General features: G+C 65.8%; 61 protein-coding genes and 1 tRNA gene (2 of these 62 cut by a window edge). 30 read left to right on the forward strand and 32 right to left on the reverse strand.

Annotated features, from left to right (window positions below):
- Positions 1–559, reverse strand: partial view of an outer membrane beta-barrel protein gene (locus H3H37_RS06215; protein WP_182160786.1) — the 5' portion only. Its footprint begins 29 nt before the window's first position; the window shows 559 of its 588 coding nt (coding positions 1–559); it begins with the start codon at positions 557–559; its stop codon lies beyond the left edge, outside the window.
- Between the two features lie 213 nt (positions 560–772).
- Positions 773–1,369: an alpha-ketoglutarate-dependent dioxygenase AlkB family protein gene (locus H3H37_RS06220; protein WP_182160787.1), complete on the reverse strand. Its 597-nt coding sequence runs from the start codon at positions 1,367–1,369 to the stop codon at positions 773–775.
- Between the two features lie 43 nt (positions 1,370–1,412).
- Between H3H37_RS06220 and H3H37_RS06225 the strand changes: the two genes are divergently transcribed.
- Positions 1,413–2,015 carry a putative pterin-binding protein gene (locus H3H37_RS06225; RefSeq protein ID WP_182160788.1) on the forward strand — a complete coding sequence of 201 codons (603 nt, stop codon included), beginning with the start codon at positions 1,413–1,415 and terminating at the stop codon, positions 2,013–2,015.
- 18 nt (positions 2,016–2,033) lie between these two features.
- Here the strand turns inward: H3H37_RS06225 and H3H37_RS06230 are convergent, their stop codons facing one another.
- The 7 genes from H3H37_RS06230 to H3H37_RS06260 all read right to left on the reverse strand — a co-directional run bounded on the left by H3H37_RS06230 (position 2,034) and on the right by H3H37_RS06260 (position 7,806).
- Positions 2,034–2,396: a hypothetical protein gene (locus tag H3H37_RS06230; RefSeq protein ID WP_182160789.1), complete on the reverse strand. Its 363-nt coding sequence runs from the start codon at positions 2,394–2,396 to the stop codon at positions 2,034–2,036.
- 255 nt (positions 2,397–2,651) lie between these two features.
- Complete coding sequence (locus H3H37_RS06235) at positions 2,652–3,479, reverse strand: Rossmann-like and DUF2520 domain-containing protein (RefSeq protein WP_182160790.1); 828 nt, start codon at positions 3,477–3,479, stop codon at positions 2,652–2,654.
- A complete protein-coding gene (locus H3H37_RS06240) occupies positions 3,479–4,063 on the reverse strand; it encodes a DUF924 family protein (RefSeq protein WP_182160998.1) in 585 nt (194 codons plus the stop codon). Before H3H37_RS06240 ends, H3H37_RS06235 begins: the two co-directional genes overlap by 1 nt.
- 59 nt (positions 4,064–4,122) lie before the next feature.
- Positions 4,123–4,869 (reverse strand): MgtC/SapB family protein, encoded by a 747-nt coding sequence (locus H3H37_RS06245; protein ID WP_182160791.1) that lies wholly within the window; start codon positions 4,867–4,869, stop codon positions 4,123–4,125.
- A gap of 58 nt (positions 4,870–4,927) precedes the next feature.
- A complete protein-coding gene (locus H3H37_RS06250) occupies positions 4,928–5,185 on the reverse strand; it encodes a hypothetical protein (RefSeq protein ID WP_182160792.1) in 258 nt (85 codons plus the stop codon).
- On the reverse strand, positions 5,182–6,996 hold the full coding sequence (locus H3H37_RS06255) for an aminopeptidase P family protein (protein WP_182160793.1): 1,815 nt from the start codon (positions 6,994–6,996) through the stop codon (positions 5,182–5,184). Before H3H37_RS06255 ends, H3H37_RS06250 begins: the two co-directional genes overlap by 4 nt.
- A 123-nt stretch (positions 6,997–7,119) precedes the next feature.
- Entirely contained in the window at positions 7,120–7,806 is a 687-nt protein-coding gene (locus H3H37_RS06260; protein ID WP_182160794.1) for a Crp/Fnr family transcriptional regulator, read from the reverse strand.
- A gap of 163 nt (positions 7,807–7,969) precedes the next feature.
- Between H3H37_RS06260 and H3H37_RS06265 the strand changes: the two genes are divergently transcribed.
- The 8 genes from H3H37_RS06265 to H3H37_RS06300 all read left to right on the forward strand — a co-directional run bounded on the left by H3H37_RS06265 (position 7,970) and on the right by H3H37_RS06300 (position 16,992).
- Positions 7,970–9,916, forward strand: coding sequence for an AMP-binding protein (locus H3H37_RS06265; RefSeq protein WP_375539989.1), 1,947 nt, complete (start codon positions 7,970–7,972; stop codon positions 9,914–9,916).
- Positions 9,917–9,930: 14 nt separating this feature from the next.
- Positions 9,931–10,752 carry an ABC transporter ATP-binding protein gene (locus H3H37_RS06270; RefSeq protein ID WP_182160796.1) on the forward strand — a complete coding sequence of 274 codons (822 nt, stop codon included), beginning with the start codon at positions 9,931–9,933 and terminating at the stop codon, positions 10,750–10,752.
- Positions 10,753–10,758: 6 nt separating this feature from the next.
- Positions 10,759–11,655, forward strand: coding sequence for a branched-chain amino acid ABC transporter permease (locus H3H37_RS06275; RefSeq protein ID WP_182160999.1), 897 nt, complete (start codon positions 10,759–10,761; stop codon positions 11,653–11,655).
- An 11-nt stretch (positions 11,656–11,666) separates the two neighbouring features.
- Entirely contained in the window at positions 11,667–12,725 is a 1,059-nt protein-coding gene (locus H3H37_RS06280; RefSeq protein ID WP_182160797.1) for a branched-chain amino acid ABC transporter permease, read from the forward strand.
- A gap of 63 nt (positions 12,726–12,788) precedes the next feature.
- Positions 12,789–14,090, forward strand: coding sequence for an ABC transporter substrate-binding protein (locus tag H3H37_RS06285; RefSeq protein WP_182160798.1), 1,302 nt, complete (start codon positions 12,789–12,791; stop codon positions 14,088–14,090).
- Positions 14,091–14,171: 81 nt separating this feature from the next.
- The gene (locus H3H37_RS06290; protein WP_182160799.1) at positions 14,172–15,008 is read left to right on the forward strand and encodes an ABC transporter ATP-binding protein; all 837 of its coding nucleotides are present in this window, start codon (positions 14,172–14,174) and stop codon (positions 15,006–15,008) included.
- Between the two features lie 40 nt (positions 15,009–15,048).
- On the forward strand, positions 15,049–16,308 hold the full coding sequence (locus H3H37_RS06295) for a phenylacetate--CoA ligase family protein (RefSeq protein ID WP_182160800.1): 1,260 nt from the start codon (positions 15,049–15,051) through the stop codon (positions 16,306–16,308).
- A gap of 108 nt (positions 16,309–16,416) precedes the next feature.
- Positions 16,417–16,992: a hypoxanthine-guanine phosphoribosyltransferase gene (locus tag H3H37_RS06300; RefSeq protein ID WP_182160801.1), complete on the forward strand. Its 576-nt coding sequence runs from the start codon at positions 16,417–16,419 to the stop codon at positions 16,990–16,992.
- A 104-nt stretch (positions 16,993–17,096) separates the two neighbouring features.
- On the opposite strand, the gene H3H37_RS06305 is transcribed toward H3H37_RS06300, so the two are convergent.
- Positions 17,097–17,699 (reverse strand): LysE/ArgO family amino acid transporter, encoded by a 603-nt coding sequence (locus H3H37_RS06305; RefSeq protein ID WP_182160802.1) that lies wholly within the window; start codon positions 17,697–17,699, stop codon positions 17,097–17,099.
- Between the two features lie 85 nt (positions 17,700–17,784).
- On the opposite strand from H3H37_RS06305, the gene H3H37_RS06310 reads away from it, so the two are divergent.
- The 3 genes from H3H37_RS06310 to H3H37_RS06320 all read left to right on the forward strand — a co-directional run bounded on the left by H3H37_RS06310 (position 17,785) and on the right by H3H37_RS06320 (position 19,682).
- The gene (locus H3H37_RS06310; RefSeq protein ID WP_182160803.1) at positions 17,785–18,675 is read left to right on the forward strand and encodes a LysR family transcriptional regulator ArgP; all 891 of its coding nucleotides are present in this window, start codon (positions 17,785–17,787) and stop codon (positions 18,673–18,675) included.
- 68 nt (positions 18,676–18,743) lie between these two features.
- On the forward strand, positions 18,744–19,256 hold the full coding sequence (locus H3H37_RS06315) for a DUF1579 family protein (RefSeq protein ID WP_182160804.1): 513 nt from the start codon (positions 18,744–18,746) through the stop codon (positions 19,254–19,256).
- A gap of 18 nt (positions 19,257–19,274) precedes the next feature.
- Positions 19,275–19,682: a TfoX/Sxy family protein gene (locus tag H3H37_RS06320; protein WP_182160805.1), complete on the forward strand. Its 408-nt coding sequence runs from the start codon at positions 19,275–19,277 to the stop codon at positions 19,680–19,682.
- 51 nt (positions 19,683–19,733) lie between these two features.
- Here H3H37_RS06320 and H3H37_RS06325 read toward each other — a convergent pair whose 3' ends face one another.
- The 3 genes from H3H37_RS06325 to H3H37_RS06335 are packed head-to-tail and all read right to left on the reverse strand — an operon-like array spanning position 19,734 to position 21,881.
- Entirely contained in the window at positions 19,734–20,687 is a 954-nt protein-coding gene (locus tag H3H37_RS06325) for an NAD(P)H-dependent flavin oxidoreductase (protein ID WP_182160806.1), read from the reverse strand.
- A gap of 48 nt (positions 20,688–20,735) precedes the next feature.
- Positions 20,736–21,644 (reverse strand): MBL fold metallo-hydrolase, encoded by a 909-nt coding sequence (locus H3H37_RS06330; RefSeq protein ID WP_182160807.1) that lies wholly within the window; start codon positions 21,642–21,644, stop codon positions 20,736–20,738.
- A gap of 15 nt (positions 21,645–21,659) precedes the next feature.
- On the reverse strand, positions 21,660–21,881 hold the full coding sequence (locus H3H37_RS06335) for a DUF1289 domain-containing protein (protein WP_182160808.1): 222 nt from the start codon (positions 21,879–21,881) through the stop codon (positions 21,660–21,662).
- A 201-nt stretch (positions 21,882–22,082) separates the two neighbouring features.
- Here H3H37_RS06335 and H3H37_RS06340 point away from each other — a divergent pair, with 201 nt between their 5' ends.
- The 5 genes from H3H37_RS06340 (at position 22,083) to H3H37_RS06360 (ending at position 26,017) form a co-directional block, all read left to right on the forward strand.
- On the forward strand, positions 22,083–22,496 hold the full coding sequence (locus H3H37_RS06340; RefSeq protein ID WP_182151605.1) for a ribbon-helix-helix domain-containing protein: 414 nt from the start codon (positions 22,083–22,085) through the stop codon (positions 22,494–22,496).
- A 54-nt stretch (positions 22,497–22,550) separates the two neighbouring features.
- Positions 22,551–24,005, forward strand: coding sequence for an extracellular catalytic domain type 1 short-chain-length polyhydroxyalkanoate depolymerase (locus tag H3H37_RS06345; protein ID WP_229218688.1), 1,455 nt, complete (start codon positions 22,551–22,553; stop codon positions 24,003–24,005).
- Between the two features lie 103 nt (positions 24,006–24,108).
- Positions 24,109–24,573, forward strand: coding sequence for a helix-turn-helix domain-containing protein (locus H3H37_RS06350; RefSeq protein ID WP_182160809.1), 465 nt, complete (start codon positions 24,109–24,111; stop codon positions 24,571–24,573).
- Positions 24,573–25,151, forward strand: coding sequence for a PIN domain-containing protein (locus H3H37_RS06355; protein WP_182160810.1), 579 nt, complete (start codon positions 24,573–24,575; stop codon positions 25,149–25,151). The genes H3H37_RS06350 and H3H37_RS06355 overlap by 1 nt, the downstream gene beginning before the upstream one ends.
- A 23-nt stretch (positions 25,152–25,174) precedes the next feature.
- On the forward strand, positions 25,175–26,017 hold the full coding sequence (locus tag H3H37_RS06360) for an alpha/beta fold hydrolase (protein ID WP_182160811.1): 843 nt from the start codon (positions 25,175–25,177) through the stop codon (positions 26,015–26,017).
- A gap of 7 nt (positions 26,018–26,024) precedes the next feature.
- Here the strand turns inward: H3H37_RS06360 and H3H37_RS06365 are convergent, their stop codons facing one another.
- Genes H3H37_RS06365 through H3H37_RS06390 form a run of 6 tightly spaced genes read right to left on the reverse strand, consistent with a single transcriptional unit; the run spans position 26,025 to position 31,677 of the window.
- On the reverse strand, positions 26,025–26,309 hold the full coding sequence (locus H3H37_RS06365) for an SWEET family sugar transporter (RefSeq protein WP_182160812.1): 285 nt from the start codon (positions 26,307–26,309) through the stop codon (positions 26,025–26,027).
- Entirely contained in the window at positions 26,299–27,459 is a 1,161-nt protein-coding gene (locus H3H37_RS06370; RefSeq protein WP_229218689.1) for a response regulator, read from the reverse strand. Before H3H37_RS06370 ends, H3H37_RS06365 begins: the two co-directional genes overlap by 11 nt.
- A gap of 22 nt (positions 27,460–27,481) precedes the next feature.
- Complete coding sequence (locus H3H37_RS06375; protein WP_182160813.1) at positions 27,482–30,541, reverse strand: hybrid sensor histidine kinase/response regulator; 3,060 nt, start codon at positions 30,539–30,541, stop codon at positions 27,482–27,484.
- 24 nt (positions 30,542–30,565) lie between these two features.
- Positions 30,566–30,814 carry a cysteine-rich CWC family protein gene (locus H3H37_RS06380; RefSeq protein WP_182160814.1) on the reverse strand — a complete coding sequence of 83 codons (249 nt, stop codon included), beginning with the start codon at positions 30,812–30,814 and terminating at the stop codon, positions 30,566–30,568.
- On the reverse strand, positions 30,811–31,080 hold the full coding sequence (locus H3H37_RS06385) for a zf-HC2 domain-containing protein (RefSeq protein WP_182160815.1): 270 nt from the start codon (positions 31,078–31,080) through the stop codon (positions 30,811–30,813). The genes H3H37_RS06380 and H3H37_RS06385 overlap by 4 nt, the downstream gene beginning before the upstream one ends.
- Positions 31,081–31,101: 21 nt before the next feature.
- Complete coding sequence (locus H3H37_RS06390; protein ID WP_182160816.1) at positions 31,102–31,677, reverse strand: sigma-70 family RNA polymerase sigma factor; 576 nt, start codon at positions 31,675–31,677, stop codon at positions 31,102–31,104.
- Between the two features lie 143 nt (positions 31,678–31,820).
- On the opposite strand from H3H37_RS06390, the gene argB reads away from it, so the two are divergent.
- Complete coding sequence (argB, locus tag H3H37_RS06395; protein ID WP_182151946.1) at positions 31,821–32,714, forward strand: acetylglutamate kinase; 894 nt, start codon at positions 31,821–31,823, stop codon at positions 32,712–32,714.
- A gap of 53 nt (positions 32,715–32,767) precedes the next feature.
- A tRNA-Thr gene (locus H3H37_RS06400) sits at positions 32,768–32,842 on the forward strand.
- A gap of 45 nt (positions 32,843–32,887) precedes the next feature.
- Here the strand turns inward: H3H37_RS06400 and H3H37_RS06405 are convergent.
- Positions 32,888–33,829, reverse strand: a complete 942-nt coding sequence (locus tag H3H37_RS06405) for a TraB/GumN family protein (protein ID WP_182160817.1) — start codon at positions 33,827–33,829, stop codon at positions 32,888–32,890.
- Between the two features lie 32 nt (positions 33,830–33,861).
- Between H3H37_RS06405 and H3H37_RS06410 the strand changes: the two genes are divergently transcribed.
- Genes H3H37_RS06410 through pabB form a run of 3 tightly spaced genes read left to right on the forward strand, consistent with a single transcriptional unit; the run spans position 33,862 to position 37,052 of the window.
- Positions 33,862–34,587, forward strand: coding sequence for a pyrimidine 5'-nucleotidase (locus H3H37_RS06410; protein WP_311197414.1), 726 nt, complete (start codon positions 33,862–33,864; stop codon positions 34,585–34,587).
- 51 nt (positions 34,588–34,638) lie between these two features.
- Positions 34,639–35,214, forward strand: a complete 576-nt coding sequence (gene slmA, locus H3H37_RS06415; protein ID WP_182160818.1) for a nucleoid occlusion factor SlmA — start codon at positions 34,639–34,641, stop codon at positions 35,212–35,214.
- A gap of 14 nt (positions 35,215–35,228) precedes the next feature.
- Positions 35,229–37,052: an aminodeoxychorismate synthase component I gene (gene pabB / locus H3H37_RS06420; RefSeq protein WP_182160819.1), complete on the forward strand. Its 1,824-nt coding sequence runs from the start codon at positions 35,229–35,231 to the stop codon at positions 37,050–37,052.
- Positions 37,053–37,131: 79 nt separating this feature from the next.
- Here the strand turns inward: pabB and H3H37_RS06425 are convergent, their stop codons facing one another.
- The 3 genes from H3H37_RS06425 to ftrA all read right to left on the reverse strand — a co-directional run bounded on the left by H3H37_RS06425 (position 37,132) and on the right by ftrA (position 39,368).
- The gene (locus H3H37_RS06425) at positions 37,132–37,899 is read right to left on the reverse strand and encodes a class II aldolase/adducin family protein (RefSeq protein WP_182160820.1); all 768 of its coding nucleotides are present in this window, start codon (positions 37,897–37,899) and stop codon (positions 37,132–37,134) included.
- Positions 37,900–37,968: 69 nt separating this feature from the next.
- Complete coding sequence (locus H3H37_RS06430) at positions 37,969–38,328, reverse strand: DUF1428 domain-containing protein (RefSeq protein ID WP_182160821.1); 360 nt, start codon at positions 38,326–38,328, stop codon at positions 37,969–37,971.
- An 83-nt stretch (positions 38,329–38,411) separates the two neighbouring features.
- Positions 38,412–39,368, reverse strand: a complete 957-nt coding sequence (gene ftrA, locus H3H37_RS06435; RefSeq protein WP_182160822.1) for a transcriptional regulator FtrA — start codon at positions 39,366–39,368, stop codon at positions 38,412–38,414.
- A gap of 96 nt (positions 39,369–39,464) precedes the next feature.
- Here ftrA and H3H37_RS06440 point away from each other — a divergent pair, with 96 nt between their 5' ends.
- Positions 39,465–39,872: a rhodanese-like domain-containing protein gene (locus tag H3H37_RS06440; RefSeq protein ID WP_182160823.1), complete on the forward strand. Its 408-nt coding sequence runs from the start codon at positions 39,465–39,467 to the stop codon at positions 39,870–39,872.
- A 15-nt stretch (positions 39,873–39,887) separates the two neighbouring features.
- Here H3H37_RS06440 and H3H37_RS06445 read toward each other — a convergent pair whose 3' ends face one another.
- The gene (locus tag H3H37_RS06445) at positions 39,888–41,063 is read right to left on the reverse strand and encodes an esterase/lipase family protein (RefSeq protein ID WP_229218690.1); all 1,176 of its coding nucleotides are present in this window, start codon (positions 41,061–41,063) and stop codon (positions 39,888–39,890) included.
- Between the two features lie 21 nt (positions 41,064–41,084).
- Positions 41,085–41,690, reverse strand: coding sequence for a glutathione peroxidase (locus H3H37_RS06450; protein WP_229218691.1), 606 nt, complete (start codon positions 41,688–41,690; stop codon positions 41,085–41,087).
- Between the two features lie 305 nt (positions 41,691–41,995).
- Between H3H37_RS06450 and H3H37_RS06455 the strand changes: the two genes are divergently transcribed.
- Together H3H37_RS06455 and H3H37_RS06460 are read left to right on the forward strand one after the other, a co-directional pair.
- The gene (locus H3H37_RS06455) at positions 41,996–43,138 is read left to right on the forward strand and encodes an extracellular catalytic domain type 2 short-chain-length polyhydroxyalkanoate depolymerase (protein WP_229218692.1); all 1,143 of its coding nucleotides are present in this window, start codon (positions 41,996–41,998) and stop codon (positions 43,136–43,138) included.
- Positions 43,139–43,171: 33 nt separating this feature from the next.
- Complete coding sequence (locus H3H37_RS06460) at positions 43,172–43,633, forward strand: hypothetical protein (protein WP_182160824.1); 462 nt, start codon at positions 43,172–43,174, stop codon at positions 43,631–43,633.
- Between the two features lie 4 nt (positions 43,634–43,637).
- On the opposite strand, the gene H3H37_RS06465 is transcribed toward H3H37_RS06460, so the two are convergent.
- The 3 genes from H3H37_RS06465 to H3H37_RS06475 all read right to left on the reverse strand — a co-directional run bounded on the left by H3H37_RS06465 (position 43,638) and on the right by H3H37_RS06475 (position 47,727).
- Positions 43,638–44,480 carry a PPK2 family polyphosphate kinase gene (locus tag H3H37_RS06465; protein ID WP_182160825.1) on the reverse strand — a complete coding sequence of 281 codons (843 nt, stop codon included), beginning with the start codon at positions 44,478–44,480 and terminating at the stop codon, positions 43,638–43,640.
- A gap of 119 nt (positions 44,481–44,599) precedes the next feature.
- Entirely contained in the window at positions 44,600–46,216 is a 1,617-nt protein-coding gene (locus H3H37_RS06470) for an NAD(P)-binding protein (RefSeq protein ID WP_182160826.1), read from the reverse strand.
- Positions 46,216–47,727 carry a polyamine aminopropyltransferase gene (locus tag H3H37_RS06475; RefSeq protein ID WP_182160827.1) on the reverse strand — a complete coding sequence of 504 codons (1,512 nt, stop codon included), beginning with the start codon at positions 47,725–47,727 and terminating at the stop codon, positions 46,216–46,218. The genes H3H37_RS06470 and H3H37_RS06475 overlap by 1 nt, the downstream gene beginning before the upstream one ends.
- A gap of 65 nt (positions 47,728–47,792) precedes the next feature.
- Between H3H37_RS06475 and H3H37_RS06480 the strand changes: the two genes are divergently transcribed.
- Genes H3H37_RS06480 through speD form a run of 5 tightly spaced genes read left to right on the forward strand, consistent with a single transcriptional unit; the run spans position 47,793 to position 51,314 of the window.
- Positions 47,793–48,179, forward strand: a complete 387-nt coding sequence (locus H3H37_RS06480) for a DUF350 domain-containing protein (protein WP_311197416.1) — start codon at positions 47,793–47,795, stop codon at positions 48,177–48,179.
- 20 nt (positions 48,180–48,199) lie between these two features.
- The gene (locus tag H3H37_RS06485; RefSeq protein WP_182160828.1) at positions 48,200–49,246 is read left to right on the forward strand and encodes an SPFH domain-containing protein; all 1,047 of its coding nucleotides are present in this window, start codon (positions 48,200–48,202) and stop codon (positions 49,244–49,246) included.
- A gap of 9 nt (positions 49,247–49,255) precedes the next feature.
- Positions 49,256–50,725 carry a DUF4178 domain-containing protein gene (locus H3H37_RS06490; protein ID WP_182160829.1) on the forward strand — a complete coding sequence of 490 codons (1,470 nt, stop codon included), beginning with the start codon at positions 49,256–49,258 and terminating at the stop codon, positions 50,723–50,725.
- 17 nt (positions 50,726–50,742) lie between these two features.
- On the forward strand, positions 50,743–50,916 hold the full coding sequence (locus H3H37_RS06495; RefSeq protein WP_182160830.1) for a hypothetical protein: 174 nt from the start codon (positions 50,743–50,745) through the stop codon (positions 50,914–50,916).
- Entirely contained in the window at positions 50,913–51,314 is a 402-nt protein-coding gene (gene speD, locus H3H37_RS06500; protein ID WP_182160831.1) for an adenosylmethionine decarboxylase, read from the forward strand. Before H3H37_RS06495 ends, speD begins: the two co-directional genes overlap by 4 nt.
- A 21-nt stretch (positions 51,315–51,335) precedes the next feature.
- On the opposite strand, the gene H3H37_RS06505 is transcribed toward speD, so the two are convergent.
- The 4 genes from H3H37_RS06505 to atpD all read right to left on the reverse strand — a co-directional run.
- Entirely contained in the window at positions 51,336–51,968 is a 633-nt protein-coding gene (locus tag H3H37_RS06505; protein WP_182160832.1) for a glutathione S-transferase family protein, read from the reverse strand.
- A gap of 155 nt (positions 51,969–52,123) precedes the next feature.
- Positions 52,124–52,579: a hypothetical protein gene (locus H3H37_RS06510; protein WP_182160833.1), complete on the reverse strand. Its 456-nt coding sequence runs from the start codon at positions 52,577–52,579 to the stop codon at positions 52,124–52,126.
- 210 nt (positions 52,580–52,789) lie between these two features.
- Positions 52,790–53,212, reverse strand: a complete 423-nt coding sequence (locus H3H37_RS06515; RefSeq protein ID WP_182160834.1) for a F0F1 ATP synthase subunit epsilon — start codon at positions 53,210–53,212, stop codon at positions 52,790–52,792.
- A 61-nt stretch (positions 53,213–53,273) separates the two neighbouring features.
- Positions 53,274–53,498: the 3' end of a F0F1 ATP synthase subunit beta gene (atpD, locus tag H3H37_RS06520; RefSeq protein ID WP_182160835.1), read on the reverse strand. It continues 1,176 nt past the right edge of the window; the window shows 225 of its 1,401 coding nt (coding positions 1,177–1,401); the start codon falls outside the window, past its right edge — the gene reads right to left on this strand; the stop codon is at positions 53,274–53,276.

Here is a 53,498-nt window from a genome sequence, read left to right on the forward strand (position 1 = left end):
TGGCGCCGGTCTTGCGGCCCTGGTCGATGTCGTTCTTGCCGTAGTGCTCATATTCGAGCGACAGCGACACGTTCTTATTGAGCGCGTATTCACCACCCACGGACGCATACAGCGCGTTCTTGTTGCCGCTGCCGCCGTAGCCTGCTGCCACGCCCGTCGCGTCCACGCTGTTGTGGTTGCGCGAGACGCCCAGCTTGCCGAACACGTTGAATTGCTCATTCACCGGCATGGTGGCCTTGCCAGCCACGTAGAACGAGTGCGCGTCGCTTTCCAGGCGGCCGTTGGCGCCGTTGAGCGTGTAGTTGTAGCTCTGGCTGCCGAAGTTGGTGTAGCCGCCTTCCACCGCGAAAGTCTTGTCGATGTTGTAGCCGGCGAAGATCTTGCCGCTGGCCTTGTTGCCACTGTGGTCATCGGTGGCGGACGTGACGGGCACGTCGAAGTTGTAGCGGCTGCCGACCAGGCCGGCGCCAACATAAGCCGTGCCGGCATCGGCGGCGTAGGCAGTCACACCGCTCAGGGCGGTAGCGGAGGCAATCAATGCGAACAGAATCTTTTTCATTTGTTGGATCTTTCAGCAAAAAGTTGAGGGACTTGCCTGGGATCGCAGTTCTCTGAATTGCGATGTGACCAAGATAGCAGTTAGGCCGGGCAACGTCCGTCCTGATTTCGTAATATTTGTGTCCAGTTGTAAGCCCTGCCGCGTGCGCGGCACAGGCCAGCCATGGTGGCAGATGCGCGCCGTAGCACGCAATTAGGTAGGGTTTGACGGAGATTAAAGAATGCAGCGGAAGGTCAGGTTGACCCGCGGCCCGCATGGCGTGCTTTGCTTGTTGATGCCGTGGCGCCAGTGGCGCTGCAGGGTGCCCGCCATCAACAGCAGGCTGCCGTCGCCCAGCGCCAGCTTGACCGTGCGCGGCAAACGCTTGTGCTTGAGGATGAAGGTGCGCGGTGCGCCGAAGCTGACGGAGGCGATGGCCGGTTCCGGCCCCAGTTCCGGCTCGTCGTCGCTGTGGAAACCCATGCTGTCGCGCTCGTCGCGGTAGTAGTTGAGCAGCACGCTGTTGTAGCGCCGCCCCGTGGCCAGCTCAACGGCGGCCTTGATGGCCAGTTGCAAGTCCGTGAACGGCTGCGGTTCCAATGTCATGCCCGAATAACGGTAGCGCGCTTCGCCATACCAGGCCGTCAGGCGCGGTTGCGGATGGGTCTTGCCCCACAAGGTGATCGCTTCCGCGCGCCAGTCCGTCTCCGCGATCAGGCGCGCCAGCACCTGCTCCGGTGGCCAGGGCAAGGCCAGCCGTTGCTGGAACGCCAGTTCGCCATCCTCGATCGGGATGGGCGTCAGGCCGGTGGTGACGTCAAACAAGTCCATGCACGCTATGATAGCGACATCCCACCAGCCGAGGACGCCAACGATGAAAAAACGCCAGTTCCTGACCGCCGCCGGCGCCGCCGCGCTGGCCTTGCCCGCCGTGCACACCCGCGCCGGCACGCCAGCCTCAGCCAACACACCCGCCTCGCGCGGCCCGGCCCTGCTGACAGTGACGGGCGCCATGGTCCAGCCCAACCGGGGCCCGTTCGACCCCGTGACGGACCAGATGATGCACAAGCAAAAACTGAGCTTCGAGAAAGCCCACGCGTTCGACTTCAACGCGCTGCTGGCCTTGCCTGCGTTCACCATCCGTCCCACGCTTGAATATGACGGCAAGCCGCACCTGCTGCGCGGTCCGGCACTGGTGGACGTGGTGAAGGCGGCCGGCGCCAGCCTGGCCGACAGCGGCAAGCTGGTGTTGCGGGCGGTGGATGGCTATGCGGCCGTGCTGAGCCTGGCGCAAGCGCGCGCGCAACGCTACATCGTGGCCACCCACCTGGATGGCGCACCGATGGCGTTGGGAGGATTGGGCCCGCTCTGGGCCATCTATGACGCAGACCAGGTGCCCGGGATGGCCGCCAAACCGCTGCCCGAGCGGTTCGGCGCCTGCCCGTGGGCCCTGTACCACATCGAAGTCCAGGCCTGAAGCCCGGGCCGGGCTAAATCAGGCGTAGGCTTCGGCCAGCGACATCACGCGCGGCGTGATCTGGATGCCGATGCCATTGAACAGGCTGGTGATGGCGGCCAGGTTGGCCTCGCATTCCTCGGCCTTCCAGCCCTTGAACAAGTCGGTGCCATCCTTCTGGAAATGCAAATCCAGCACCTTGCCGCGGTCCTTATGGGTGTAGCCGCCGCTGTAGGTGTTGTGGAAACCCATGGCGGCCAACGCCGCCAGCACTTCGGTTGGCTGGTTGTCGGGATCGGTGGCCAGGAAGACGCCGTAGGTCTTGCCGGGCGGCTTGGCGGCGATGTCCACTTCGTAGATGCCGGGCGCCTTGGTCACCGTCGTACTCTTCAGAAATAACATGTTCTTACCCCTATCCTAGTGGCGCAGGCCTGGGCCGCGCGCGTGCTGACTTGTTTTTCTGATTGCTTGATTCGTCAAGAAAAGATTCCAGAGAACAAGCTTATTGCTAATTCGGGGGTTTGTCGACACCTCCCGACATTAAATTGCAATTTCGTATCTCCGTGGCGGCACCGGCGCCCGGGAACGCGCCCGCCTCTTGTCTAAAATATAGTTGTGAACTAGTAATTTGCAAGGATGGCGCAGGCGGCACCAACGCTAGCGCGGCTTGCGACGCGCCACGTCAGTCGTGGGCGCCACCAGCGCCTCGTACAGCGCCCCCGTGGCCGCATCCCACGCCGTCACGGCCTGCTGCTGGCGCGCCACGGTCGCGTAGTCGCCGCGTGCCACCGGGCCGCTGAGCGCGGCCGGCGCGCCCAGCCGGAACACATTGGCCAGCGACTCGGTCGCCAGCGGCTTGGCCAGTTCGCGCGCCACCGCCTCCGGCACGCCGGCAGCCTGGTAGGCGCGCAGGGCCGCGTCCAGCACCGTCACCAGGTAATTGCTGGCGAACACGGCCGCCGCGTGGTACACGGTCTTGGCCGAGGCATCGATGGCCACCGGCCGCGCACCGATCGCTTCCAGCGCCGGATTGAGGATGGCCAGCGCGGCCGCGTCGCCCTCCACGCCGCAATACGTGCCGGCGAAACCGGACGCCACGGCCTGCGGGTCGGCGAAGCTGCGGATCGGGTGGACGCTGGCCACCAGCGCGCCGGCCGCGCGCGCGGCCTGCAACTGGTCCGACGCCAGCGCGCCGCTGCAATGGAACACGACGGCGCCCGCCAGCGGCACGGCTTGCGCCAGCGCGGCGCAGGCCGGCACGATCTGGTCGTCGCTGACGGCCAGCATATACACATTGGCCGGGCGCAACTGATCCCAGCCGCCGGGCGCGCGGCCGGCGCCGATGAAGTCCAGCGCCGCCTGGGCCGAAGCGGGCGAGCGGGTCAGCACGTCTTCGATGGTGAAGCAGCTGGCCCGGGCCAGCAGGCGGCCGAACACACGGCCCACGTGGCCGGCGCCGATCAGGGTCAGGGTCGGTACTGGCATCAGAAACCCGATCCCGGCTGCTGCAGGAATGCCAGCTCGTCCGGCGTGGAGGGACGGCCGAGGATGGCGTTACGGTGCGGGAAGCGGCCGAAGCGCTCGATCACGTCGCGGTGGCGGTGGGCGTAATCGAGCATGCTCTCGAAGCCCGTGCCGGCCGCCGCCAGCCGCGTGAACAGGGCCACCGACTGGCGCTGCATGTCGAGATCCTCGGCATGTTCGAACGGCAGGTAGACGAAGGCGCGCTGCAAAGGCGTCAACGCCAGGTCTTCATCGTCGTCCACCATGTCCTGCGCCGCCTGCAGCGCCAGCCGGTCGCCGGCGAACGCGCGCGGGGTGCCACGATAGACGTTGCGGGTGAACTGGTCCAGCAGCAGGATGCGGGCCAGCGCGGGCTGCGGGCCGCCCGCGTCCCAGTGATGCAGGCCGCCGGCCAGCGCCTGTTCGATCAAGGAGCCGAAGCGGCGCTCGATCTCGCGGTCAAATGCCTCGTCCTTGCGGAACCATTCGGCGCGCGCGGCCCCCGCGCCGGGCGTACCGGCCGGCAGGAACCAGAAATCGAAGATCGCCTTTGCTTGCTCGTTCATCATGTCGGCCTCCATCGGGGAACTGCCTCGGTTGCGGCTCACTGCGGATCAGTTTCGGCTCAATTGCGTGCGTGGGTCAGCTGGAAGCTGTCGATGCCGTCGAACACGGCCAGCTCGGCCGCCACCTGCGGCAGGGTCGAGCCGCTGCGTTTGCTCAGCGCGATGGCGACGAAACGCCACTCCTGGGCGCCGCCCTCGCTGCCTATCATCAGGGTGCCGCTGGCGATCTCGTACCCGCGCGCCAGCGCCATTTGGCGCAACGCCGGCTCCTGCGGCATGTAGCCGGGCCGGAAGCGCATGGTGATGGCGACTGCGTGACGCGACGGCAGCCACGCTTCGACCCGGGACAGGAAGATCATGGCCATCGCGCACAGGATGGCCAGCCCCATGGCCGACATGTAGAACCCGACACCGACCATGATGCCGATCACGGACGAGGCCCAGATCGAGGCCGCCGTGGTCAGGCCGCTGATGTTGAAGCCCTCGCGCATGATCACGCCCGCGCCCAGGAAGCCGATGCCCGTCACGATGCCCTGGATGATGCGGGTGGGGTCGGTGCCCATGGCCGACGGGATCACGTGGCCGCCGAACCAGAACTGGGGATAGCCCGTGACCACGGTCAGCGCGGCCGAGGCCATGCACACCAGGCCATAGGTGCGCATGCCGGCCGCGCGGCCATGGTAGGAACGCTCGTAGCCGACCAGCAGGCCAAGCAGCAGCGCGCCGATCATGTTGAGCAGGATAAGGCCGTTGGTGGCGAGTTCGCCGGAGGACCAATAGGCGATCAGGAAATCGATGGTGGGCATGACTGGCCTCTTGTCTGTGTTGGTGTCAAGGCGCGCTCCAGCGGGCGCGCCGCGGCGCTTAAGGCGCCTTCTTGTTCAATTGCTTTTCAAACGCCACATCGAGCTTGCTGACGCGCTTGGGCGTCTGCGGTCCGAGACCGTTGACGAAGGCGACGAAATCATCCAGCTCCAGCGGCGCGCACAATGGCGGCAGGCCCGGTCCCTCGGTCAGGAAGAACAGGCCGCTGCCGGTGCGCGACATCGTGTATTTGGCGTTGCCGCTGCGCTCCTTGAGGCGGGCGATGGCCGACGTGGCGCGGGTCGAGCGGGCGCTCATACGGCCTCCGTGCGGCGCTCCAGCCACGCCAGCGCGTCGCCGGCCAGATGCGGACGCAGGCGCGCGCGCACGGTGGCATGGTAGTCGTTGAGCCACTGGCGCTCATCGTCGCGCAGCAGCGCCAGATCCACGCAGCGCGTGTCGATCGGGCACAGCGTGAGTGTTTCGAAGCGCAGGAAGCTGCCGAATTCCGTGCTGCCCGCGTCCACGTTGAGCACCAGGTTCTCGATCCGTATGCCCCATTGGCCGGGGCGATACAGACCAGGTTCGACCGAGGTGATCATGCCCGGCTCCATGGCCGTATGCGGCTCCGGCATGGCGGTGGGCGAAATCGACTGCGGGCCTTCGTGCACATTGAGGAAGTAGCCCACGCCATGGCCGGTGCCGTGGCCGAAGTCCATGCCGGCCGCCCACAGGGGCGCGCGCGCCAGCGCGTCGAGCATGGGCGAGCGCGTGCCGCGCGGGAAGCTGGCCGACGACAGCGCGATCACGCCCTTCAGCACCAGCGTGAAGTCGCGCCGCTGCGCGGCCGTGGGCTCACCAACCGGCACCACGCGCGTGATGTCGGTGGTGCCGCCCAGGTACTGGCCGCCCGAGTCGATCAGCAGCAGGCCGTCGCCCGCGATGGTGGCGTGGGCCGCCTCGGTGGCGCGGTAATGCATGATGGCGCCGTTGGCGCGGAAGCCAGCGATGGTGCCGAAACTGGGGCTGACGAAGCCGGGCCGGCGGGCGCGGGCCGCCGTCAGTTCGCGGTCGATGTCCAGTTCCGTCAGCGGCGCGCGCTGCGGGTTGGCCAGCGTCTGCTCCAGCCAGGCGAAGAATTCGCACAGGGCCGCGCCGTCCTGCTCCATGGTCTGGCGCACGTGGGCCGCCTCGGCCGCCGTCTTTTTCGACTTGGCGAAGGTGGTAGGGTTGATCGCCTCCACCACCTTCACGCCGGCCGGCACGGCCTCGCGCGTGCCGTGGGTGACGCGGCGCGGGTCCAGCAGCAGCACGGCGCCGGCCGGCAGCGCGGCCAGTGCGGCGGCGGCATCGGCATAGGGCGCGAGCGTCACGCCATCTTGCGCCAGGGCCGCGCGCAACTGCGGCGCGACTTTGCCGTCGGCGACGAACAAGGTAGCGCCGGCTGCGTCGACCAGCGCATGTGACAGGAACACGGGGTTGAAGTTGACATCGGCCCCGCGCAGGTTGAACAGGTAGGCGATATCGTCCAGCGTGGAGAGCACGTGGTGGCTGGCGCCCTGCTCGCGCATGGCCAGTCGCAGCGCAGCCAGTTTGGCGGCGCGGCTCAGGTCCGCGTGCGGCGGCGTGTGCTCGAACACAGGCGCGGCTGGCAACGCGGGGCGGTCTTGCCACACTTCGTCCAGTACATCGCCGTCGGTGCGCAGCAGCGCACCTTTCGCTTGCAGCGCCTGGGCCAGCAGGCGGGCCGTGGCCAGGCCCAGCACGGCGCCATCGACAGCCAGCGTCTGGCCGGCCTGCAGATGGTCGGCCAGCCAGTCGATGTACAGCACACTGGCGCCAGACGGAATCTTCATCAGCTGCACGCCGGTGCCGGCCAGTTCCGTTTCGGCCTGGGTCCAGTAGCGCGCGTCGGTCCACACGCCGGCGAAATCGGCAGTGATGATGAAGGTGCCGACCGAGCCGGTGAAGCCGCTCAGCCACTGGCGGCCCTGCCAGCGGGCGGGCAGGTATTCGGACAAGTGCGGGTCGGAGGATGGCACCATCAATGCATCGATCTGCTGGCGGCGCATGGCCTGGCGCAGCTGCGCCAGGCGGGCTGCGATGTCGGGACGGTCAGTATGGGGCATAAGGGTAAGAGGGCGCGCCAAGCGGGGCGCATATCGTTTATACGGATCTGCCAGCGGCGACAGATGCTGGCCCTATGATACCGCGATTGGGGCCGTGGCAGAAGGCGGCGGGGACGCGAACTGTCACGCCTCGAACCGCCGCAAGCCCTCCAGATCCAGTATCCGTATGCCGCAGTAATCAATGCTGAGCAAACCCTGCTTCTCCAGCAGCTGCAAGGCCTGGTTGGCGCGCTGGCGCGAGGCGCCCGACAGGAAACCGAGCTCCTCCTGCGAAATCTGCACCAGCGGCTCCAGCCCCGGATACAGGTGGGAATTGAACATCGACGCCAGGCAGCGCGCCACCCGCGTATCGACGTTGAGCAGGCGGTCGTTCTCCACCATGCCGATGAACTGCCCCAGCCGTTCATTCAGCTGGATCAGCAAAAAGCGCGTGAACGGCAGGCTCGTTTCCAGCAGCCAGTGGAAGGTGGCGGCCGGCATGCGCGCGATGCGGCTGTCGCGCAGCGCCATCGCGTCGTACTTCAGGTGTTCGTTCTTGAGCAGCGAGCCTTCGCCGAACCAGCCGCCGGGCGGCACGCCGGTGAAGGTCACGCTCTTGCCCGAGGCCGAGAAGTTGTTCATCTTGACCATGCCGCCCACGATGCCCAGCCAGTTTTCCACCATGTCGCCTTTACGGCACACATAGCCCCCCTTGGGGACGAACGTCTCGAATGTATCTGCCTCCACCCGCGCCATCTGCTCGGGCGTCAGGCAGCTGGCCCAGTTGGCCGCGCGCAGCGCTTCCTTCAGGCTAGGTTGTTCTGTTTGCATTGTTGCATTGCACCATAAAAAAGTCGGGTGATTGTCATCGAAAAGACATCCTGGCCCCTTCCATCAGGCTACTATCATCACACAAAAAGGATGACGGGCCGCAATCTGGATGGCAATCCGCAAGCGAGCACGGCACCATAACAACAGACCGCAACAGGAGACACTGGTGCAAACTGAATTGGATACGTTCCCGCGCCGGCTATTGCAGCACGGCGTAGACCGGCCCCTGCGGCCCGCATTCCGCGAAAAATACCTGGGCATCTGGCAAAGCTGGGACTGGGCGCAAGTGAACGCGGAAGTGCGCGCACTGGCCTGCGGCCTGGCCGCGCTGGGCTTCGAGCGCGGCATGCACCTGGCCATCATCGGCGACAACCGCCCCCGCTTGTACTGGGCCATGCTGGCCGCGCAAGCGCTGGGCGGGGTGCCCGTGCCGCTGTACCAGGATGCGCCGGCCGCCGACATGGCCTACGTGCTGGACAACGCGGAAATCCACTACGCCGTGGTGGAAGACCAGGAGCAGGTCGACAAGCTGCTCGAACTGCGCGCCGACTACCCCGGCATCGCCCACATCATCTACGAGGATGAACGCGGCATGCGCCACTACCGCCAGCCCGAGCTGTCCTCGTTCGCCGCCGTGCAGGAACTGGGCCGCGCGTGGGACCGCGACCATCCGGGCGCCTACGAGGCCGCCATCGCGGCCGGCAAGGGCAGCGACCACGCCATCATGCTCTACACCTCCGGCACCACCGGCAAGCCGAAAGGCGTGTGCCAGAGCCACGCCGCGCTGCTCGCGGCCGGCACCGGCGGCGTCGGTTTCGACCGGCTCACGGAACGCGAAGACATCCTGTCCTACCTGCCCATGGCGTGGGTGGGCGACTGCCTGTTCTCGCTGGCCCAGGCGCTGGTGGCCGGCTTCACCGTCAACTGCCCCGAGTCCGGCGACACGGTGCTGACCGACATGCGCGAGATCGGCCCCACTTACTACTTCGCCCCGCCGCGCATCTTCGAGAACATGCTGACCACGGTGATGATACGGATGGAGGACGCGGGCGCCATCAAGCGCCGCCTGTTCCACCACTTCATGGAGGTGGCGCGCCGCTGCGGCGCCGATATCCTGGACGGCAAGCCGGTGCCGCTGGCCGACCGTGCCGCCTACGCGCTGGGCAATGTGCTGGTGTACGGCCCGCTGAAGAACGTGCTGGGCCTGTCGCGGGTGCGCGTGGCCTACACGGCCGGCGCGGCCATCGGCCCTGACCTGTTCCGCTTCTACCGTTCGATCGGCGTCAACCTCAAGCAGCTGTACGGTTCCACCGAGACCTGCGCCTACGTGTGCCTGCAACCGGACGGCCACATCAAGTTCGACAGCGTGGGCCTGCCCGCGCCGGGCGTGGAAGTACGGCTGGCCGACAACGGCGAAGTGCTGGTGCGCTCGCCCGCCACCATGGAGGGCTACTACAAGCGCCCCGACGCCACCGCCGAGGTGATCGACGCCGAGGGCTACTTCCACACCGGCGACGCCGGCATGTTCGATGCCGAAGGCCACCTGAAGATCATCGACCGCGCGGCCGACGTGGGCCGCATGAACGACGGCGCCATGTTCGCGCCCAACTACATCGAGAACAAGCTCAAGTTCTTCCCCTTCATCAAGGAGGCGGTGGCGTTCGGCCACGCGCGCGACCAGGTGTGCGCCTTCATCAACATCGACATGGAGGCCGTTGGCAACTGGGCCGAGCGGCGCGGCATCGCCTATTCCGGCTACACGGACCTGGCGGCCCACCCGCAAACCTATGAACTGGTGCGCGACTGCGTGGAGAAGGTCAACGCCGGCCTGGCCGCCGAGGCCATGATGGCGGGCACCCAGGTGCACCGCTTCCTGGTGCTGCACAAGGAGCTGGACCCGGACGACGATGAGCTGACCCGCACCCGCAAAGTGCGCCGCAAGTTCATCGCCGAAAAATACGCGGTGCTGATCGACGCCCTGTACAGCGGCAAGAGCACGCAGTTCATCACCACCCAGGTCAAGTTCGAGGATGGCCGCACCGGCGCCGTCTCGGCCGACCTGAAAATCCGGGACTGCAAGACTTATCCAGCGGTCCAGGCAGCGGCATGACGGAGGACGCCACCATGCAAATGAACGAAATCGAAGCGCATCTGGGCGCCCATGCCGGCCGTCGCACCGGCCCCGTGATCCTGGACCTGAAAAACATCTCCCTGTCGTTTGGCGGCGTGCGCGCGCTGACCGACATTTCCTTCAACGTGAAGGAGCACGAGATCCGCGCCATCATCGGCCCCAACGGCGCCGGCAAGAGCTCCATGCTCAACGTGATCAACGGCGTGTACCGCCCGCAGCAAGGCGAGATCATCTACCGCGGCGAGCACCGCCGCAACATGGATTGCTATGCGGCCGCCAAGTCCGGCATCGCGCGCACCTTCCAGAACATCGCCCTGTTCAAGGGCATGACGGTGCTCGACAACATCATGACGGGCCGGAACCTGAAGATGAAATCGAACTTCCTGATGCAGGCCCTGTACTGGGGCCCGGCGCGGCGCGAGGAGATCGAACACCGCATCAAGGCCGAGGAGATCATCGACTTCCTGGAGATCCAGGCGATCCGCAAGACGCCCGTGGGCCGCCTGCCCTACGGCCTGCAAAAGCGCGTGGAGCTGGGCCGGGCGCTGGCGGCCGAGCCGGAAATCCTGCTGCTGGACGAACCGATGGCCGGCATGAACGTGGAGGAGAAGCAGGACATGTGCCGCTTCATCCTGGACGTGAACGACCAGTTCGGCACCACCATCGTGCTGATCGAGCACGACATGGGCGTGGTGATGGACATCTCGGACCGCGTGGTGGTGCTCGACTACGGCAAGAAGATCGGCGACGGCACGCCCGACGAGGTGCGCACCAACCAGGACGTGATCAACGCTTATCTCGGGGTGGAGCACTAAATGAACGTGAACTTTTTCTTTGAAGTGCTGATCGGCGGCCTGCTGTCGGGCGTGATGTACGCGCTGGTGGCGATCGGCTTCGTGCTGATCTACAAGGCTTCCGGCGTGTTCAACTTCGCCCAGGGCGCGATGGTGTTCTTCGCCGCCCTCACCTGCGTGGGCATGGTCGACAAGTTCGGCCTGTCCGTGTGGCTGGCCATCCCGATCACCATCGTCGTGATGATCGCATTGGGCCTGGCGATCGAGCGCGTGGTGCTGCGCCCGCTCGTCAACCAGCCCGAGATCACGCTGTTCATGGCCACCATCGGCCTGGCCTTCTTCATCGAGGGCCTGGCGCAGCTGATCTGGGGCTCGCAGGTGCACAAGCTGGAACTGCCGATCGAGGACGTGCCGCTGCAATACCTGCTCGATAAATTCAACATCATCGTGTCCCAGTTCGACGTGGCGGCGGCCGGCGTATGCGCGCTGCTGGTGACGGCGCTGGCCCTGCTGTTCGCCCGCACCAAGGTGGGCCGCGCGCTGCGCGCCGTGGCCGACGACCACCAGGCCGCGCTGGCCGTGGGCATCCCGCTGCAGCGTATCTGGGCCGTGCTGTGGTCGGTGGCCGGCATGGTGGCACTGGTGGCGGGCCTGCTGTGGGGCGCCCGCAATGGCGTGCAGTTCGCGCTGACCTTCGTCGCGCTCAAGGCGCTGCCGGTGCTGATCCTGGGCGGCTTCACCTCCATGCCGGGCGCCATCGTCGGTGGCCTGATCATCGGCGCGTCGGAAAAGCTGGCCGAAGTCTACCTCGGCCCCATGGTCGGCGGCGGCATCGAGGGCTGGTTCCCTTACGTGCTGGCCCTGGCGTTCCTGCTGGTGCGGCCTGAAGGGCTGTTCGGCGAAAAAATCATCCGCAGAATCTGAGAGGAACGACCATGTTCTACCGCGAAGCCGGACAATTCAAGACCAGCTACCAGGCCGACAACCAGATCTTCCCGATCCGCCAGGACCGCATCGCCCTGACCGCGCTGCTGGTGGTGGCGCTGGCCGTGGCGCCGGTGCTGGCCTCCCCCTACACGCTGTCGGCCATCCTGATCCCGTTCCTGATCTTCTCCCTGGCCGCGCTGGGGCTCAACATCCTCACCGGTTACGCCGGCCAGCTGTCGCTGGGCACGGCCGCCTTCATGGCCGTGGGCGCGTTTGGCGCCTACAACTTCGTGCAGCGCATCCCCGGCATGCCCATCCTGCTGGCCTTCGTGCTGGGCGGGCTGTCGGCGGCGCTGGTGGGCGTCGCTTTCGGGCTGCCGTCGCTGCGCATCCGCGGTTTCTACCTGGCCGCCGCCACGCTGGCCACCCAGTTCTTCGTGCTGTGGTGCCTGACCAAGATCCCCTACCTGACCAACTACAGCAGCTCGGGCGTGATCACGGCGCAGAAGATCACCATCCTCGGCTACGAATTCGACAGCCCGGCCAGCAAATACCTGCTGGTGCTGGCCGTGGTGGCCGTGATGGCGCTGCTGGCCAAGAACATGATCCGTTCCAACGTGGGCCGCTCATGGATGGCCGTGCGCGACATGGACGTGGCGGCCGAGGTGATCGGTTTCCGCCTGATGCGCACCAAGCTGCTGGCGTTCGCCGTCAGCTCCTTCTACTGCGGCGTGGCCGGCGCGTTGTACGCGTTCGCCTACCTGGGCACGGTGGAGCCGGAAGCGTACAACCTGGACCTGTCGTTCCGCATCCTGTTCATGATCATCATCGGCGGCGTCGGTTCGGTGCTCGGCTCCTTCCTGGGCGCGGCCTTCATCGTGCTGCTGCCCGTGTGCCTGAACGTGCTGGCGCACGGGCTGGCCCTGCCCACCAGCGTGGCGTCCAACCTGGAGCTGATGGTGTTCGGCGCATTGATTGTGTTCTTCCTGATCGTCGAGCCGCATGGCCTGGCGCGTCTGTGGCAAATCGGTAAAGAGAAGCTGCGTCTGTGGCCGTTCCCGCACTGAACGCGGTCCCTGGCATCACCACTACCAGTATCACCTGAGGTCTGTAACTTCGAGGAGACGAGTATGAAATGCATCAAAAGCTTCGTGCTGGGCGCCGCACTGACGGCCAGCGCCATTGTTCCAGCATGGGCCGACCAGTTCATCGCCCTGCCGTCGTACCGCGTGGGGCCGTATGCGGCCGGCGGTTCCGGTTTCTACGGCGGCGTGATCGACTACTTCAACCTGGTCAACATGAACGGCGGCGTGAACGGCGTGAAGATCAGCTGGGAGGAATGCGAAACGGAATACAACCCGTCGCGCGGCGTGGAATGCTACGAGCGCCTGAAGACCAAGAACGGCGGCGCCACCATGGTCGAACCGCTGTCGACCGGCATCGCCTACGGCATCCTGGACCGTCTGCCGCAGGACAAGATCCCCATGACGATGCTGGGCTACGGCCGCTCGGACGCGGCCAACGGCAAAGTATTCCCCTATGTGTTCCCGCTCATCACCAGCTACTGGAACCAGGCCGCCGGCATGATCAAGTACCTGGGCGACAAGAGCGGCGGCATGGATAAGCTGAAGGGCAAGAAAATCGTGCACCTGTACCACGATTCGGCCTTCGGCAAGGAACCGCTGCCGGTGCTGGAGGCGCTGTCCAAGCAGTACGGCTTCGACCTGATCAAGATCGCCGTGCCGCCGCCGGGCAGCGAGCAGCAGTCGCAATGGCTGCAGATCCGCCAGGCCAATCCCGACTACGTGATCCTGTGGGGCTGGGGCGTGATGAACTCGGTGGCCATCAAGACGGCCCAGCGCAACGGCTTCCCGCGCGAGAAGATGCTGGGTGTGTGGTGGGCCGGCTCCGAGGAGGACACCGTGCCGGCCGGCGACGCCGCCAAGGGCTATAGCGCGATGACCTTCAACACCCCCGGCAACTACCCCGTGATGGACGAGATCCACAAGAAGCTGTACGACGCCGGCAAGGGCAACCTGGCCGACCGCAACCGCGTCGGTTCCGTCTACCACATGCGTGGCGTGACGGCCGCCATCCTGTGGGTGGAGGCGATGCGCACCGCGCAGGACAAGTTCGGCAAGGGTAAACCCGTCACCGGCGAACAACTGCGCTGGGGCCTGGAGCACCTGAACGTGGACGAGGCGCGCGAGAAGGCCATCGGCGCCTACGGCATGCTGCCGGTGGTGAAGACCAGCTGCGAGGACCATGAAGGCTCGGGCGCCGTCAAGGTCCAGCAATGGGACGGCAAGAAGTGGAACGCCATCACGCCGAACTGGGTGGTGGGCGACAAGGCGCTGACTCGCAAGCTGCTGGAGGAGTCCTCGAACGCCTACGCCGCCGAGAAAAAAATAACGCCAGCCTGCGCCAAGTAGCCACGCCATAGCTACGAGGTGAACTAGTGCGGGGAGTACCTCCTTCTCCCCGCACGTTTTTTCAACCAGCGAAGAACGACCATGAACACAGCCGCCGCAGCCGAAACCGTCAGCAGCCAGCCCTACCTGTCGGTCAACAACATCGAAGTGATCTACGACCACGTGATCCTTGTGCTCAAGGGTGTGTCGCTGCAAGTCCCGCAAGGGAAGATCGTTGCCCTGCTGGGCGCCAACGGCGCCGGCAAGTCGACCACGCTGAAAACCATTTCGACCTTGCTGCGCGGCGAGCGCGGCGACGTCACCAAGGGCGAAGTGCAGTTCAAGGGCGAGCGGGTGGACCAGCTCACGCCCAATGAACTGGTCAAGCGCGGCCTGTCGCAAGTGATGGAAGGCCGCCACTGCTTCGGCCACCTGACCATCGAGGACAACCTGCTCACGGGCGCCTACACGCGCACGCTGTCGCGCCCCCAGCTCAAGGAAGCGCTGGACAAGGTCTACCACTACTTCCCGCGCCTGAAGGAGCGCCGCGCCAGCCAGGCCGGCTACACCTCCGGCGGCGAACAGCAGATGTGCGCCATCGGCCGCGCGCTGATGGCCAAGCCGTCCATGATCCTGCTGGACGAACCGTCGATGGGCATCGCGCCGCAGATCGTCGAGGAGATCTTCGGCATCGTCAAGGACTTGAACCAGAAGGAGAACGTGTCCTTCCTGCTGGCCGAGCAGAACACCAGCGTGGCGCTGCGCTACGCCGATTTCGGCTACATCCTGGAGAACGGCCGCGTCGTCATGGAAGGCGCGGCCAGCGACCTGGCCAGCAACGAGGACGTCAAGGAGTTCTACCTGGGCGTGTCCGGCGCCGGGCGCAAGAGCTTCCGCGACATGAAGTTCTACCGCCGCCGCAAGCGCTGGCTGGCCTGACGCCACCGCCCAAAAAACCGATCTCACACAAGGATTAAACATGGCCGATACGCTCGATAGCCTGGAGACGCGCGACCCCGTGCAGCGCGAACGCGACCTGATGCAACGCCTGCCGCGCCTCGTCGCACGGGCCCAGGGCACGCCCGGCTGGGCGCGCATCCTGCAAGGCGTGCCGGCCGGCGACATCGCCAGCCGCGCCGCGCTGGCCCAGTTGCCGGTCACGCGCAAGTCCGGCCTGAAGGACCTGCAGCGCCAGCAGCCGCCGTTCGGTGGCCTGAACGCCACCCCCACCGGCCAGCTGGCGCGCGTGTACATGTCGCCCGGCCCCATCTTCGACCCCGAGGGCCGGGGCCAGGACTGGTGGCGCTTCTCGCGCCCCATGTACGCGGCCGGCGTGCGGCCGGGCGGGCTGGTACAGAACTGCTTCTCCTACCACTTCACGCCGGCCGCCTTCATGGTCGAAGGGGGCGCGGCCCGCATCGGCTGCGCCGTGATCCCGGCCGGCGCCGGGCAGACCGAGATGCAGGTGCAGGCCATGGCCGAACTGCGGCCCGACACCTACATCGGCACCCCGTCGTTCCTGAAGATCATCATCGAAAAAGCGCAGGAGATGGGCGCCGACATTTCCAGCGTGCGCCAGGCCATGATGGGCGCCGAGGCGCTGCCCGAATCGCTGCGCGCCTGGTTCGCGCAGAACGGCGTGCCGCACGTGTTCCAGACCTACGCCTCGGCCGACATCGGCAGCATCGCCTACGAGACGGCCAGCGCCGGCGTGCTCGATCCGGGCATGGTGCTCGATGAGGAAGTGATCCTGGAGATCGTCCGTCCCGGCACTGGCGAGCCGGTGGCGCCGGGCGAAGTCGGCGAAGTGCTGGTCACGCTGTTCAACCACGATTACCCGCTGATCCGCTTCGCCACGGGCGACCTGTCGGCCGAGCTGACACACACGCCGGCGGCCACCGTCCGCACCAACACCCGCATCCGCGGCTGGCTGGGCCGGGCCGACCAGGCCACCAAGGTGCGCGCCATGTTCGTCCATCCGTCGCAGGTGCACGACATCGCGCGCCGCCATCCGCAGATCCACAAGGCGCGGCTGGTAGTGTCGGGCCACATGGCGCAGGACGTGATGACGCTGCATTGCGAAGTGGACGATCCGCAGGGCGCCAGCACCAGCCTGGGCGCGGCCGTGGTCGATTCGATACGCGACCTGACCAAGCTGCGCGGCGAAGTGTGTTTCGCCGCGCGCGGCAGCCTGCCCAACGACGGCAAGGTGATCGACGACGTGCGCGATTACCGCTAGCGGCGCGCCGCGGCCGGTGTTGTGGCGCAAATCCAACTACCCCGGCATGGCGCGATATGGCGGATAATAGCGGGATTGTTCACCCGTTTTTAGAAAAACTAGAAGATCATGCAAGACTTCCACCACAACCGCGCCCGCGCCCTGCTGGAAACGGCAGAAGAACTGTTCAACAAAGAGACCGTCGATGCCGCCGTCACGCGCATGGCCGACACCCTCAACGCCCGCTTCAACGCGCCCGACAGCCAGGAGTTCCCGCTGGTGCTGGGCGTGATGGGCGGCGCCGTCGTCTTCACCGGCAACCTGCTGCCGCAGCTGACCTTCCCGCTCGAATTCGACTACATCCACGTGAGCCGCTACGGCGACGAGGACCAGGGCGGCCAGGTGGTGTGGAAGGTCGTGCCGCGCTCGAACGTGACGGGCCGCACCGTGATCGTGCTGGACGATATTCTGGACGAAGGCGAAACGCTGGCCCACGTCAAACAGCGCCTGCTGGACATGGGCGCCTCCGAAGTGATCCTGGCCGTGTTCTGCGACAAGGCGATCGGCAAGGCCAAGCCCTGCAAGGCCGACATCGTCGGCATCACCATCCCCAACCGCTTCGTGGTCGGTTTCGGCATGGACGCCTACGGCTACTGGCGCAACCTGCCAGGCCTGTGGGCCATCAAGACCGACAGCGAGTCCTGACAACGCGCGTAAGGCCTAGGGTCTGCCCCCTTGGGGTCTGACCCTGGTTTTCGGAGTCTGCCCCCTTGGGGTCTGACCCTGGCTTTCGCAACCTGCCACCGCCATCAAACCAGCAACGACGCGGCGATCGTCCACATCACCACCGCGATCACGCCATCGAGCACCTGCCACGCCCGTGGCAGGGCGAACACGGGCGCCAGGTAGCGCGCCCCCCATCCCAGCCCGCTGAACCAGGCCAGCGAAGCGGCCATCGCGCCGGCCGCGAAATACAGCCGTCCATTACCCGCCTGCTGGCCGCCGATGGAGCCGAGCAGGATCACATCCAGATACACGTGGGGGTTGAGCAGGGTGAATGTCAGCATGGCCGCCACCACGGCGCCGCGGCTGGCCACAGTGGCCCCGTCGCCCGCCACCAGCGCGGCGGGCCGCAGTGCGGAACGGGCCGCGCGCCAGCCATAGGCGAGCAAGAACGCCGCACCGCCCAGCTTCAGCCACCACAGCAAAGCCGGCACGCCCGTGATCAACTGCCCCATGCCGGCCACGCCGGCCGCGATCAACGCCATGTCGCACACCACGCAAACGGCGACGCAGGTGAGCACGAACTCGCGCTTGAGCGCCTGCCGCAGCAGGTAAGCGTTCTGCGATCCGATCGCCACAATCAGGCTGCCGCCCAAGCCCAAACCCTTCAAGAATGCCGTCGCTGCCATGTTTTCTCCTCAAACAGGCCACCAGCTTACGGTCCCGGCGCAGATAAGTATAATTAATAATATTGGACAAACATTAGAGAAATTAATGAGCGCAGTGGACTACCGGGGCCTGGCCGCCCTCGACGCCGTGGTCGAATATGGCAGTTTCGACAAGGCGGCCGTGGCCCTGTCGATCACGCAATCGGCCGTGTCGCAGCGCATCCGGCTGCTGGAGAACGACGCCGGCGAACTGCTGGTGGTGCGCACCCAACCGCCGCAGGCGACGGAGGCGGGCCAGCGCCTGATCGCCCACTACCGCCAGGTGCGGCTGCTGGAAGCGGCCCTGAAGCAGCGCCCCGGCCAGACCGACGCGCGGCCCGACATCGCCATCGCGGTCAACGCCGACAGCGCCGCCACCTGGCTGCAGGAAGCCGTGGCGCCTCTGCTGCTGTCGGACGCCTGCCTGCTCAACATCCGCATCGACGACCAGGACCACACCTTAAGCCAGCTGCGCGAAGGCCGCGTGTTCGCCTGCGTGACAAGCGAATCGACGCGCGTGGCCGGCACCACGGCCACGCCGCTCGGCATGATGCGCTACCTGTGCGTGGCCTCGCCCGCGTTCGTGCAGCGCTGGTTCGCGCACGGCTTCACGCTGGACGCGGTGCGGCAAGCGCCGGCGCTGATATTCGACCGCAAGGACGCGCTGCTGGAGCAGTACCTGGCCCGCCAGTTCGGCCAGCCGGTGCGCTATCCGCACCACGCGTTCTCCAGTTCGGACGGATTCGTGCGCTTCCTGGAAGCGGGCTACGCTTACGGCATGGTGCCCGTGCAGCAGTGCGGGACCAACCTGCGCGCGGGCACCCTGGTGGACCTGGTGCCGGGCGTCAGTCTGAACGTGCCGCTGATCTGGCACGCGTGGGACATCCAGACCCCGCTCACGCGCCGCCTGACCGAGCAGGTGGTGACGACGGCACGCAAGTGGCTGGAACAGGAGTGAGCGAATTGCAATTTGCGCAATTTTGTCCTATTGTCTGCTACGTCAAATTCTTTCCCCGGCCCGAACCGATGCGCATCGTTACCCCTTTCCTGCTCTCCACCGTGCTGGCCACGGCCAGCGCCCACGCCGCGCCGCCCACCGCCCCCGCCGACGCCCGCCCCGCCCTGCTGCAAGCGCTGGACGGCGACTGGATCATGACCGGCGACGTGATGGGCAAGCCGGTGCGCTACACCATGGCCGCCACGCCCACGCTGAACGCCACGTTCACGGAAATGCACATGAAGGACGTGCAGGTGCCGGCCAAGTACGAGGCGCGTGTCTTCATCGGCTACGACCAGGGCAGCCAGTCCGTGATCGCGCACTGGATGGACATCTTCGGCGCCAAGGGCTCGATCCCCCACGCGACGGGCAAGATCACGGGCAGCACGATCGAATTCATCTTCCCCTACGCCAGCGCGCCGTTCCGCGACACGCTGAGCTACCATGCCGAGACGGCATCCTGGACCTTCGAGATTGAATCGGCCAAGCCGGACGGCACGTGGAAGCACTTCGCGCGCTACGATATCCGTCGCCCGCAGTAACCTGAAAAGGAACGGACCATGGTATCGCCTGATTTCCTGGACTATCTGACCGACGTACTGGCGCCACTGGGGAGCGTGCGCAGCAAGCGCATGTTCGGTGGCGTGGGGATCTACATCGATGGGCTGTTCTGCGCCATCATCCTCGACGACTGCCTGTACTTCAAGGCCGACGACGACAACGAAGCCCAGTTCAAGGCCGCCCATTGCGTGCAGTTCACCTACCAGAAATTGGGCGAGACAAGCGCGCTGCGTTACTACCGCGTGCCCGACGAGGCGATGGACGACGCCAGCGACATGCTGCGCTGGGCCAGGCTGGGCATGGCCGCCGCGTTGCGCAAACAGGCGCAGCCCCAGGCGAAAAAGAAGAAGCCGGCGAGTGCCGCCGGCAAGCCCCGGCCGGCACGCGCGGGTGGTCTGGCAAAGTAGCGCCAACCGCCTCCAGCCGCCGGCCTGCCAGTGGTCGTTACAGGGCGCCGGTTACAGGCTAAGCCGCGCGCGCGCCGCGTCGTACTCGCGCTTCAGGCGCGCCACCATCTCGGCCGTGGTGGGCACGTCATCCATCAGACCCACGCCCTGACCCGCGCCCCAGATGTCGCGCCACGCCTTGGCAGTGCCGGAGCCGAAGCTCATCGCGCTCTTGTCCGACTGCGGCAACGCCTCCGGGTCCAGCCCTGCGGCGAGGATGGATTTCTTCAGGTAGTTACCATGGACGCCGGTGAACAAATTGGTATAAACGATATCCGCCGCGGACGACTCCACGATCGCATCGCGGTAGCCCTCCGTCACATTGGATTCCTTGGTCGCCAGCCAGCGCGAACCAATGTAGGCGAAATCGGCGCCCATGGCCTGCGCCGCCAGGATCGCGTCGCCGGTGGCGATAGAACCCGACAGCGCGATCGGCCCCGAGAAGAACTTGCGCACCTCCCCGACCAGCGCGAACGGCGACAGCGTGCCCGCATGGCCGCCGGCGCCGCTGGCCACCAGGATCAGGCCATCCACGCCCGCCTCCAGCGCCTTTTGCGCATGGCGGATCGAGATCACGTCGTGCAGCACGATGCCGCCGTAGCTGTGGATGGCGTCCAGCATCTCCTTGGGTGGCGCGCGCAGCGACGAGATGATGATGGGGATCTGGTGTTTGACGCACACCTCCACGTCATGCGCGAGCCGGTCGTTCGAATGGTGGACGATCTGGTTGACGGCGATCGGCCCCACGCGCTGGTCTGGATGCGCGCGCTGGTAGTCGGCCAGCTCGGCCTGCAAATCTGTCAGCCAGGTGTCGAGCAGCTCGGCCGGGCGCGCATTCAGGGCCGGGAACGAGCCGACGATGCCAGCCTTGCACTGTGCCGCCACCAGCGCCGGCCCGCTGGCGATGAACATGGGGGAGGCGATCACGGGGAGGGTGAGGTTTTGCAGCACTGCGGGCAAGGCCATATCGAACTCGCTGATGGAAGTGGATAAAGAAGATGGAAGTGGAGGGAGTCAGTCGTTGAGTAAGTATTCACTCTCAACGTGCGCCGCGCCACCCTTGACCAGTTGGCCCACGGCCCATTGCGCCAGTTCATCCGGCGTCTGGCGCAGGTAGCGCGCGTTGGCGGTCGCAAACACGGGCATGGACAACAGCATCTGCGGCACGTCGGCCAAGGCGATGCGCTGGCGTTCCAGCAGCAGGAACTTGAGCAGCACCTTGATCGCGTTCTGCGCGTTGCGCACCGGATCGGCCTCCAGGTAATCGACGCGCGAACGGGCCCGCGCCAGCGCGCCCTGCACGTCCGTGAACGGCGCGCCGTGGCCAGGAATCACCAGCCGCACGTCCAGGCCTTCGATCAGGTCCAGCGTGGCGCGCTCCTCTGCGAAGCCGGATTCGCCGTCCAGCTCCGGGAAGATGACGCCGAAGCCGTTCTCCCACAGCGCATCGGCAGAGGCCAGCACGCGGTGCTCGGGGCAGTAGAAAATCAGCGAATGGGGATCGTGGCCGGGCGCGCCCAGGGCCCGCCACTCCATGTCGGCCAGCGTCAGCACGTCGCCGCAGGACACGGTGCTGTCGAAGCTGAAGCGCTCGCACTGCTGGCCGGTAGCCTTGAAGCTGAGCGCGTCCACGTCCCAATGCCGCACCTTGTCCGCCTCGGCCGCCGGGATCGCCGTGTCGCAGCCATAGTGGGCTTGCAGGATGGCGTTGCCGCCGCAATGGTCGGAATGCAGGTGGGTGTTGATCAGCCGGTCCAGGTGGCGGCCATGCAGCGCGTGGCGCACCAGCGCCAGCGTTTGCGGCGCGTGGGTCAGGTAGCCGCTGTCGATCAGCGCCGTGTCGTGGCGGCCGATCAGCAGGATGTTGTTGGACGAGAGCCAGCCGCGCTCGAACACCTGGATGGAATCGGGTAATCCCTGCATGCCTGCCACCTTTCCTTAAAAGTCGACCAGCGCCTCGCGCCGCCGGATTTCCGCCCACACGGCGCGCTTGTAGGTATCGTCCGCCTTGGACCAGGCGATGATTTCCTCGATGGTGCGCATGCAGCCGACGCAATAGCCGGTCTCGGGACTCATCTTGCACAGGCTGACGCACGGCGACGGCACCGGTGTGGCCAGCTCGGGCAAAACAGGTTCGGTGGATGGCGTTGCTGGATTCATATTGCGATATCGGTAACGAAGAATGCGCCCATTATGCCGCGCCCCCAGCGGGGCCGCTCGGTCAATTGCTGCTTCACGATAACGCAAAGCGCGCGAACGCGCTTGACCTGCGACGTCATGGGTCTATACTACCATCCATGTAGATGGTGGATGGATGGCTACCAGATGCCACCAGCCCACCCCAGTGCCGGACGGAGACTTATGGCCAAGCAAGAACTGAAGCTCAAGACGAGCGAATCGGAAAAAATCACCATCAATCTGGGACCGATAGACCTGGGACAAATCGATTTGCTGGTGCAGGAAGGGTTTTACTCCAACCGCACCGATTTGATACGCACGGCGATCCGCAACCAGCTTAATGCCCACGCGGACGTGGTCAAGCAGACGGTAGCGCGCAAAAGCCTGGTGCTGGGCATGCAGCACTATTCGCGCGCGGACCTGGAAGCCATCCAGGCGGCCGGCCAGCGCCTGCAGATCCAGGTGCTGGGCATGGCCAGCATCGCCAGCGACGTCTCGGTGGAGCTGGCCCTGGCCACCATCGAATCGATTTTCGTGCTCGGCGCACTGCACGCGAGCACCGTGGTCAAGACCGCCCTGGCCGGGCGAATTCACTAACGCGCCTGTCCACCGGCAGTCCGGGCATGGCGCAGCTTTGTTGAAGGACGGCTTATGAAATTCGATTCCACACTGCTGGCGCAGATGCGCGCCGCCACCCAAAAACTGATCAGCAAGGGACCAGCCGCCGCCACGGCGGCCATCCAGCAGGCGCTGGGCGGGCTGCGCGGCGCACCGCGCGCCACGACGCCGCCGCCCATGCGCGACATCAACACACCACCCGCCAAACCTGCCGATACGCCCGTCGCCCGCCAACATGGCGCGAGCGGCGAGGTGGAGGATGCCATCTGCGTCGACACGCCGGCCGGCCACGCCTCGTCCGGCGCGCTGCACCATGCGAACACTGCGCATGCCACGCACGACGCGAGCGCTGCGGACGCCCGGCAAGGCCAAGCCACCAGCAGGCCCGCACCGCAAGCGCCGCAGGACGAGCCTCCCCCCGCCGGTGCCGCGCCCGATCCGGCCACCCACCCCATCGAATATGCGCAAGACCTGCTCAACCGCATGGGTATCGCGGTCGACATCCACGGCGCGCTGCCGTCCGGCTTGAAGCATTTCGAACTGCCGACATTCGACGTCGCCAACCTCAACCTGCCGCCACTGGACCTGTCCGGCCTGGACCTGCCCGGCTACGACGCACCGCGCCCGGCGCCAGCACCGTTGCCGGAAGGGGCGCAATTCATCACGGGCAGCTACGCCAACCACGCGGGCGAGCGTCAGTACAAGCTGTACATCCCGTCCAGCTACCACGGCCAGCCCATGCCGCTGCTGGTGATGCTGCACGGCTGCACCCAGAATCCGGACGACTTCGCGGCCGGCACCCGCATGAACCAGGTGGCCGAGGAACGCCAGTGCCTGGTGGTCTATCCCGAGCAGACCAAGCAGGCCAACAACGCCAAGTGCTGGAACTGGTTCAACGCCATCGACCAGCAGCGCGGCCAGGGCGAACCGTCGCTGATCGCCGGCATCGCCGAACAGGTCAAGCGCGACTACCGCGTGCTGGACAAGCAAGTGTACGTGGCCGGCCTGTCGGCGGGCGGCGCCATGGCCGTCATCGTCGGCACGCTGTATCCGGACGTGTTCGCGGCCGTGGGCGTGCATTCCGGTTTGCCGTACGCGTCGGCGCAGGATCTGCCGTCGGCGCTGAGCGCCATGAAGCGCGGCGCCGGCACGCACAAGGCGCCCGGCGGCAGCCTGCCCATTATCGTCTTCCACGGCGACCGCGACACCACCGTCCACCCGCGCAACGGCGACGCGGTGACGGCCCAGCGCCTGAACGGCCACGCGGCTGGCAGCGCGCCGTCGGTGCAATCGGGCAGCGTGCCCAACGGCCACCGCTACACTCAGACCACGCACCACGACCACGATGGCAAGCCCGTGGTCGAACACTGGGTAGTGCACGGCGCGGGCCACGCCTGGTCGGGCGGCAGCGCGCAGGGCAGCTACACGGACGGCAAGGGGCCCGATGCGAGCCGGGAGATGATGCGGTTCTTCAGCACGGTGGGTTGAGGGCACGGCGGGCAACCTGACGCCCGCCCTTGATTATTGTAGTTGCGATTAATTCGTTTATTTCGTAGGATACGTTTACAATCGATCACTCAGGAGAGCTCCCATGCCAGCCGTCCTTGACCGCCTGGAAAACAAGGAAGAAATTGAGCTTGCCAAGGCCGCCCAACGTTGCATCGTCGCCGCGCTCGACCATTCTCGCGCGGTCAATATTGCCATTGTTGAAGACGGCATCGAGAAAATTGAAGAGTCGCCATTGCTCAAGTTGCCGCCCAAAATACTGCGCTTGTTCGCTGATATGCTCGGCTCGCTAGCGCAAGGAAAGGCCGTCACCGTCATTCCAAGGGAAATGGATATCACTACGCAAGAGGCAGCCACGTACCTGAACGTGTCGCGCCCCTACCTGGTGCGCCTGCTCGAAGAAGGCAAGATACCTTTTCACAAGGTTGGCACCCACCGACGCATCCATTTCGAAGACGTGGTGAAATACAAGGAAGACCGCCGCAAAGTCTCCCAGTCGGCAGTCCAACAGCTAGTCGACCAAGCGCAGGAGCTTGGCATGGGCTATTGATGGCAGGATATTTTCGCTATACAGCCGTACTGGACGCATGTGTTCTGTACCCGGCGCCCTTACGCGACCTGCTGATTAGCCTGGCCGAGGAAGGGCTCTTTCGCGCCAGGTGGACCAAGCGCATTCAAGACGAATGGATCAGAAACCTGATCGCCAAGCGCAAAGACATTGCACCCGAAGCAGTCGCCAAAACAGCGGCGTTGATGGCCGACGCGATCGAAGACGCCATCATCGAAAACGCCGACCATCTGATTGACTCCCTGGTATTACCGGACCCCGATGACCGGCACGTATTGGCCGCCGCTATTGTTGGCCATGCCGACGCCATCATCACATTCAATCTCAAAGACTTTCCTGAATCAAGCATCGTTGTACACGGCATTGAAGTCCTGCATCCGGATGACTTCCTGGTTGCACAATATGACCTCGATTCAATCAAATTTCTGAGCGTCGTAAAAGGGTTACGCGCGCGGTTACGCAATCCCAAGAAGTCGCCGGAAGAACTGATCGCTACGTTCGAACAGCAAGGTATCCCGCAGACCTGCAAACTGCTTCGCGAAGCTATTGAACTCATTTGAACGGCCCAAATAAGCAACTCGACATGCTCGATAAATCCAACGCAATGCGCACCGCCATTCCTACCCCATCCGACCACTGGATCGTCACGCCGCGGGGACGCCTGTTCGCCCGCCGCTGGCAGCCTTCGGCGTCTGCCGATGGCCATGCGCCTATCGTCTTGTTGCATGATTCGCTGGGCAGCATCCAGCTGTGGCGCTCCTTTCCCGCCGCGCTGGCGGCCGGTACGGGCAGATCAGTCATCGCCTACGACAGGCTAGGTTTCGGCCAGTCCGATCCGCGCACCGGCGATATCGGCACCGGGTTTATTGACGAGGAGGCGGCGGCATTCTTCCCGCTCGTGCTGCGCCATTTCGGCCTTGAACACTTCATCGCCATGGGCCACAGCGTGGGTGGCGGCATGGCCGTCCATTGCGCGGCGCGCCATGCGGACGCTTGCCAGGCCCTGATCACCGAGTCGGCACAGGCGTTCGTGGAAGAGCGCACGCGGACTGGCATCCTCGAAGCCAAGGCGTCGTTCCAGCAGGAGCAATCGTTCGCGCGGCTGCGCCAGTACCATGGCGACAAAGCCCGCTGGGTGCTCGATGCGTGGACGGAAACCTGGCTGTCGCCAACGTTCGCAGCCTGGTCGCTCAACAACGTGCTGCCGCTGGTGCGCTGCCCAACGCTGGTGCTGCACGGTGGCGACGATGAATACGGCTCCAGCCAGCAGCCTGAACGCATCGCCGGCCTGGCGGGCGGCCCCGCCCAACTGACGATCATGCCGGGCGTGCGCCACGTGCCGCACCGCGAGCGCGAAGGCGCCGTGGTGGACCGCATCGCCACCTTCCTGGCGAGCGCCGTGCCGCCACTGCGCACACCAACGTAAATGCAGGCTAAACGCTGCGGTCCTCGGGCGCCAGCCGCTCGAAGTGCCACTTCATCCCCAGCACGCTGAGCGCTAGCAGCAAGGTGATGGTGTTGGCGATGATGATGGGCCACGCCGTGATCGCCACGCCGTAGCACAGCCACAGGAACACGCCGAAGCTGAAGATCGAATACATGCCGGTGGAGATGCCGGCGGCAGCGCGTTCGCGCCACACCAGCCAGACCTGCGGAATAAAGGAACAGGTGGTGCAGCTGGCCGCCGCAAAACCCAGCATGTCTACGTCAATTTGCATCCGCTACTTTCGTGAATAATTCCAGCGTTTCGCGCTTGCGGGCCATGTCCTGGTCGGAATCGGCATACCGTTTCGCAATCGCGATGAATTCCTCCTGCAAGGCCAGGAAGGCGTCCACCATGTCCGGATCGAAGTGCACGCCGCGCCCGGCCGTGATGATGGCCACGGCCTCCTCGTGCGACATGCCTTCCTTGTATACGCGCCGGCTGATCAGGGCGTCGTACACGTCGGCCACCGCCATCAGCCGCGCCGAGATGGGGATGGCGTCGCCAGCCAGCCCTTGGGGATAACCGCTGCCGTCCCACTTCTCCTGGTGGCCATAGGCGATCTCCTTGGCGTACTTGAGGAAATCGACCTCGATGCCCAGCTCGCGTTCGGCCGTCATGATGGCGTCGCGCCCCAGCGTGGTGTGGGTTTTCATGATCTCCATCTCGTACGGCTCGAAGCGGCCCGGCTTGAGCAGGATGCGGTCGGGGATGCCGACCTTGCCGATGTCGTGCAGCGGGGCGGATTTGAACAGCAGTTCGATGGTCTCGTCGGTCAGGAAGGCGGCAAAGCGCGGATGGGTGCGCAGCTTTTCGGCCAGCGTCTTCACGTAGTGCGCGGTGCGGCGAATATGGTTGCCCGTCTCGCTGTCGCGCGTTTCGGCCAGCGAAGCCATGGTGTGGATGGTCACGTCCTGCAGCGCCACGATCTCGCGCGTGCGCAGCTCCACCTCCGTCACCAGGAACTGGTTCTGGTCGCGCAGGAAGTCGTGCACGCGCTTCATCGACAACTGGGTCTTGATCCGCGCCAGCACGATGGGCGCCGACACGGGCTTGGTGATGTAGTCCACCGCCCCCAGGCTCAGGCCCAGCTGCTCGTCGGCCACCTCGCTCATGGCGGTGACGAAGATGACGGGAATGTCGCGCGTGGCCGGATCGGCCTTGAGCGCCTTGCACACGTCGTAGCCGCTCATCCCCGGCATCATGATATCGAGCAGGATCAGGTCCGGCTTGGATTCGCCCCGGGCGATCTTGAGCGCGCGCTCGCCGTTGACGGCGATCTTGGTGCGGTAATCATGTTCCAGCACGGCGCACAGCAGGTCGATGTTGTCCGGAGTGTCGTCCACCACCAGGATGGTCGGCTTGGCTTGCAATGGGGTCATCATCTTCCTCGGCTAATACCGTATTTTATAGCGATATTTGCAAGGCCGTCGCCGCGCTACGCAATTCGTCCAGCGCGCCCTCGAAGTCGTACTGCGCCAGCATGCGGCGCAGCTGGCGCGATGGCTCGCCCTGCCCGGCCGCCGCCAGCATCGGGCACACGCGATCGAGCAGCTTGACGGCCGCCGCGTCGTCCTGCGCCAGCAGGCGCGCCATCTCGCGTACCTCGCCGGCCAGTGCCGCCGGATCGACGGGCGCCGGGGCCGAGGCCGCAAGCGCCCCCTGCGCCGCCGCGGGCGAGGCGGCTGCCGTCGCGCGCAAGGCCATCGACACCCGCGTCACCATCTCGCCCAGTTCCTGCCCCATGACGGCGATGGCGTCGTCGCGCCCTTCAGTGGCACCCTGGGCCAGCATCTGTTCGACCCTGGCCGCCGCATCGGCCAGCGCCACAGCGCCGATATTGCCCGCCAGCCCCTTGACCGTGTGCGCCTCGCGCGTGGCCGCCGCCAGGTCGTTGTTGTCCATCGCGTCGGCGATGCGCTGCATGGCGTCGATCTGGGTTTCGACGAAGCGTCCCAGCAGCTTGCGCATCAGGGCCGCGTTGCCGCCCACGCGCTGCAACGCCGCGTCCATTTTCAATCCGGCGATGGCGGGCAGCGGCTGCGCCGGCGCCTCAGGCGACGCTTGCTGACCAGCCGTTTCCGGCGCCGGCGCGCGCGGCTTGATCCAGCGCGCCAGCGTTGTGAACAACTGCGCCACGTCGATCGGCTTGGCGATGAAATCGTTCATGCCGGCCGCCAGGCATTTCTCCTTGTCGCCCACCATGGCGTTGGCCGTCATGGCGATCACGGGCAGCTCCGCGTGGCGCAGCTCCTCGCGCAGCTTGCGGGTGGCGTCGTAACCGTCCATCACCGGCATCTGGCAGTCCATCAGCACACCGTCGTAGTCGTTGACGGCGATCCGGGCCAGCGCCATGGCACCGTTGCTGGCGATATCGACGCGCACCCCGGCGTCGCACAGGATCTGCTGCGCCACTTCCTGGTTCACTTCGTTGTCCTCCACCAGCAGCAGGTAGGCGCCGCGCACGGCCTGCTCGGCCTGGCGGTAGCTTTCATCGCGGCGCGCCTTGCGGCAGCGGCGCAAGTCCTGGCCGAACACGGTGGAAATCGAATCGAGCAGGGTCGAGGCGCTCACCGGCTTGCTCAGCGTGGCCTCCACGGCCAGCCCGTGCAACTCGTCGAGCAGCGCGTCGCGACTGTAGGCGCTCACCATCACCATGGCCGGCGGCGCCACGCCCGCCGCCTCGGCCTCGGCGCGGATCGCCTTGACGGCGGCGATGCCATTCATGCCCGGCATCTGCCAGTCCATCAGCACCACGCGGAACGGGCGTCCCTGCTCGCGCGCCTGCGCCACCGCCTGCACCGCGTGCACGCCGCTGTCGGCCGACGCCGCGTCGAACTTCATGGAGCCCAGCATGCCGAGGAAGATCTCGCGCGCGCTGGCGTTGTCGTCCACCACCAGCACCCGCAGGCCGCTGATGTCGGGTAGCGGTTGCGGCTCGTCCTGCTGGCCCACGCCGAAGCGGGCCGTGAAATGGAAATTGCTGCCGACGCCGGGTTGGCTGTCCAGGCCGATCTGGCCATCCATCATCTCCACCAGCCGCTTGCTGATGGTCAGGCCCAGGCCCGTGCCGCCGTGGTGGCGCGTGGTGGAGGTGTCGGCCTGGGTGAAGGCCTGGAACAGGCGCGCCTGCTGCTCGGGCGACAGGCCCGGCCCCGTGTCGCGCACATCCACCCGCAGTGTGACCTGTTCCGCATCGCGCGCCAGCACGCGGATGGTGACCACGATCTCGCCCCGCTCGGTGAACTTGATGGCGTTGTTGGTCAGGTTGATCAGCACTTGCCCGAAGCGCAGCGGATCGCCCACCAGCGCGTGCGGCACGTCCGGCGCCACGTCGAACAGCAGCTCCAGGCCTTTTTCCTGCGCCCGCATCATGGACAGGTCGGCGATGTTGCCCATCACGTCTTCGAGGAAGAAGTCGACCCGCTCGAACGACAGCTTGCCGGCCTCGATCTTGGAGAAGTCGAGAATGTCGTTGATGATGCCCAGCAGGTTGCGCGCGGCCGATTCCACCTTTTCCAGGTAGTTGCGCTGCTTGGGCGTGAGGTCCGTTTGCAGCGCCAGGTGGGTCATGCCGATGATGCCGTTCATCGGCGTGCGGATCTCGTGCGACATATTGGCCAGGAAGTCGGACTTCATCTTGGTCGCGTCCTCGGCCGCCGTCACGGCGCGCCGCAGCTCCTGCTCGGCCGCCAGGCTGGCCGTCATGTTCTTGAGCGCCTGCAGCAGCTCGCCCGTTTCGTCGCGCGAGGTGACCTCGATCACGGAACTGAGGTCGCCCTGGCCGACGCGGGTGGCGATGGCGATGGCCGCATCCAGCGGCCGGGTAATGGAGCGGGCCGAGATGGCGAAGCCCACGCCCACGGCCAGCGCCGCCACGCCCATCAGCGACATGATCAGCAGCGAACGGTTGATGTCGGCCCGCGCGCGGTCGGCGCTGGCCATGACCTGGCGCTGCTGTATCCCGTCCAGCGTCTTGATCTCTGCCAGCAGGTGGTTCAGGGCCGGCAGCGCCATGGTGTTCATCCTGGCCTCGGCCGCGTCGCGCTCCTCGGCCTCCACCAGGTCGGCCACGGCGATGAAGGAATCGTAGTAGCGGGCGCGCGCCAGCTTGACCAGCTCGATTTGCAGCCGCGCCTCCGGCGTGGCATCCAGCGCGGCCAGCTTGTCCAGTTGGGCGTCGATCTCGTGCTTGATCTGGTCGATGCGCGCATAGCTGTCCACCCGCTGGCGCTTGTCCTTCTGGATGATGAGCGTGACCACGCGGGTGGCCGCCTCGCGCGACTGGGTGTCGATGATGTTGATGGCGGAAGCGGCGGCCCAGTCCTGGCTCAGGATATGGTCAGCCTCGGCGCGGATGGCATAGATGCGGCCCACGCCGACCATGATCACGCCCATCATCAGCACGATCAGGATCGCGTAACCGATGCCGACCCGCGCCCGGATACGGATGTCGCTGAAACGCATACTGCTTTCCTTCGCTGCGGTGGATTATTCTGGGTTTGCCGGAGCGGCGCCGGTGGCCGCGCTGGTGGTGGCGATATGGCGCTTCAGGCAATCGGGGCACCAGCACGACGGGTCCTCCGCCGGCGCCGGCATGGAAGCTGACGCCGGTGCGCCGGACGACAATGGCGGCACCGGCATCACCAGCGGCAGGCTGGCACACCAGCAGGGTTCGCTGCCATCGCCGTCGGCCATGGCGCAGATGAAGGTGGCGCCGCAGCGCGCGCAGACGCTCATGGGCGGCCGTCCTTATCGTTGGGGTTGGTGGGGTTGCTGGGATTGGCCGGGCCGGGCGGCGCGTCCATGTCCAGCGGGAAGCCGCGCATGGCCTGGCGCAGCAGCGCCATCTGGCCGTTGAAGCGGGTGCAGGCGTCGCACACCATCAGGTGCAGCCGCATACGGGTGCGTTCGACCAGCGACAAATCGCGGTCCATCCCTTCCGACACCAGCCGGTGCACTTCGCGGCAGGTGGGCTTGAGGCGGGTCTTGTGTGTATCCGTCATCGCTGGCAGTCCAAGGCACGGTCAGGTGGTCTGGCGGTTGCCAAACCAGTTCAAATCCAGGCATTCACGCAGGCGTATGCGGGCCCGGTACAGCAGTACCCATGCATTAGACGTGGTGATCGCCAGTTCCTTACAAATTTCGTCCGTTTCCAGCTCCAGCCACTCGCGCATCATGAAAATGCGGGCCGTCTTGGCGGGCAGCTTCTCCAGGCACACCTCCAGCACCTTGAAAAAGTCCTTCTGCTCCAGCGTGCGGTCCGGATCGCCCCAGGCCAGCGGCTGCTCGCGGGTGTGGCCGTCGGCTAGGAACAGGGCGTCGATGGCGTCGTCCTCGGACTGGTCCTCGCAACTGTCGATCTGGCGCTCGCGCGTGCTGGCGCGCAGGTTGTCGATGATCTTGAACTTGAGGATGCCCGTCACATAGGTGCGCAGCGAGGACTGGCCGGCAAAACGCTCGGGTTTTTCCAGCACCGCGATCAGCGCGTCCTGCACGGCATCCTCGGCCAGCGCCTGGTTGCGCAGCTGCAGATGGGCGAAACGCACCAGCAAGGGCCGCATGGCTTCCAGTTCGCGGTGGAGGGTGGGGTTGGAGGTCATAAGGGCCCAGACTAGCGGATGATCTCTGAAAATACAACACGTTGGCCCTATAATGCGTACTTGACCGCAGCTGCAGGCTGTAAAATCGCAAAAATCTTAATTCCGGACCCGCCATGACCCACCTGACCAACCTGAACCTAGGCATGAATGACGACCTGACTGCGGTGGCGCCGCAGATCAAGGCCCAAATTCTGGCCGAGGCGCTGCCGTACATCCGCAATTTCCACGGCAAGACCATCGTCATCAAATACGGCGGCAACGCGATGACGGACGAACGCCTGAAGCACGGCTTCGCGCGCGACGTCATCCTGCTCAAGCTGGTGGGCATGAATCCGGTGGTGGTGCACGGCGGCGGTCCCCAGATCGACAACGCCCTGAAGAAGATCGGCAAGCAGGGCACCTTCGTGCAGGGTATGCGCATCACCGACGAGGAAACCATGGAAGTGGTGGAGTGGGTGCTGGGCGGCGAGGTGCAACAGGACATCGTGATGTTGATTAATCACTACGGCGGCCAAGCCGTGGGCCTGACCGGCAAGGACGGCGGCTTGATCCGCGCCCGCAAGATGGCCATGCCGGACAAGGACAATCCGGGCCAGTTCCTCGACATCGGCTTCGTGGGCGAGATCGACGCCATCAACCCGGCCGTGGTCAAGGCGCTGCAGGACGACGCCTTCATCCCCATCATTTCGCCGATCGGCTTCGGCCAGGATGGCCAGGCTTACAACATCAACGCGGACGTGGTGGCCGGCAAGATCGCCGAGATCCTCAAGGCCGAAAAGCTGATCATGATGACCAACATCGCCGGCGTGCAGGACAAGCAGGGCAACCTGGTGACCGACCTGTCGGCCCGCGAGATCGACGAGATGTTCGCCGACGGCACCATCTCGGGCGGCATGCTGCCTAAAATTTCATCGGCGCTGGACGCGGCCAAGTCCGGCGTGAACACGGTGCACATCATCGATGGGCGCATTGAACACTCATTATTGCTCGAAGTCTTGACCGAACAGGCTTTTGGCACTATGATCCGTTCGCACTGAAAAAACGGCGACGCCTTGCGCACCGTTTTGGCAGCGCGTCGCCACAGTAAAATGCCCTTGTAGCTCAGTGGTAGAGCACTCCCTTGGTAAGGGAGAGGCCACGTGTTCAATCCACGTCAAGGGCACCATCCGCAGCACCTCCGGCAGCACCCTCCCCCTCAGTCAGGCTATCCTCAGTAAATCCGCTCCACCGCCAGCCCGCGTTTGCGCAGCAGTTCCGGCACGCTGTTCGTTCCCACCAGATGCAACACCCCGATCGCCGCCAGGCTGTCCGTCTCGCGCGCCAGCAGCGCCGCGATGCCGTCGGCCAGCGCCGGATTGCGCGCATCCAGCAGCATGCGCTGCACGAAGCGGCCGGAGAAAGTATCGTCGTCGGCCGCCTTGCGCGCCAGCGCGTCGAGCGCCGCCGCGTCAGCGTTGCGCCACGCGTCGGCGATCTCGCGCGCCTGGCTGGCCTGCTGATGGTCGTCGATGGCGTCTATGCCCTCCTGCAGGAAGCGCGACTGCTCGTCGGCCGTCATGCGGTCGAACAGCGCCATCTGGCTCTCGGGCGATTCCAGCTCCAGCACCGGCAATTTGCGCTGGTGCGCCTGGCGCGCCAGCCATGCGTCCACCGCCAACGCCGTGTCGTAGCCCTGGGCCGAGAATTCGCTCACCGTCAGCACGCTGGCCAACAGCCAGGGCTTCATGCCGGCCACCGTGTCGGCATCGAGCGCGTACTGGCGCAACAGCCGCTCCAGGCGCGGCCGGTATGGCGCGGGCAAGGCCCCCTGCGCGCTGCCGGCGCCGCGCGCGTACATGCCGTACTGCTGCACCGCCTGCGCCATGCGGCCCGGGTCGGCCAGCGGATCGATTTCCAGCGCCAGCACGGAGGCGCGTTCCAGCGCCCCCAGCACCCGCTCCTCCAGCGGATAAAAATCGGGCGCGCCGACATGGATGGTGCCGAACAAATACAGCGTGTGGCCGTTCTGCGCCACCTTGAACAGCGCGCCCCGGTTGGGCGCGGTCTGCCGGGCGCTCTGCTGGACGGGCTGCTGCACTGCCTCCTGCGCCCGCAGCGCCGGGACGGCGAACCAGAACAAACTGCAGAACAACACTATAATCTGGCGTCGCATGCTTTCCTTTGCTGCTATTGATCGAGACGTCCGTGAATATTAACCGCAACCCGCCCGTGTGGCTGTTCGATCTGGACAATACGCTGCACAACGCCTCGCACGCCATCTTCCCGGCCATCATGGCCAACATGAACGACTACATCGCCCGCGTGCTCGGTGACGGCACCACCCCGGCCAGCCAGGATGCCGTCAACGCGGCCCGCACCCTGTACTGGCGGCGCTACGGCGCCACCATGCTGGGACTGGTCAAGCACCATGGCGTGCGGGCCGAGCACTTCCTGGCCGAGACCCACCGCATGCCGGAACTGGCGGCCATGATCCGGGCCGAACGCGGCCTGCGCCACCTGCTGCGCCGCCTGCCCGGTCGCAAGATCCTGCTGACCAACGCGCCGCACGGCTATTCGGCCCAGGTGCTGCGCCATCTGGGCCTGCACCGCCAGTTCGACCATCACGTGGCAGTGGAGGCGATGCGCGTGCACGGCCACTTGCGGCCCAAGCCATCCAAGCTGCTGCTGCGCCGGCTGATGCGGCGCCACGGCCTCACGCCCAGCCGCTGCGTGCTGGTGGAGGACACGCTGGCCAACCTGCGCAGCGCCCGCGCGCTGGGCATGCGCACGGCGTGGATCACGCAATACCTGCGCGTGGGCGACGCGGTGGGCCTGGCCCATCCGACGAAAACGCTAAATCGCCCCGGCTATGTCGATGTCAAAGTAAAATCTGTCAGGCATTTGCCCGCGCGCCTGCACCGGCTGCGCTGACGCGGGCGCGCGCCGCATTGACGTTTTGTTCATCCTTCCTATCGAGATCACATGGCAAGCACACCGCCGGGCCAGCGCCGGATGCAAATTCTCCAGGCCCTGGCCGAGATGCTGGAACAACCCAAGGGCGACAAGATCACCACCGCCGCGCTGGCGCGCAAGCTGGCATTTTCCGAGGCAGCCCTGTACCGCCACTTCGCCAGCAAGGCCCAGATGTTCGAAGGGCTGATCGAGTTCATCGAAACGTCCGTGTTCAGCCTGATCAACCAGATCACGGAACGCCAGGACGATGGCCTGGCGCAGGCGCGCGACATGGTCGCCATGCTGCTGCAATTCGCCGCCAGCAATCCCGGCATGACGCGGGTGCTGATCGGCGACGCGCTGGTCAACGAGGATGAACGCCTGCAGCAGCGCATGAACCAGTTCTACGACCGCGTGGAACTGGCCCTGAAACAGGCGCTGCGCGTGGCCGCCGCCGAAGGCCAGGCGCCCGAGGCCGAAGCGACGGCGCGCGCGAGCATGCTGGCCAGCTTCGTGCTGGGCCGCTGGCACCGCTACGCCAAGAGCGGCTTCAAACAACATCCGGCACAGGACGCGGCGCTGCAAATCGCCCTGCTGCTGGCGTAACACGAATCAACGCAATGAACCCTGAAGTATTCGCCCTGCTGGACGACGCCAGCCCCGATGGCACAGCCCAGTCTCGCTCGCGCCTGTACACGGGCCACAGCGCCACGCTGCGCTGCCGCGACATCGCGCAATGGCCGGCGCTGCTGGAACAGATGCAGGCGGCGCTGGCACGCGGCCAGCACGCCGTCGCCCTGTGCACCTATGAACTGGGCGAGCACCTGCAAGGACTGGCCGTGCCCGGCGACGCGGACACGCCGCTGGCCCAGGTGCTGCTGTTCGACCAGTGCCAGCTGCTGTCGGCGCCCGAGGTGGGCGAATGGCTGGCTGCCCGCTCCTTCCCCATCGACCGCCCGGCCGGCATCGCCGCCGTGCGCGCCAACGTAGATGAAGCGGCCTTCACGGCCGCGCTGGACCGCATCCACGCTTATATCGAGGCCGGCGACACCTACCAGGTCAACTACACGTTCCGGCTGCGCTTCGACGCGTTCGGCAGCCTGCCCGCCCTGTACGCGCGGCTGCGCGCGCGCCAGCCCGTGCCCTACGGCGCGCTGGTGGCGCTCGATGACGGCACGGCAGTGCTGTCGCTGTCGCCGGAACTGTTCGTGCGCCATGCGGACGGCCTGCTGACGGCGCGCCCGATGAAAGGCACGGCGCCCGCCGCGCCGGCGGCCCAACAGGAAGAAAACGTGCGGCGTGCCGCCGCACTGGCGGCCGATCCCAAGAACCAGGCCGAGAACCTGATGATCGTCGACCTGCTGCGCAACGACATCGGCCGCGTGGCGCAGACCGGCACGGTGGAAGTGCCGGCCCTGTTCGACGTGCGCCGTTACAGCGGCGTGCTGCAAATGACCTCCACCGTGCAGGCCCGCCTGCGCGACGACGCCACGCTGGCCGACATTTTCGACGCGCTCTACCCGTGCGGCTCCATCACGGGCGCGCCCAAGCGCCGCACCATGGAAATCATCCGCGAACTGGAGCCGGACCGGCGCGGCCTGTACACGGGCGCCATCGGCTGGTTCGAACCGACGCAGGGACGGCCGGTGGGCGACTTCTGCCTGTCCGTGCCGATCCGCACCCTGGCCCTGCAGCCCGAGGCGGACGGCGTGCGGCGCGGCGAAATGGGCGTGGGCGCCGGCATCGTCTTCGACAGCGACGCCCAAGCGGAATACGCCGAATGCGCACTCAAGGCCCGCTTCCTGACGGGGCTGGACAACGACTTCGACCTGTTCGAAACCCTGTACGCCACCCGCGAGGACGGCATGCGCCACCGCGACCGCCACCTGGCGCGGCTGGCCGCATCGGCCACCTACTTCGGCTATCCCTGGGACGCGGCCGCCGCCAACGCTTACCTGGACATGGCCCGCGCCGCCCTGCCGGCGGGCCAGCCATGCCGCGTGCGGCTGGCGCTGGCGCCGTCGGGCGCGTTCTCGATCCAGCACGCGCCGCTGGTGCCGCTGGCCGAGCCAGTGCGGGTGCTGCTGGCGCCCGATGCCACCAGCGCCAGCGACCTGTTCCTGCGCCACAAGAGCAGCGTGCGCACCCGCTACGACGCGGCCTGGCGCGAAGCGGAAGCGCAGGGCGCGTTCGACACCCTGTTCTTCAACGAACGCGGTGAACTGACGGAGGGCGGACGCAGCTGCGTGTTCGTCAAGCTCGATGGCCGGTGGTTCACGCCTCCCCTGTCGAGCGGCGTACTGCCCGGCGTGATGCGCGCTGTGATGCTGGAAGACCCGGCCTGGCAGGCGCAGGAACGCGTGATCACCCGCGCCATGTTCGAGCAGGCGCAAGAGATCGTGCTGTGCAACGCCCTGCGCGGCCCCATCCGCGCCGTGCGCTAATACCCAAAACCGGGGTCAGGTCATTCCATCGAGCAAAATGCTCGATGGAATGACCTGACCCCGGTTTTTCTTGCGGAAATCAGTCGGCGTAGCCGGGGTTGGCGCGGTCCAGCCGCCGCAACAGGCCGGGCCAGGCCAGCTGGCCGGGACGCACGCCGCGCGTGGCCACCTGCATCTGCTCGCGCACACCGTCCAACACCGCCTGCGGGATATGCACCAGCGGCCCGCCGCCCGCCTGCGCGCGCAGCTGGATCATGCAGGCGCTTTCGAAGAAGTACATGGCCACGAACGCGTCGGCCGGCGTGGCGCCCACCGTCAGCAAGCCGTGGTTGCGCAGCATCAGGTAGGTATGCTTGCCGAGGTCGCGCACCAGGCGCGGCTTCTCGTCCGGATTGAGGGCAATGCCTTCGTAGTCGTGATAGCCGAGCGACGACAGCACGCCCATCGATACCTGCGAAATCGGCAGCAGCCCGCCCTGCTGGGCCGACACGGCCACGCCGTTCACGGAATGCGTGTGCATCACGCAGTGCGCGTTCTCGCGCGCCGCATGCACGGCGCTGTGGATGACGAAGCCGGCCGGGTTGATCTCGTACGGCGAGTCGCTCACCTTGTTGCCCTCGCCGTCGATCTTGACCAGCGACGAGGCCGTGATCTCGTCGAACATCATGCCGTAGGGGTTGATCAGGAAATGGTGCTCCGGCCCCGGCACCCGGGCCGAGATGTGGGTGAACACCAGGTCGTCCCAGCCAAACAAGGCCGTCAGGCGGTAAGCGGCCGCCAGGTCGACCCGGATCCGCCATTCCTCCGCTGATACCGTGTCGCGCAAACTACTGCCGGCAATGCTCATGTCGTCCTCCGCAAGGTGATGTGGTCGCTGAGCCGCCAGCATACGCGCATCGCCCCGCGTTGGACAGCCTCACAGATCCACCAGCATCTCAAAGCCGCCGAAGAACATGCGCTTGGCGTCGAATGGGCAGTTCTTGGGATCCATGTACTCCTTCATGCGCGGATCGTTCATGACCTTGTCGTTGACCGCGTCGCGGTGCGCGCGCGACTCGTAGATGATCCACGAGAACACCACCACCTCGCCCTCCTCCAGCAGCACGCTTTGGGGAAACGACGTCAGCTTGCCGGGCTTGACGTCATCGCCCACGCATTCACGAAATTCCAGCGCGCCATATTCCTTCCAGATGGCGCCACAGGCTAGCGACATTTTTTCGTACGCATCCAGCTTGTTCCTGGGCACCGGCACTACAAATCCATCCACATAAGCCATGATCGCCTCCGTCGCCGTTGATCCAACCAGCGTAGGCAACGATGGTCAAAATAACAAGCGCGAGGTTTCAATCGTGCGCGCCCTCACACGGTGTTGGCGAACTGGCGGCGATAGGCGCCCGGCGTGGTGGCGGCCAGCCGGCGGAAATGGTGGCGCAGCGATTCCTCGGAACCGAAGCCGGCCCGCTCGGCCACCAGCGCCAGCGGGATCCCGGGCGCTTCCAGCAAGTCCTTGGCGATGGCCAGCCTTTCGTGGATCAGCCATTCGACCGGCCCCAGTCCCGTCGCTTCCTGGAACTGGCGCTGCAGCGTGCGCGGGCTCATGGCCGCCTGTTCGGCCATGCTCTTGATCGTGTGCGGCTGGGCCGGATGGGCGCGCAGCCAGTCCATCAGGCGCGACAGGCGGCCACGCTCGTCGTGCGCCATGGGGCGCGGCAGGAACTGGGCCTGTCCCCCTTCGCGGTGCGGCGCCACCACCAGCCGCTGCGCCACCAGGTTGCCGATCCGCGCGCCATAATCGCGGCGCACCACGTGCAGCAGCATGTCGAGCCCGGCGGCGGAACCGGCCGCCGTGATGACCTGGCCATTGTCCACGTACAGCTGGTCCGGTTCGACGGCGATGCGCGGATAGCGCTGCGCCAGCTTGTCGGCATAGCGCCAGTGGGTGGTGGCGCGCTGGCCGTCCAGCACGCCGGCGGCGGCCAGCACGAACACGCCCGAGCAGATCGAGCACAGGCGCGCGCCGCGCTGGTGGGCGGCCCGGATCATGGCCAGCAGCGGTTCCGGCGGCGTTTCATCGGCGTCGCGCCAGCCGGGGATGACGATGGTGTCGGCCTGTTCCAGCAGTTCGGGCGCATACGGCGCCTGCACGGTGATGCCGCCGGCGGCGCGGATCGGCCCGGCTTCCACGGCGCACACGGCGAACGCGTACCAGTCCACCTCCAGCTCGGGACGGTCGAGCGCGAACAGTTCGACCGTGCAGCCGAATTCGAAGGTGCAAAGCCGGTCATAAGCGAGGGCGACGACGAGATGTTTGCGCATGGCGTGATCTTAACGCATATTGTCGTTTGCGCCACTGCCTGCGCTGAGGCGCGGCGCCGATAATGGCCTCACTGTCCACCCAACAAGGAGTCCAGCATGTCCCACGTGAGCGCGATCGCCGCCGCCCCTTCCGCCGCCGCCCTGGCCCATTTTGAAGCCCAGTTCGGTTTCGAGACCGATTGCTGGGACGTGCACCACGCCATCAGCAACGGCCAGCAGGATTTCGTGCTACTGGACGTGCGCGGCACGGAAAAATACGCGGCCGGCCATGTGCCCGGCGCGCTCGACCTGGCGCACGGCAAGATCATCGGTTCAAAGATGGCGCCCTACCCGGCCGACACGCTGTTTGTCGTCTACTGTGCCGGCCCGCACTGCAACGGCGCCGCGCGCGCGGCCGTGCGGCTGGCGCGGCTGGGCCGGCCCGTCAAGCTGATGACGGGCGGCATCACGGGTTGGCTCGATGAAGGTTTTACGCTGGAACGCCCGGCAGCGGCCTCCGCCTAAAGACGGTCACAGCCATCAAAGCCATTCGAGCATCAGGCGCGCCACCTCGGGCGAATTGAGCAAGTCCATGTGATTGCTGCGGTACACCTTGGCCTGGTGTGCCGGCGCGAAGTCGAGCTGGCGCTTCTTGTGCGAATGCTGGCCCAACGCGCTGGCCACCGGCACCAGGCCATCGCCGGCCAGCCGCGCACCCTCCTCGGCGGACGGCTTGCTGATGGTGGCTGCCACCGCGTAGCACGCCACATTGGCCGGCAGCGGCACCGTTTGCGGCAAGGCGCTGCCGTGTTCAAAGCGGTCCCGGCCGTTCCAGTCCTCGTCCAACAGGCTGCCATGGCGCAAGTCCGTGATGCCGGCGCTGCGGATCTTGCCCAGCCGCGAGAACGGCGCCGTGTAGCTGCTCATGCCCGTGATCACATGGAACCAGTTGCCGCCACGCTCCAGCGGCGCGCCGTGGTGGGGCGAACCGAGACAGACCAGCTTGCTCAAGCGCTTGAGCCACTTCTGCCCGTCCGCTGCGCCATAGTGGCAGGCGCTGCGCGCCACCAACCCACCCATGCTGTGGCCGACGATCACCAGTTCCTTGACGGGCACGGGCCATTGCGCCAGCAGATCTTCCAGCTGGTCCGCGAATTCGCGTCCATTCTCGGAGATATGGCGCCCGCTGTTATAGCGCAGATAGACGGGCGTGTACCCGCGTTCGCGCTGCAATGCTTCGCCATGGTCGAAACCGGCGCGCCGCCATTGCAGGTCGTTCATGCACAAGCCGTGCACCAGCACCAGCACGCGGCCCGTGACGGCACCCGCCTGCGGCACGAAGGGCACGCCATCGCGCCGGAACTGCATGTGGATCTGCAATGGATTGTCGGTCTCGGCCAGGTAATCGCCGAGCACACCGTTGACGGCGGCCAGCAGCGGCTCGCGCCCGCCCCAGCTGCTGCCCTCACCCAGCAGCGGCTCCAGGCGGCCCAGCACGCCATCCATGCCGCCGCCCACCAGCCGCGTCACGCCGCGTACGCCACTGTAGACGAGCGAGGTGGCGCGCGCCAGCGGCCGGGCGACGGCGCCCGGCGCCTGCCCGATCAGTTTCAAATGCACTTCCTCAGCCAGGTCGGCCACGCCCATCACGGCGCTGACCGTCAATCTGGACAAGCCGAGCAGATCGGCCGCATGGGAGACCTTATTTGACATCATCGGGCGGCCCCTGTTCATGGTTTATTGTGCCAGCGCCTGTTCAACCGCCGTCACCAGTTCCTGGTCGGCCGGGTTGACCTTGCTGGGGAAGCTGCCGACCACCCTGCCTTTGCGGTCGATCAGGTATTTGTGGAAATTCCACGCCGGCGCCGTGCCGGTGAGCCTGATCAGGTTCACGTACAGCGGATTCGGATGCTCGCCGTGCACGACGGACTTGGCGAACATGGGGAACTTGACGCCATAGGTGTTGTAGCAGAAATCGGCGATCTGCTTGCTGTTACCGGGCTCCTGCTTGCCGAAGTCGTTCGACGGGAAGCCCAGCACCACCAGACCCTTGGGGGCGTACTTGGCGTACATGGCTTCCAGCCCTTCGTACTGGTAGGTGAAGCCGCAGTAGCTGGCCGTGTTCACCACCAGCACCACCTTGCCCGCGTACTGGCACAAGTCCTGCGGCGCCTCGTCCTGCAGGCGGTTGAAGGTCTGCCGGAGGATGGCGGGGCAATTACCGGCGCCGGCTGCTGCCACGGGTGCGGCTGGCGCGGCGGCGGCAGCGTGGGCCGGTGCGGCGCCCAGCAAAGCGCTGGCCAGCGCGGAAAGCAGGTACAGTTTAACGGTCATTGTGGACATGTTGGCGACAACTTGGAGTGAATTGACGACCCATTCTATGTCAAACCGGCGCCACATGTGCGATCGGGGCGACGATTGGCTCGGTGCGCACGATCATCGGCGCGGTTGAGCAAGATTAAACCGCCGCCGCGCTCCTCGCCCACAATGGCAGTTCCGGCTCTCCCCGCACCTGTCCACCGGAGTCTTCCATGTTACTGCGCGTATTACTTCGCCTCGCACTTCGCCGATTACTTCGCCTGTGCCTGCTGATGTCCTGCTGCCTGGGGCTGCTGCCAGCCAGCGCACAGGTGGTGTCACTGCCGGCCATGCAAACAGCCAACGTCAGCGTGTCCGGCCTGTCCTCGGGCGGCTTCATGGCGGTCCAGTTCGACGTGGCCTATTCCGCCAGCGTGATGGGCGCCGGCGTCGTGGCCGGCGGGCCATACTACTGCGCCCGTGGCAGCGTGGCCAAGGCCACCACCATCTGCAGTTGCACGGGCACGCCCTATTCCTGCCAGGTGGCGCCCGGCGGCACGGGCGTGAACAGCCTGGTCAAGCTGACCGACCAGAACGCGGCCAACGGCACGGTCGACCCCACGGCAGGGCTGGCCAGCCACCGCATCTGGATGCTGTCCGGCACGGCCGACTCCGTCGTCCCCCAGGCCGTGATGAACGACCTGCAAACCTACTACCGCCACTACATCAACACCGCCAACATCTTCTACAAGCAGGACTTGCCAGCCCAGCACGCCATGCCCACGGACAACTACGGCAACAGCTGCGACAAGCTCGGTTCGCCCTACATCAACAACTGCGGCTACGACGCGGCCGGGGAACTGCTCAAATGGATTTACGGCAGCCTGAACAACCGCGCCAGCGCCAGCCCGGCCGGCCGCTTCATCGAATTCGACCAGTCGGAATTCCTGTCCGACCCGACCTCGCACGGAATGGCCGCCAGCGGCTACCTGTACGTGCCGCCCGGCTGCGACAGCAACGGCGGCCAGGGTTGCCGCCTGCACGTGGTGTTCCACGGTTGCCTGCAGGACACGGGCAGCGTCGGCGACACCTACCTGCGCCACGCCGGCTACAACGCCTGGGCCGACAGCAACCGCATCGTGCTGTTGTATCCGCAGGCGGCGCCCATCTACCCGCTGACCAACCCGAACGCCTGCTGGGACTGGTTCAACTATGACGACGCGCACTACGCCCAGAAAGGTGGCCACCAGATGGCTGCCGTCAAACAGATGGTGGACCGCCTGACGGGCGGTGCAGCCCCACCGCCGCCGCCGCCAACCCAGTGCTTCACTTCCAGCAATCGCGACCACGTGCTGGCCGGCCGCGCGCACGACAGCCTGTTCCGCGCGCTGGCCAACGGCTCTAACCAGAACATGGGATTGGACAACATCTTCATCCACAGCACGCTCAAGCGCACGGGCCCCAATTTCTACGTGGTCGGCAGTTGTCCCTGACGCCGGCCCTTGCATGCCACCACAGGAGGGTATATGTATCCGATGCAATGGTTTTGGGCGCCCCAGTTGCACTTCCCGTGGAGTGGCGGGGTGGCCCAGCAGATTGAACTGGACCGCTTCTTCGACGCCATCCCGCCCGAGGCGGGCGACGGCAAGATCGAGCGCAAGGCGTTCGACGTGGCGTCCTACGGCCGCCAGCTCGGCTGGATTTCAGAAGTGCTGCTGGATCTTGCCAAGGTGACCCCACCCTCCTCCATTCCGGCGCGTAAGGCGCTGGAAAGCCTGACGGTGGCGGACCAGGAGATCCAGCACATCAAGCATGCCGAGGACGCGTGCCGGCTCGCGATGACGGCCCAGACCATCACCGACGCCGTCGTCACCCTGCGCGCGCGCGACGGCGAGCAATTCCGCCTGCTGTGCGACCGGCTGCTGCCACTGCTGCAAGCGCCACCTGCACTGGAAACGCCCGTCCTGCTGGCGGCCGGCGGACTATGAACCGCTAGTCGACCGTGATGGCCGTTAGTGCCGGATCGGGCGCTGGGAAATTCAGCTTCATGGCCGTCAGCGTTTCCAGCAGGATGGCGGCGATCACCAGGTTGCGGTGGGTCTTGGAATTGGCCGGCACCACGTACCATGGCGCATGTTCAGCGTCCGTGGCGCGGATCGCTTGCTCGTAGGCGCGCTGGTAATCGTCCCACTTCTCGCGCTGGGCCAGGTCGGTGGGATTGAATTTCCACTGCTTGTTGGGATCGTCGAGCCGCTCCTGCAAGCGTTGCCGCTGCTCCTCGCGCGAAATGTGCAGGAACACCTTGATGATCACGGTGCCGTTCTCGGCCAGCATGCGCTCGAAATCGCGGATCTGCGCGTAGCGGCGCCGGCATTCGCGCCCGTCGATCCAGCCTTGCACCTTGGTGATCAGCACGTCCTCGTAATGGCTGCGGTTGAAAATGGCGATCTCGCCCTTCACCGGCACTTGCTGGTGCACGCGCCACAGGTAGTCGTGCGCCAGTTCGATGTCGGTCGGCTGGCGGAACGCCACGGCCCGTATGCCCATGGGATTGATCATGCTGAACATGGTGCGCACGGTGCCATCCTTGCCGGCCGTGTCCATGCCCTGCAACACCAGCAACACCTGCTGCTTGCGCTGCGCGTACAGCATCATCTGCAATTCCGACACCCGTTCGATCAGGCTGGCCGTGTGGCGCTGGTCCTGCGCCTTGGCCTTGGCCTTGCTCAGCTTGGGATTGGCCGCGCGGCTCGACAGCGCGCTGTCGTCCGCGTCCTCCTCGCGCAATTTGAGCTTGGCGTGGGCACGGAAGCGGCTGCGGGCGGATGCTGGCATGGTGGTGGACTCCTCTCGGGTGCTCATTCTCGTCATGGCGCGCCGGCCGGCGCAGCTTGTGCCAACTAGCGTAACAGATCAGTACGCCAGCTGTCTGCTCCGATCGCGGCGGAACGGGATCAGGCGGGACGGGCCGCCAGCCGCGCGGCGCGGTCGCCCCACCACGCCGCTTCCTCGAACACGGAAAAGCCGGACAGGTCGGCATGGGCGAACAGGATGGGTCCCTCGGCCTCGCGCAGCGCCTGCAATCCGGCGTTGGCGCGGAAGCCGGGCAACGGCGCCGCCATCGCATGGCCGCGCAGGGTGATGTCGACGCGCTCCACGCACAATGCGAAATTAGCGCCGTAGGCCGTCTTCAGATCGACGCTGGCCAGCGCCAGCAATTCTTCCGGGCTGGCCGAATTGAGCCAGCGGCGCGCCTGCTGCGGCGTGCGGTCCGACAGCGCGGTGTAGGCGCTGAACACGGTTTTTTCCGGCGGCCGCACGCGGATATCCTGGTGGGTGGAGACGACGAAACCGAGCCCCGGTTCCTGGTACACCACGTTATCCCACGACAGCGGCTGCGCCGGCCGCTCGTCCGGGAAGCGCTTGAGCAGGAAATTGGCCACCATCCACGGCGCGTACTGTGGCATGTGGCGCGCCGGGTCGAAGCCGTAGCTGGCCATGTCGCGCACCACGCGCGCCGCGACCATCAACGGCATGGCGCAGATGGCCTTGCGCGCCCGCACCAGGTAGCTGCGCGGCTGGCCACCTTCGAACCGGAAGCACAAGGCCTCCACCGCGCCGGCCTTGCGTTCGATGGAGACGGCCGTCCCGGCGAGGCGCCGAATCCCTGAGGCCTCGCCCATGGCCCTGGCCAGCGGCTGCAGCCCGCCCGGCCACGTGAGCCATGCGCCGTTGCCGGCATTGGCGGCCTGCCCCCAGCGGCTGCAGTAGTAGTGCAGCCCGGCCCAGGCCGACACCTTGTCGTAGCGCGTGCCGTAATCGTCGCGGCAGCAGTAGTTCAGATACCAGTGCAGCGTGGGGGAACGGTAACCGTTCCGGTCCAGCCACTGCTTGAGCGTGTAGCCATCGAGCGCCTGCCATTCCGCATCCTCCGACGACATCACGGTGGGGAACACGAAGATGCGCCGCCCATCGGTGCCGCGCAGCTGGCGCAGGCGGTGCACCTCCGCGAAAAAGCGCGCATGCTCGTCCAGCTCCCAGCGCGGCACGCCATCGGTGGGAATGAAGCCGTCCTGCCAGCGGCCGTTATACAGCAAGCGCTCCTCCGGCGCGTGCAGGATAAAACGCTCGTCGTAGTAAGGCTTCTCGGCCATCGCATCGCGTTGAATGATGCCCAGGTCGGCCAGCAGCTCGCGCACGTGCACCGACTCCGGCGACGGCAGCGGCAGATAGTGCGCGCCGGTGGGAAATTCCAGTTCGCCGAACGCGCCGCCGAGCGCATTGCCGTAGGGCTGGGGGCCATCGATCATCAACGCATCCTGTCCGCCCAGCTTGCGCAGGCGCCAGGCCGCCATCAACCCGCCGATGCCGGAGCCGAAAATGGCGATATCCGTCTCCACCACCTCCGACGGCGGCGGCAGCGCGCGCCGGTCGCGCAGGAAGTGCCCTTCATCGCGGCCCGGATAGTGGACGGTGGGCGTGATCTCCTGCCAGCGCTGGAAGCCGGCCACGCTGCCGGCGGCGGCCAGCCCGCTGGCGGCGGCCCACAGCAGGAAGGAACGGCGCTCCATCAGCGGATCACCCGCCGCCAGTCCTGTTCGAACTCGCGCACCAGCGATTGCGTGTTGAGGCGGTTGGGCTCCATCGGCAGGCGCTGCATATCGGGCGGGAAGATGAACATTTCGCGCGTGGTGTCCGCGTTCAGGTAGCGCATGGGCAGCCGATACGACGCGGGCGGCTTGAAATCGAGCTGCGGCGAAGCGAGGATGAAGCCCCACTCGCCGAACGACGGCACATAGGCGTGGTAAGGCCAGGTGCGCAGCCCCACTTCGCGCAGCGTGGCGTCCACCGTCCAGTAGGCGTGCGGCGCGAAGAACGGCGATGTCGATTGCACCACGATCAGGCCATTGGCCGCCAGGTGGCGCTTGACCATGCCGTAGAACGGCACCGAATACAGTTTGCCCAGCGCGAAGCTGGATGGATCGGGGAAGTCGACGATGGCCGCGTCGAACAGTTCATCGTTGTGCTGCAGCCAGATGGCCGCGTCGGCGTTGATCACGCGCACCCGCTTGTCGCTGAACGAGCCGTGATTGAGCTTGACCAGTTCCGGCCGCGTGGTGAAGGCGCCCGTCATGGCCGGGTCCAGGTCCACCAGCGTGACCTGCTCGATATTCGGATAGCGCAGGATTTCGCGCAGCGCCAGGCCGTCGCCGCCGCCCAGCACCAGCACCCGGCGCGCCCACGGCAAGGCCTGCAGGGCCGGATGCACGAGCGCCTCGTGGTAGCGGTATTCATCGCGCGACGAGAACTGCAGGTTGCCGTTGATGTACAGCCGCAGGTCGTCCTTCCAGCGCGTGATCACCAGCCGCTGGTAGGGCGTGGTGGTGGAGTAGATGATTTCATCGCCGAACAGGCCATGTTCGCCCCAGTAGGTCATACGGTCGGCCAGCGCGAAGCCGAACACCAGCACGCACATCACGGCGCTGGCGCGCAGCAGCCGGCCGCCAAGGTTGGCCAGCTCCTGGCGGAAGGTGACGATGGTCCACAGTGCCACGCCCACGTTCAGCATGCCGAACAAAAAGCCCGTGCGCACCAAACCCAGGTAGGGCGCCAGCACCAAAGGGAACAGCAGCGACACGGCCAGCGCGCCCAGGTAGTCGAAGGTGAGCACGCGGCTCACCAGCTCATTGAATTCAGTCTGGCGCGCATTGAGGGCCCGCATCACCAGCGGCACCTCCATGCCCACCAGCGCGCCGACCAGGAACACCAGCACGTACAGCAAGGTGCGGAACGGCGCCGCCATCCACGAAAAGGTGAGGAACAGGGCCGCCGCCGACACCCCGCCGATCAGGCCCACGGCCAGTTCGATGTCCACGAAGCGGGCCAGCACGTCGTCGTCGCGCACGAACTTGGAAAAATGCGCGCCCACGCCCATGGCGAACAAATAACAGCCGATAATGGTGGAGAATTGCAGGATCGAGTCGCCCAGCAGGTAACTCGACAGCGCGCCGGCGATCAACTCGTACGCCAGGCCGCAGGAAGCGACCACAAAAACGGAAAGAATCAGAATTTTTTTGGTCATTGACGCGCTTTTGCACTAAGATTGATTTGGGTTATCAAGTTAACCACTTTAACCGAAGGTACGCCGTGTCCGCCATCCTAAACTATCTGATTCACCTGGTGCTGGCCGCCGCGCTGCTGGCCGCGTTCTTCGCGGCCTACACCCGCATGACGCCGTTCGACGAAGTGCTGCTGATCCGCCAGGGCAACCATGCGGCCGCCCTGTCGCTGGGCGGCGCGCTACTGGGCTTTTCCGCCACCATCGGCTCGGCCCTGCTGCACACGGCGGACTACCGCGAATTTTTCGCCTGGGCGTTCGGCGCCATGGTGGTGCAGATGCTGGCCTATGCCGTCACCACCCGGCTGCTGCGCATGTCCAAGGACCACATCGAGGCCAACAACGGCGCCTTCGGCGGTTTGCTGGGCGCCATTTCGCTGTCGATCGGCGTGATCAACGGCGCGTGCATTTCCTAATTTTTGCGAAGGACTCCATCATGGGCATCGGCAGCTTTATCAAGAAGCAGTTTATCGACGTACTGCAGTGGAACGAGGACGTGGACGGCGTGCTGTCGTGGCGCTACCCGATGCAGGACTTCGAGATCCAGAACGGCGGCGTGCTGATCGTGCGCGAATCGCAGATGGCGGTGTTCGTCAACGAAGGCCAGGTGGCCGACGTGTTCGGCCCCGGCACCTACAAGCTCACCACGCAAACCCTGCCGCTGCTGACCAACCTGAAAAACTGGGACAAGCTGTTCGCCTCCCCGTTCAAGTCGGACGTGTATTTCTTCAGCACCCGCGTGCAGACCGGCCGCAAATGGGGCACGCCGCAGCCCATCACCATCCGCGACAAGGACTTCGACATGATCCGGGTGCGCGCCTTCGGCATGTACTCGTACCGGGTGGCCGATCCGCGCCTGTTCTTCAAGGAGATCAGCGGCACGCGCGACAGCTACACGCGCGACCAGGTGGAAGACCAGCTGCGCGGCATCCTGATGGCGACCATGGCCAGCTCGCTGGGCGGCGCCAACGTGCCCTTCCTCGACATGGCGGCCAACCAGGCGCTGATGGCGCAACAGGTCAAGGGCGACCTGGCCACGGCCTTCGCCCGTTACGGCATCGGCCTCGATGAATTCAATGTGGCCTCCGTCAGCCTGCCGGAAGAACTGCAGGCCGCGCTGGACGAGCGCATCTCGGCCGGCATGAAGGGCGGCATGAGCGCCGACAAGATGGCCGGTTTCACCAAGTACCAGGCGGCCAGCGCCATCCCGCTGGCGGCCCAGAACGAGGGCGGCATGGCCGGCATCGGCGTCGGCCTGGGCGCCGGCGTCACGCTGGGTCAGACCATGGGCCAGGCGCTGGGCGCGGCCCTGAATCCAGCGACCGCGCCGGCCGCCGCACCGGCACCTGCCGCTGCGGCCCCGGCCGAAGACAGCATCGAAGCGCGGCTGGAAAAACTGAAAGGCCTGCTCGACAAAGGCTTGATCTCTGCCGCCGACTACGACAGCACCAAGGCCGAACTGCTCAAGAAACTGATAGGCTAAGCCGACTACATGCAAATCGTTTCCTGTCCCAGCTGCGGGGCGGAGGTCAAGTTCCGCTCGCACGCTTCCGTGATGGCCGTGTGCGAGTACTGCGGCACGAGCGTGCTCAAGGACGCCGACGCCGTCAAGGACCTGGGCAAGATGTCGTCCGTGCTGGAGGACTACTCGCCGATCCAGATCGGCACGGCCGGTGTGCTGGGCGGGCGCCATTTCACGGTGGTCGGCCGCATCCAGCTCAAGTACGACGCCGGCCTGTGGAACGAGTGGTATCTGCTATACGACGATGGCGCCACGGCCTGGCTGGGCGATTCCTCCGGCATGTTCACCATCACCACCGAGCGCCAGGTGGAAGGCCCCCTGCCCGCCTTCGAGCAACTGGCGCCGGGGCGCAACGTCCCGATCGGCGGCGAGTACTACACGGCGGCCGAAATCCGCACCGCCGACTGCATCGGCGGCCAAGGCGAACTGCCGTTCAAGGTGGGACAGGGCTGGCAGGCGAAAGTGGCCGACTTCCGGCGCGGCGCCACCTTCCTCACGCTCGACTATTCGGACAGCCCGCGCCCCGTGGTCTACACCGGCCTGGCCGTCACGCTCGACAGCCTGCAATGCCAGCTGCTGCGCGACGACGACCAGATCCAGCGCAGCGCCGGCCGCTACCGGGGCAAGCTCGACGCGCTCGACTGCCCGTCCTGCGGCAGCCCCATCAAATACCTGCCCGGCATGACGGCCCACCTGGTCTGCCCCGCCTGCCAGGCGCAAGTGGACGCGGCCAGCCCCAAGGCCCAGGTGCTGGCGGCCGGCGAGCGCGTGGCCACCGTCGCCACCACGCTGGAACTGGGCGCCCAGGCCAAGCTCAACAACCAGGACTACACGGCCATCGGCGTCATGCGCCGCGCCGACGACGAGGGCACGCAGTGGACCGAATACCTGCTGTACGCGCCGCGCGCCGGCTTCTCCTGGCTGGTGGAGACGGATGAAGGCTGGTGGCGCGCCAACGTCATGCCCGAGTGGCCCCAGTTCGGCGGACCGTCCGGGCAAGACGTGATGGTGGATAAGTCGCCGTTCCGCAAGCTGTACGAATATGGCGCGCGCGTTACCTTCGCGGCCGGGGCCTTCAACTGGCGGGTGCAGGTGGGCGACCAGTGCCACGTAGCCGAGTTCTCCAGCGGCCAGGTACGGCTGGCGGTGGAGACGACGGACGCGGAAATGACGTGGTCCCGTTCCACTCCCGTACCCGTGGATCAGTTGCGCGCCTGGTTCGGCGAACAGTTCCACGGCCGCGCGCCGGCGCCGGGCGCGCCGTTCCAGCACCAGCGCTACCAGAGCGTGGCCAAGAAATTCATCATGGTCATGCTGGCGATAAACGCCGTGCCGCTGCTGGCCAATTTCTCCCGTACCTGGGCCTTGAGTGCGCTGGGCGCACTGGCGCTGTACCTGCCAGCCGTTTTCCTCGACTCCTACGACGACAGCAAGAAATAGCGGAACAAGTTAAGCACATGAGCAAATACGTCATCTACGCCCTGGTCGTCACCATGTTCACCTCGTGTTCGACATGGGTACGCAGCTTTAGCGGCAGCAACTACGGCGGCGGCGGCAGCAGCTGGAGCTCGCACACGGGCGGCGGCGGCGGCAGCTTCGGCGGCGGCTCCGGCGGAGGTGGCCACAAATGAACGTGCAAGCCCGGGAGCAGCCGCCCCGGTCCACGCCGGCGCCGCATCAGGCGGCCGGCGTCCACCTGCTGGCCGACCTGGGCGGCATCGCGGCGGACCGGCTCAGCGCCTGCGGGCGCATCGAACACTTGCTGCGCGCGGCGGCGGACGCGGCCGGCGCGCGCGTGCTGCACAGCCATTTCCATGGTTTTGGCGAGGGGCTGGGTGTGACGGGGGTGGTGCTGCTGGCCGAGTCGCACATCTCCATCCACACCTGGCCGGAGGCGGGATTTGCCGCCGTCGACATCTTCATGTGCGGCCAGGCGCAGCCGGAGTTAGCGCTCGCTATCATCGCAGAGGCCTTGCAGCCTCAATCACGCACGCTCAACACCATACGCCGCGCGGTGCCGGCAGCGTAAGCGCAGCGCCGCACCCTGCACTCAGGCGGGCAGATTCTGGGCCGCCACCAGTTCCGCATCCTTGGCGTTGGCGGCGATATAGGCCGGGCGCGCTTGAATCCGCTCGATATAAGCCGCAATGGCGGGCGTCTTGGGGATCAGCCCGAACGCCGTGATCCAGGTCAGCGCCGTGCCCCACAGCACGTCGGCCGCCGTGAACCTGTCGCCCAGCAGGTAAGGTCCTGTTTCCAACTGATCCGTGAGGGTTTTCAGCATGGTGTCCCAGTCGCCCCAAGGGCACATGGACGGCGGTGCCGGCGGATGCTTCAAGGCCCGGTCGCACAGGGCCGGTTCGAAGCTGGAGCCATAGAACGCGATCCATCGCAGATACGGCCCCCGCAACGGATCGCCGATGGCCGGCGCCAGCCCCGCTTCCGGATACAGGTCGGCAAGGTAGAGGTAGACGGCCACCTGCTCCGTCACCAGCGCGCCATCGTGCAGCACGGCCGGCACCTTGCCCATGGGATTGACCGCCAGGTATTCCGGCTGGCGCTGCTCGCCCGCCTTCATGTTCAGCACGTGGAGCGTGTAATCGGCCTGCAGTTCATGCACCAGCACCAGGGTACCGGTCGAACGCGACTGGGGAGCGTGAAACAGGGTGAAATGGCGTGACATGGTGAGCTCCGTATCGGGGAGGATGAGAAGCTTATAATATCAGCAACGTTGGGCGGAAAACCCGGCGCACGGCAGTCTGCGCAAAAGAAAAGGGGGAACGTCACACCATCGATTGCGTGATGGTGTCGCGTTCCCCCGCTTGCTGACTAAACGACTTAGTTGGTTTTGACCGGAACATCCGCCGCCGAAACAGGTGCCAGCGGGGCGTTCTTCGGGATACCGGCGCTGTCGACCTGGCGCAGCACCACGGTGATGTTAGCTGGATAGTCGAAGCCGGCACCGGTGTTGCGGTCGACGATGTAGCCGATGCCGCCACCCAGCAGGATATTGCCCCAGACAGCGCCGTTCGACTTCGAGACGGCCGTGGCAGTGCCCGCGTAGCGGTCCTTCTTGCAGTCGATGGCCAGGTCGCCCGTGCTCTTGTGGACAGTGACGGTGGCAGGCGAAGTCAGGAACCAGGTGCCCGTATCGTTGCTCAAGGTGCAGCCCAGACCGGCGACTTCCTGGTTCTCGAAGATGGTCTTGATGGCCACCGGCTGCAGTTTTTCGCCGGCGACCGAGGCGCATCCGGTCACGGCCAGTACGCCGATCAATCCAATAAGGTGTTTCATATTTTTCCCTGTGATGTGGTTAGTTTTTGTGTTTTGGACAAGCGCTAGCACAATAGCTTATCCGGGATGATTGAAAACTAACCAATATTCACTTTGCGGAAATATTATTTTTCTGTAGACAACACTGCGGCCGGGGCCTCGGGCGCTGGCGGCGCTGGACGAAAAAAAAGGCAGCCGAAGCTGCCTTTCTTGTGTGCCGCATGACGATGCTTAGTGCTTCGCGCGCAGCTTGGCGATGGCGGCCAGCTGGCCGATCGCGCTTGCCAGTTCGGCTTGCGCCTTGGCGTAGTCGATGGCGCCGGTGTTGTTGGCCAGTGCTTCCTCGGCCAGCTTCTTGGCGGCCGTCGCTTTCGCTTCGTCCAGATCGTGACCACGGATCGCGGTGTCGGCCAGCACCGTCACGGCGTTCGGCTGCACTTCCAGCAGGCCGCCAGCGACGAAGACAAATTCTTCCTCAGCTTGACCTGGTACCTGGATGCGCACCGCGCCCGGACGGATGCGGGTGATCAGCGGCGTGTGCTTGGGGTAGATACCCAGCTCGCCCTGTTCGCCCGGCAACGCGACGAATTCGGCTTCACCGGAGAAGATCTGCTCTTCGGCGGAAACCACGTCAACGTGAATAGTGTTTGCCATGTGTGTCCTGTCGGGTTGAAGCGGCGCCGCCCGGGGGGCGGCGCCGCGCCAGACTCAATGATTAGTTGAGCTTCTTGGCTTTTTCGATGGCTTCTTCGATCGTGCCGACCATGTAGAACGCTTGTTCTGGCAGGTGATCGAGTTCGCCGGAAGCGATCATCTTGAAGCCCTTGATCGTGTCCTTCAGCGAAACGTATTTACCTGGCGAGCCGGTAAACACTTCAGCGACGTGGAATGGCTGCGACAGGAAACGCTGCATCTTACGGGCGCGGGCCACCAGCAGTTT

Source organism: Rugamonas brunnea (genome assembly GCF_014042345.1).
GTDB classification, from domain to species: Bacteria; Pseudomonadota; Gammaproteobacteria; order Burkholderiales; family Burkholderiaceae_D; genus Rugamonas; species Rugamonas brunnea.

What these genes read in the sequence shown, in the direction of transcription:
- H3H37_RS06370 (WP_229218689.1), bottom strand. Translation starts at nt 27,459, where the DNA reads ATGATGACCCCATTGCAAGCCAAGCCGACCATCCTGGTGGTGGACGAC.
- H3H37_RS06240 (WP_182160998.1), bottom strand. Translation starts at nt 4,063, where the DNA reads ATGAACGAGCAAGCAAAGGCGATCTTCGATTTCTGGTTCCTGCCGGCC.
- speD (WP_182160831.1), top strand. Translation starts at nt 50,913, where the DNA reads ATGAACGTGCAAGCCCGGGAGCAGCCGCCCCGGTCCACGCCGGCGCCG.
- H3H37_RS06470 (WP_182160826.1), bottom strand. Translation starts at nt 46,216, where the DNA reads ATGGAGCGCCGTTCCTTCCTGCTGTGGGCCGCCGCCAGCGGGCTGGCC.
- H3H37_RS06290 (WP_182160799.1), top strand. Translation starts at nt 14,172, where the DNA reads ATGAACACAGCCGCCGCAGCCGAAACCGTCAGCAGCCAGCCCTACCTG.
- H3H37_RS06325 (WP_182160806.1), bottom strand. Translation starts at nt 20,687, where the DNA reads ATGGCCTTGCCCGCAGTGCTGCAAAACCTCACCCTCCCCGTGATCGCC.
- pabB (WP_182160819.1), top strand. Translation starts at nt 35,229, where the DNA reads ATGAACCCTGAAGTATTCGCCCTGCTGGACGACGCCAGCCCCGATGGC.
- H3H37_RS06440 (WP_182160823.1), top strand. Translation starts at nt 39,465, where the DNA reads ATGTCCCACGTGAGCGCGATCGCCGCCGCCCCTTCCGCCGCCGCCCTG.
- H3H37_RS06380 (WP_182160814.1), bottom strand. Translation starts at nt 30,814, where the DNA reads ATGAGCGTCTGCGCGCGCTGCGGCGCCACCTTCATCTGCGCCATGGCC.
- H3H37_RS06355 (WP_182160810.1), top strand. Translation starts at nt 24,573, where the DNA reads ATGGCAGGATATTTTCGCTATACAGCCGTACTGGACGCATGTGTTCTG.
- H3H37_RS06390 (WP_182160816.1), bottom strand. Translation starts at nt 31,677, where the DNA reads ATGACCTCCAACCCCACCCTCCACCGCGAACTGGAAGCCATGCGGCCC.
- H3H37_RS06250 (WP_182160792.1), bottom strand. Translation starts at nt 5,185, where the DNA reads ATGAGCGCCCGCTCGACCCGCGCCACGTCGGCCATCGCCCGCCTCAAG.
- ftrA (WP_182160822.1), bottom strand. Translation starts at nt 39,368, where the DNA reads ATGCGCAAACATCTCGTCGTCGCCCTCGCTTATGACCGGCTTTGCACC.
- H3H37_RS06460 (WP_182160824.1), top strand. Translation starts at nt 43,172, where the DNA reads ATGTATCCGATGCAATGGTTTTGGGCGCCCCAGTTGCACTTCCCGTGG.
- H3H37_RS06235 (WP_182160790.1), bottom strand. Translation starts at nt 3,479, where the DNA reads ATGCCAGTACCGACCCTGACCCTGATCGGCGCCGGCCACGTGGGCCGT.
- H3H37_RS06405 (WP_182160817.1), bottom strand. Translation starts at nt 33,829, where the DNA reads ATGCGACGCCAGATTATAGTGTTGTTCTGCAGTTTGTTCTGGTTCGCC.
- H3H37_RS06230 (WP_182160789.1), bottom strand. Translation starts at nt 2,396, where the DNA reads ATGTTATTTCTGAAGAGTACGACGGTGACCAAGGCGCCCGGCATCTAC.
- H3H37_RS06320 (WP_182160805.1), top strand. Translation starts at nt 19,275, where the DNA reads ATGGTATCGCCTGATTTCCTGGACTATCTGACCGACGTACTGGCGCCA.
- argB (WP_182151946.1), top strand. Translation starts at nt 31,821, where the DNA reads ATGAATGACGACCTGACTGCGGTGGCGCCGCAGATCAAGGCCCAAATT.
- H3H37_RS06285 (WP_182160798.1), top strand. Translation starts at nt 12,789, where the DNA reads ATGAAATGCATCAAAAGCTTCGTGCTGGGCGCCGCACTGACGGCCAGC.
- H3H37_RS06270 (WP_182160796.1), top strand. Translation starts at nt 9,931, where the DNA reads ATGCAAATGAACGAAATCGAAGCGCATCTGGGCGCCCATGCCGGCCGT.
- H3H37_RS06280 (WP_182160797.1), top strand. Translation starts at nt 11,667, where the DNA reads ATGTTCTACCGCGAAGCCGGACAATTCAAGACCAGCTACCAGGCCGAC.
- H3H37_RS06305 (WP_182160802.1), bottom strand. Translation starts at nt 17,699, where the DNA reads ATGGCAGCGACGGCATTCTTGAAGGGTTTGGGCTTGGGCGGCAGCCTG.
- H3H37_RS06515 (WP_182160834.1), bottom strand. Translation starts at nt 53,212, where the DNA reads ATGGCAAACACTATTCACGTTGACGTGGTTTCCGCCGAAGAGCAGATC.
- H3H37_RS06495 (WP_182160830.1), top strand. Translation starts at nt 50,743, where the DNA reads ATGAGCAAATACGTCATCTACGCCCTGGTCGTCACCATGTTCACCTCG.
- H3H37_RS06340 (WP_182151605.1), top strand. Translation starts at nt 22,083, where the DNA reads ATGGCCAAGCAAGAACTGAAGCTCAAGACGAGCGAATCGGAAAAAATC.
- H3H37_RS06465 (WP_182160825.1), bottom strand. Translation starts at nt 44,480, where the DNA reads ATGCCAGCATCCGCCCGCAGCCGCTTCCGTGCCCACGCCAAGCTCAAA.
- H3H37_RS06485 (WP_182160828.1), top strand. Translation starts at nt 48,200, where the DNA reads ATGGGCATCGGCAGCTTTATCAAGAAGCAGTTTATCGACGTACTGCAG.
- H3H37_RS06360 (WP_182160811.1), top strand. Translation starts at nt 25,175, where the DNA reads ATGCTCGATAAATCCAACGCAATGCGCACCGCCATTCCTACCCCATCC.
- H3H37_RS06430 (WP_182160821.1), bottom strand. Translation starts at nt 38,328, where the DNA reads ATGGCTTATGTGGATGGATTTGTAGTGCCGGTGCCCAGGAACAAGCTG.
- H3H37_RS06490 (WP_182160829.1), top strand. Translation starts at nt 49,256, where the DNA reads ATGCAAATCGTTTCCTGTCCCAGCTGCGGGGCGGAGGTCAAGTTCCGC.
- H3H37_RS06335 (WP_182160808.1), bottom strand. Translation starts at nt 21,881, where the DNA reads ATGAATCCAGCAACGCCATCCACCGAACCTGTTTTGCCCGAGCTGGCC.
- slmA (WP_182160818.1), top strand. Translation starts at nt 34,639, where the DNA reads ATGGCAAGCACACCGCCGGGCCAGCGCCGGATGCAAATTCTCCAGGCC.
- H3H37_RS06445 (WP_229218690.1), bottom strand. Translation starts at nt 41,063, where the DNA reads ATGATGTCAAATAAGGTCTCCCATGCGGCCGATCTGCTCGGCTTGTCC.
- H3H37_RS06455 (WP_229218692.1), top strand. Translation starts at nt 41,996, where the DNA reads ATGCAAACAGCCAACGTCAGCGTGTCCGGCCTGTCCTCGGGCGGCTTC.
- H3H37_RS06295 (WP_182160800.1), top strand. Translation starts at nt 15,049, where the DNA reads ATGGCCGATACGCTCGATAGCCTGGAGACGCGCGACCCCGTGCAGCGC.
- H3H37_RS06225 (WP_182160788.1), top strand. Translation starts at nt 1,413, where the DNA reads ATGAAAAAACGCCAGTTCCTGACCGCCGCCGGCGCCGCCGCGCTGGCC.
- H3H37_RS06510 (WP_182160833.1), bottom strand. Translation starts at nt 52,579, where the DNA reads ATGAAACACCTTATTGGATTGATCGGCGTACTGGCCGTGACCGGATGC.
- H3H37_RS06245 (WP_182160791.1), bottom strand. Translation starts at nt 4,869, where the DNA reads ATGCCCACCATCGATTTCCTGATCGCCTATTGGTCCTCCGGCGAACTC.
- H3H37_RS06385 (WP_182160815.1), bottom strand. Translation starts at nt 31,080, where the DNA reads ATGACGGATACACACAAGACCCGCCTCAAGCCCACCTGCCGCGAAGTG.
- H3H37_RS06300 (WP_182160801.1), top strand. Translation starts at nt 16,417, where the DNA reads ATGCAAGACTTCCACCACAACCGCGCCCGCGCCCTGCTGGAAACGGCA.
- H3H37_RS06260 (WP_182160794.1), bottom strand. Translation starts at nt 7,806, where the DNA reads ATGCAAACAGAACAACCTAGCCTGAAGGAAGCGCTGCGCGCGGCCAAC.
- H3H37_RS06315 (WP_182160804.1), top strand. Translation starts at nt 18,744, where the DNA reads ATGCGCATCGTTACCCCTTTCCTGCTCTCCACCGTGCTGGCCACGGCC.
- H3H37_RS06255 (WP_182160793.1), bottom strand. Translation starts at nt 6,996, where the DNA reads ATGCCCCATACTGACCGTCCCGACATCGCAGCCCGCCTGGCGCAGCTG.
- H3H37_RS06505 (WP_182160832.1), bottom strand. Translation starts at nt 51,968, where the DNA reads ATGTCACGCCATTTCACCCTGTTTCACGCTCCCCAGTCGCGTTCGACC.
- H3H37_RS06220 (WP_182160787.1), bottom strand. Translation starts at nt 1,369, where the DNA reads ATGGACTTGTTTGACGTCACCACCGGCCTGACGCCCATCCCGATCGAG.
- H3H37_RS06350 (WP_182160809.1), top strand. Translation starts at nt 24,109, where the DNA reads ATGCCAGCCGTCCTTGACCGCCTGGAAAACAAGGAAGAAATTGAGCTT.
- H3H37_RS06375 (WP_182160813.1), bottom strand. Translation starts at nt 30,541, where the DNA reads ATGCGTTTCAGCGACATCCGTATCCGGGCGCGGGTCGGCATCGGTTAC.
- H3H37_RS06365 (WP_182160812.1), bottom strand. Translation starts at nt 26,309, where the DNA reads ATGCAAATTGACGTAGACATGCTGGGTTTTGCGGCGGCCAGCTGCACC.
- H3H37_RS06345 (WP_229218688.1), top strand. Translation starts at nt 22,551, where the DNA reads ATGAAATTCGATTCCACACTGCTGGCGCAGATGCGCGCCGCCACCCAA.
- H3H37_RS06475 (WP_182160827.1), bottom strand. Translation starts at nt 47,727, where the DNA reads ATGACCAAAAAAATTCTGATTCTTTCCGTTTTTGTGGTCGCTTCCTGC.
- H3H37_RS06425 (WP_182160820.1), bottom strand. Translation starts at nt 37,899, where the DNA reads ATGAGCATTGCCGGCAGTAGTTTGCGCGACACGGTATCAGCGGAGGAA.
- H3H37_RS06310 (WP_182160803.1), top strand. Translation starts at nt 17,785, where the DNA reads ATGAGCGCAGTGGACTACCGGGGCCTGGCCGCCCTCGACGCCGTGGTC.
- H3H37_RS06330 (WP_182160807.1), bottom strand. Translation starts at nt 21,644, where the DNA reads ATGCAGGGATTACCCGATTCCATCCAGGTGTTCGAGCGCGGCTGGCTC.
- H3H37_RS06450 (WP_229218691.1), bottom strand. Translation starts at nt 41,690, where the DNA reads ATGTCCACAATGACCGTTAAACTGTACCTGCTTTCCGCGCTGGCCAGC.